The sequence below is a fragment of the Kineococcus haloalkalitolerans genome, assembly GCF_050871905.1.
Classification (GTDB): domain Bacteria; phylum Actinomycetota; class Actinomycetes; order Actinomycetales; family Kineococcaceae; genus Kineococcus.
In genome coordinates, this window is the sequence record NZ_JBJLSH010000013.1 from 1 (window position 1) to 57,127 (window position 57,127).

At 77.5% G+C, this 57,127-nt stretch carries 51 protein-coding genes (1 of these 51 cut by a window edge); 35 read left to right on the forward strand and 16 right to left on the reverse strand.

The window, feature by feature from the left end:
- Positions 1-128: 128 nt before the first annotated feature.
- From ACRYMY_RS07150 to ACRYMY_RS07195, 10 genes are all read left to right on the forward strand, one after another.
- Positions 129-983, forward strand: a complete 855-nt coding sequence (locus ACRYMY_RS07150; protein ID WP_432546640.1) for a carbohydrate ABC transporter permease — start codon at positions 129-131, stop codon at positions 981-983.
- A gap of 3 nt (positions 984-986) precedes the next feature.
- Positions 987-1,874 carry a carbohydrate ABC transporter permease gene (locus tag ACRYMY_RS07155; RefSeq protein ID WP_432546575.1) on the forward strand — a complete coding sequence of 296 codons (888 nt, stop codon included), beginning with the start codon at positions 987-989 and terminating at the stop codon, positions 1,872-1,874.
- Between the two features lie 93 nt (positions 1,875-1,967).
- Positions 1,968-2,675, forward strand: a complete 708-nt coding sequence (locus ACRYMY_RS07160; RefSeq protein WP_432546576.1) for a ThuA domain-containing protein — start codon at positions 1,968-1,970, stop codon at positions 2,673-2,675.
- A complete protein-coding gene (locus tag ACRYMY_RS07165) occupies positions 2,660-3,814 on the forward strand; it encodes a Gfo/Idh/MocA family protein (protein ID WP_432546577.1) in 1,155 nt (384 codons plus the stop codon). Before ACRYMY_RS07160 ends, ACRYMY_RS07165 begins: the two co-directional genes overlap by 16 nt.
- On the forward strand, positions 3,811-4,680 hold the full coding sequence (locus ACRYMY_RS07170) for an alpha/beta hydrolase (RefSeq protein ID WP_432546578.1): 870 nt from the start codon (positions 3,811-3,813) through the stop codon (positions 4,678-4,680). Before ACRYMY_RS07165 ends, ACRYMY_RS07170 begins: the two co-directional genes overlap by 4 nt.
- Positions 4,681-4,729: 49 nt before the next feature.
- Complete coding sequence (locus ACRYMY_RS07175) at positions 4,730-5,290, forward strand: RNA polymerase sigma factor (RefSeq protein WP_432546579.1); 561 nt, start codon at positions 4,730-4,732, stop codon at positions 5,288-5,290.
- Positions 5,291-5,450: 160 nt separating this feature from the next.
- Entirely contained in the window at positions 5,451-6,047 is a 597-nt protein-coding gene (locus ACRYMY_RS07180) for a methylated-DNA--[protein]-cysteine S-methyltransferase (protein ID WP_432546641.1), read from the forward strand.
- Entirely contained in the window at positions 6,044-6,247 is a 204-nt protein-coding gene (locus ACRYMY_RS07185) for a hypothetical protein (RefSeq protein WP_432546580.1), read from the forward strand. The genes ACRYMY_RS07180 and ACRYMY_RS07185 overlap by 4 nt, the downstream gene beginning before the upstream one ends.
- A complete protein-coding gene (locus ACRYMY_RS07190) occupies positions 6,237-6,830 on the forward strand; it encodes a DUF1697 domain-containing protein (protein WP_432546581.1) in 594 nt (197 codons plus the stop codon). The genes ACRYMY_RS07185 and ACRYMY_RS07190 overlap by 11 nt, the downstream gene beginning before the upstream one ends.
- Complete coding sequence (locus ACRYMY_RS07195) at positions 6,827-7,360, forward strand: DUF6328 family protein (RefSeq protein WP_432546582.1); 534 nt, start codon at positions 6,827-6,829, stop codon at positions 7,358-7,360. Before ACRYMY_RS07190 ends, ACRYMY_RS07195 begins: the two co-directional genes overlap by 4 nt.
- Positions 7,361-7,387: 27 nt before the next feature.
- Here ACRYMY_RS07195 and ACRYMY_RS07200 read toward each other — a convergent pair whose 3' ends face one another.
- The 4 genes from ACRYMY_RS07200 to ACRYMY_RS07215 all read right to left on the reverse strand — a co-directional run bounded on the left by ACRYMY_RS07200 (position 7,388) and on the right by ACRYMY_RS07215 (position 11,937).
- A complete protein-coding gene (locus tag ACRYMY_RS07200; RefSeq protein ID WP_432546583.1) occupies positions 7,388-8,428 on the reverse strand; it encodes an iron-siderophore ABC transporter substrate-binding protein in 1,041 nt (346 codons plus the stop codon).
- A 68-nt stretch (positions 8,429-8,496) separates the two neighbouring features.
- Positions 8,497-10,335, reverse strand: coding sequence for a thiamine pyrophosphate-requiring protein (locus ACRYMY_RS07205; RefSeq protein WP_432546584.1), 1,839 nt, complete (start codon positions 10,333-10,335; stop codon positions 8,497-8,499).
- Between the two features lie 71 nt (positions 10,336-10,406).
- Positions 10,407-10,712 (reverse strand): YtxH domain-containing protein, encoded by a 306-nt coding sequence (locus ACRYMY_RS07210; RefSeq protein ID WP_432546585.1) that lies wholly within the window; start codon positions 10,710-10,712, stop codon positions 10,407-10,409.
- A gap of 94 nt (positions 10,713-10,806) precedes the next feature.
- Positions 10,807-11,937, reverse strand: a complete 1,131-nt coding sequence (locus ACRYMY_RS07215; RefSeq protein WP_432546642.1) for an aminotransferase class V-fold PLP-dependent enzyme — start codon at positions 11,935-11,937, stop codon at positions 10,807-10,809.
- A 137-nt stretch (positions 11,938-12,074) separates the two neighbouring features.
- Between ACRYMY_RS07215 and ACRYMY_RS07220 the strand changes: the two genes are divergently transcribed.
- Both ACRYMY_RS07220 and ACRYMY_RS07225 read left to right on the forward strand, forming a co-directional pair.
- The gene (locus tag ACRYMY_RS07220; RefSeq protein ID WP_432546586.1) at positions 12,075-12,893 is read left to right on the forward strand and encodes an NAD-dependent epimerase/dehydratase family protein; all 819 of its coding nucleotides are present in this window, start codon (positions 12,075-12,077) and stop codon (positions 12,891-12,893) included.
- Positions 12,894-12,934: 41 nt separating this feature from the next.
- Positions 12,935-13,123: a DUF2795 domain-containing protein gene (locus ACRYMY_RS07225; RefSeq protein WP_369055442.1), complete on the forward strand. Its 189-nt coding sequence runs from the start codon at positions 12,935-12,937 to the stop codon at positions 13,121-13,123.
- A gap of 94 nt (positions 13,124-13,217) precedes the next feature.
- Here the strand turns inward: ACRYMY_RS07225 and ACRYMY_RS07230 are convergent, their stop codons facing one another.
- Positions 13,218-13,475 (reverse strand): hypothetical protein, encoded by a 258-nt coding sequence (locus ACRYMY_RS07230; protein ID WP_432546587.1) that lies wholly within the window; start codon positions 13,473-13,475, stop codon positions 13,218-13,220.
- A 239-nt stretch (positions 13,476-13,714) separates the two neighbouring features.
- On the opposite strand from ACRYMY_RS07230, the gene ACRYMY_RS07235 reads away from it, so the two are divergent.
- From ACRYMY_RS07235 to ACRYMY_RS07280, 10 genes are all read left to right on the forward strand, one after another.
- Positions 13,715-14,446: a metal-dependent transcriptional regulator gene (locus ACRYMY_RS07235; protein ID WP_432546643.1), complete on the forward strand. Its 732-nt coding sequence runs from the start codon at positions 13,715-13,717 to the stop codon at positions 14,444-14,446.
- Positions 14,443-15,168, forward strand: a complete 726-nt coding sequence (locus tag ACRYMY_RS07240) for a hypothetical protein (RefSeq protein WP_432546588.1) — start codon at positions 14,443-14,445, stop codon at positions 15,166-15,168. Before ACRYMY_RS07235 ends, ACRYMY_RS07240 begins: the two co-directional genes overlap by 4 nt.
- A complete protein-coding gene (locus ACRYMY_RS07245; RefSeq protein WP_432546589.1) occupies positions 15,165-16,139 on the forward strand; it encodes a Gfo/Idh/MocA family protein in 975 nt (324 codons plus the stop codon). Before ACRYMY_RS07240 ends, ACRYMY_RS07245 begins: the two co-directional genes overlap by 4 nt.
- Before the next feature lie 142 nt (positions 16,140-16,281).
- Entirely contained in the window at positions 16,282-16,749 is a 468-nt protein-coding gene (locus ACRYMY_RS07250) for a hypothetical protein (RefSeq protein ID WP_432546590.1), read from the forward strand.
- A gap of 55 nt (positions 16,750-16,804) precedes the next feature.
- Positions 16,805-17,485, forward strand: a complete 681-nt coding sequence (locus ACRYMY_RS07255; protein ID WP_432546591.1) for a histidine phosphatase family protein — start codon at positions 16,805-16,807, stop codon at positions 17,483-17,485.
- A 3-nt stretch (positions 17,486-17,488) separates the two neighbouring features.
- Complete coding sequence (locus ACRYMY_RS07260) at positions 17,489-18,142, forward strand: nucleoside/nucleotide kinase family protein (RefSeq protein WP_432546592.1); 654 nt, start codon at positions 17,489-17,491, stop codon at positions 18,140-18,142.
- Positions 18,143-18,272: 130 nt separating this feature from the next.
- On the forward strand, positions 18,273-20,177 hold the full coding sequence (gene ggt, locus ACRYMY_RS07265; RefSeq protein ID WP_432546593.1) for a gamma-glutamyltransferase: 1,905 nt from the start codon (positions 18,273-18,275) through the stop codon (positions 20,175-20,177).
- Between the two features lie 31 nt (positions 20,178-20,208).
- Positions 20,209-20,982, forward strand: a complete 774-nt coding sequence (locus tag ACRYMY_RS07270) for an SDR family oxidoreductase (RefSeq protein ID WP_432546644.1) — start codon at positions 20,209-20,211, stop codon at positions 20,980-20,982.
- Positions 20,979-22,040: a zinc-binding dehydrogenase gene (locus ACRYMY_RS07275; protein WP_432546594.1), complete on the forward strand. Its 1,062-nt coding sequence runs from the start codon at positions 20,979-20,981 to the stop codon at positions 22,038-22,040. The genes ACRYMY_RS07270 and ACRYMY_RS07275 overlap by 4 nt, the downstream gene beginning before the upstream one ends.
- Before the next feature lie 355 nt (positions 22,041-22,395).
- Positions 22,396-22,794, forward strand: a complete 399-nt coding sequence (locus ACRYMY_RS07280) for a hypothetical protein (RefSeq protein WP_432546595.1) — start codon at positions 22,396-22,398, stop codon at positions 22,792-22,794.
- Positions 22,795-22,810: 16 nt separating this feature from the next.
- On the opposite strand, the gene ACRYMY_RS07285 is transcribed toward ACRYMY_RS07280, so the two are convergent.
- On the reverse strand, positions 22,811-24,067 hold the full coding sequence (locus tag ACRYMY_RS07285; RefSeq protein ID WP_432546596.1) for an acetamidase/formamidase family protein: 1,257 nt from the start codon (positions 24,065-24,067) through the stop codon (positions 22,811-22,813).
- A 154-nt stretch (positions 24,068-24,221) separates the two neighbouring features.
- On the opposite strand from ACRYMY_RS07285, the gene ACRYMY_RS07290 reads away from it, so the two are divergent.
- A complete protein-coding gene (locus tag ACRYMY_RS07290) occupies positions 24,222-25,790 on the forward strand; it encodes a threonine/serine exporter family protein (RefSeq protein ID WP_432546597.1) in 1,569 nt (522 codons plus the stop codon).
- Positions 25,791-25,808: 18 nt separating this feature from the next.
- Here ACRYMY_RS07290 and ACRYMY_RS07295 read toward each other — a convergent pair whose 3' ends face one another.
- Entirely contained in the window at positions 25,809-26,771 is a 963-nt protein-coding gene (locus tag ACRYMY_RS07295) for an MsnO8 family LLM class oxidoreductase (RefSeq protein WP_432546598.1), read from the reverse strand.
- A 177-nt stretch (positions 26,772-26,948) separates the two neighbouring features.
- Here ACRYMY_RS07295 and recC point away from each other — a divergent pair, with 177 nt between their 5' ends.
- From recC to ACRYMY_RS07310, 3 genes are read left to right on the forward strand one after another with little or no spacing between them, the layout of a single operon-like run.
- Positions 26,949-30,422 (forward strand): exodeoxyribonuclease V subunit gamma, encoded by a 3,474-nt coding sequence (gene recC, locus ACRYMY_RS07300; RefSeq protein ID WP_432546599.1) that lies wholly within the window; start codon positions 26,949-26,951, stop codon positions 30,420-30,422.
- Complete coding sequence (locus ACRYMY_RS07305; RefSeq protein ID WP_432546600.1) at positions 30,419-33,922, forward strand: UvrD-helicase domain-containing protein; 3,504 nt, start codon at positions 30,419-30,421, stop codon at positions 33,920-33,922. The genes recC and ACRYMY_RS07305 overlap by 4 nt, the downstream gene beginning before the upstream one ends.
- Positions 33,919-36,069 carry an AAA family ATPase gene (locus tag ACRYMY_RS07310; protein ID WP_432546601.1) on the forward strand — a complete coding sequence of 717 codons (2,151 nt, stop codon included), beginning with the start codon at positions 33,919-33,921 and terminating at the stop codon, positions 36,067-36,069. The genes ACRYMY_RS07305 and ACRYMY_RS07310 overlap by 4 nt, the downstream gene beginning before the upstream one ends.
- Positions 36,070-36,151: 82 nt before the next feature.
- Here the strand turns inward: ACRYMY_RS07310 and ACRYMY_RS07315 are convergent, their stop codons facing one another.
- A complete protein-coding gene (locus ACRYMY_RS07315) occupies positions 36,152-37,528 on the reverse strand; it encodes an NAD(P)/FAD-dependent oxidoreductase (protein WP_432546602.1) in 1,377 nt (458 codons plus the stop codon).
- Between the two features lie 153 nt (positions 37,529-37,681).
- A complete protein-coding gene (locus ACRYMY_RS07320) occupies positions 37,682-38,296 on the reverse strand; it encodes a DNA-3-methyladenine glycosylase I (protein ID WP_432546603.1) in 615 nt (204 codons plus the stop codon).
- Between the two features lie 109 nt (positions 38,297-38,405).
- On the opposite strand from ACRYMY_RS07320, the gene aroQ reads away from it, so the two are divergent.
- From aroQ to ACRYMY_RS07335, 3 genes are all read left to right on the forward strand, one after another.
- Positions 38,406-38,846, forward strand: coding sequence for a type II 3-dehydroquinate dehydratase (gene aroQ / locus ACRYMY_RS07325; RefSeq protein ID WP_432546604.1), 441 nt, complete (start codon positions 38,406-38,408; stop codon positions 38,844-38,846).
- A gap of 97 nt (positions 38,847-38,943) precedes the next feature.
- Complete coding sequence (locus ACRYMY_RS07330) at positions 38,944-40,608, forward strand: FAD-binding oxidoreductase (protein WP_432546605.1); 1,665 nt, start codon at positions 38,944-38,946, stop codon at positions 40,606-40,608.
- 15 nt (positions 40,609-40,623) lie between these two features.
- Positions 40,624-41,262: a hypothetical protein gene (locus ACRYMY_RS07335; RefSeq protein WP_432546606.1), complete on the forward strand. Its 639-nt coding sequence runs from the start codon at positions 40,624-40,626 to the stop codon at positions 41,260-41,262.
- Here ACRYMY_RS07335 and ACRYMY_RS07340 read toward each other — a convergent pair.
- From ACRYMY_RS07340 to ACRYMY_RS07360, 5 genes are all read right to left on the reverse strand, one after another.
- Positions 41,226-41,699, reverse strand: a complete 474-nt coding sequence (locus ACRYMY_RS07340) for a VOC family protein (RefSeq protein WP_432546607.1) — start codon at positions 41,697-41,699, stop codon at positions 41,226-41,228. The genes ACRYMY_RS07335 and ACRYMY_RS07340 overlap by 37 nt on opposite strands.
- Positions 41,700-41,809: 110 nt before the next feature.
- Positions 41,810-43,510, reverse strand: a complete 1,701-nt coding sequence (locus ACRYMY_RS07345) for an ATP-binding SpoIIE family protein phosphatase (RefSeq protein ID WP_432546608.1) — start codon at positions 43,508-43,510, stop codon at positions 41,810-41,812.
- A gap of 67 nt (positions 43,511-43,577) precedes the next feature.
- Positions 43,578-44,420 carry an SDR family NAD(P)-dependent oxidoreductase gene (locus tag ACRYMY_RS07350; protein ID WP_432546609.1) on the reverse strand — a complete coding sequence of 281 codons (843 nt, stop codon included), beginning with the start codon at positions 44,418-44,420 and terminating at the stop codon, positions 43,578-43,580.
- An 11-nt stretch (positions 44,421-44,431) separates the two neighbouring features.
- Positions 44,432-45,811, reverse strand: coding sequence for an MFS transporter (locus ACRYMY_RS07355; protein ID WP_432546610.1), 1,380 nt, complete (start codon positions 45,809-45,811; stop codon positions 44,432-44,434).
- Between the two features lie 116 nt (positions 45,812-45,927).
- Entirely contained in the window at positions 45,928-46,449 is a 522-nt protein-coding gene (locus ACRYMY_RS07360) for a hypothetical protein (RefSeq protein ID WP_432546611.1), read from the reverse strand.
- Between the two features lie 191 nt (positions 46,450-46,640).
- On the opposite strand from ACRYMY_RS07360, the gene ACRYMY_RS07365 reads away from it, so the two are divergent.
- The 5 genes from ACRYMY_RS07365 (at position 46,641) to ACRYMY_RS07385 (ending at position 53,396) form a co-directional block, all read left to right on the forward strand.
- On the forward strand, positions 46,641-47,483 hold the full coding sequence (locus ACRYMY_RS07365; RefSeq protein ID WP_432546612.1) for an MIP/aquaporin family protein: 843 nt from the start codon (positions 46,641-46,643) through the stop codon (positions 47,481-47,483).
- Positions 47,484-47,548: 65 nt separating this feature from the next.
- Positions 47,549-49,090, forward strand: a complete 1,542-nt coding sequence (glpK, locus tag ACRYMY_RS07370; protein ID WP_432546613.1) for a glycerol kinase GlpK — start codon at positions 47,549-47,551, stop codon at positions 49,088-49,090.
- A 162-nt stretch (positions 49,091-49,252) separates the two neighbouring features.
- A complete protein-coding gene (locus tag ACRYMY_RS07375; protein WP_432546614.1) occupies positions 49,253-50,965 on the forward strand; it encodes a glycerol-3-phosphate dehydrogenase/oxidase in 1,713 nt (570 codons plus the stop codon).
- Between the two features lie 293 nt (positions 50,966-51,258).
- A complete protein-coding gene (locus ACRYMY_RS07380) occupies positions 51,259-51,645 on the forward strand; it encodes a hypothetical protein (protein WP_432546615.1) in 387 nt (128 codons plus the stop codon).
- On the forward strand, positions 51,645-53,396 hold the full coding sequence (locus ACRYMY_RS07385; RefSeq protein WP_432546616.1) for a signal peptidase I: 1,752 nt from the start codon (positions 51,645-51,647) through the stop codon (positions 53,394-53,396). The genes ACRYMY_RS07380 and ACRYMY_RS07385 overlap by 1 nt, the downstream gene beginning before the upstream one ends.
- Before the next feature lie 39 nt (positions 53,397-53,435).
- Here ACRYMY_RS07385 and ACRYMY_RS07390 read toward each other — a convergent pair whose 3' ends face one another.
- Positions 53,436-54,953, reverse strand: a complete 1,518-nt coding sequence (locus tag ACRYMY_RS07390) for a hypothetical protein (RefSeq protein WP_432546617.1) — start codon at positions 54,951-54,953, stop codon at positions 53,436-53,438.
- A gap of 111 nt (positions 54,954-55,064) precedes the next feature.
- Positions 55,065-55,685, reverse strand: coding sequence for an SWIM zinc finger family protein (locus ACRYMY_RS07395; protein WP_432546618.1), 621 nt, complete (start codon positions 55,683-55,685; stop codon positions 55,065-55,067).
- Positions 55,686-56,032: 347 nt separating this feature from the next.
- Between ACRYMY_RS07395 and ACRYMY_RS07400 the strand changes: the two genes are divergently transcribed.
- Positions 56,033-57,127, forward strand: partial view of a flavin-containing monooxygenase gene (locus tag ACRYMY_RS07400; RefSeq protein ID WP_432546619.1) — the 5' portion only. 405 nt of this gene lie beyond the right edge of the window; 1,095 of the gene's 1,500 nt are visible here — the first part of the coding sequence; its start codon is at positions 56,033-56,035; the stop codon falls past the right edge of the window.

Here is a 57,127-nt window from a genome sequence, read left to right on the forward strand (position 1 = left end):
CCACACCACGTCGCACCCCCCCACCCCGACCCCCCCCCCCCCCCCCCCCCCGCGCCCCCCCCCCCCCCCCCCCCCCCCCCCCCGCCCGCGGCCGGCAGGGGCGGGGCGGGACCGGCGGGACCGGCTCGCTGTGGTGGCTCGTCCTGCCGGCGCTGGCGTTCTTCACCTTCTTCGGCATCGTCCCGCTGGTGGGCGTCTTCGCCCTCAGCTTCACCGACTGGGACGGCATCGGCCCCGTCGAGTACGCCGGGCTGAGCAGCTGGACGGCCGTCCTGCGCGACCCCGAGCTGCCCAACGCCCTGCTGGTGACCTTCCTCATCATGGCGCTGTCGTGGCTCTTCCAGACGCCCATCAGCCTGCTCATCGGCGTCTTCACCGCCGGCTACCAGCGCTACCGGGCGTTCCTCGCGGTCCTGTACTTCGTCCCGCTGCTGCTGAGCTCGGCCGCCATCGCCATCGTCTTCAAGGCGCTGCTGGACCCGAACTTCGGCATCGGCGCCAGCCTCGGGCTGGGCATCCTCGACCAGGACTGGCTCGGCCGCCGCTGGCTGGCCCTCGGCGTGGTCATCTTCGTCGTCTCCTGGCAGTTCGTGCCCTTCCACTCGCTGATCTACCAGGGCGGCGTGCGGCAGATCCCGGCCTCGATGTACGAGGCCGCGCAGCTGGACGGCGCCGGGCGCGTGAAGCAGTTCTTCCACATCACCGTGCCGCAGCTGAAGTACACGATCATCACGTCCTCGACGCTGATGGTCGTCGGGTCGCTGACGTTCTTCGACCTGATCTTCGTCCTCACCCAGGGCGGTCCCGGCAACGCCACCCGGGCGCTCGCGCTCGACATGTACCTGCGCGGCTTCCGCGCCAGCCTCATGGGGCAGGCCAGCGCGATCGCCGTCATCCTCGTGCTGGTCGGTCTCGCCCTCGCCCTGCTCCTGCGGCGCCTGGGCGGCAAGGACGCGAACAGCAGCCAGCTGGAAGGGGCCTGACCCATGGCCACGACGGTCGACACGCCCCCCGAGACGAAGGCGGCAGCGCGCGCCAGCCGGCGCGGCGCCAGCAGCACCTCGCGCAACTACCTCGGCGGCCTGGCCGGGTGGATCTGGCTGGCGATCATCATCGTCCCGATCTACTGGATCCTGGTCACCAGCTTCAAGGAGCAGTCGGAGTACTTCCGCACCAACCCGCTGTCGCTGCCGGAGAACCCGACGTTCGCGGCGTACCAGCAGGTCATCGAGTCGGACATCGCCCGCTACTTCCTCAACAGCGTCCTCATCACCGTGGGCACGGTGGTGCCGGCCATCCTCATGTCGTTCATGGCGGCCTTCGCGATCGTGCGCGGCGGCGGCGGGCGCTTCCTGCGGACCGTCAACGGCATCTTCCTCATGGGGCTGGCCATCCCGCTGCAGGCGACGATCATCCCCGTCTACCTGATCATCATCCGGATGGAGCTGTACGACACGCTCTGGGCGCTGATCCTGCCCTCGATCGCGTTCGCCATCCCGCTGTCCGTGCTGCTGCTGAGCAACTTCATCCGCGACGTCCCCAACGAGCTGTTCGAGTCCATGCGCCTCGACGGCTCCAGCGAGTGGGGCAGCATGTGGCGCCTGGCGTTCCCGCTGACCCGCCCGGCGATCGTCACGGTCAGCATCTACAACGCGCTGCAGGTCTGGAACGGCTTCCTGCTCCCGCTGGTCCTGACCCAGAGCCCCGACAAGCGCGTGCTGCCGCTCGCGCTGTGGACGTTCCAGGGCCAGTACACGGTCAACATCCCGGCCGTCCTGGCCGCGGTGGTGCTGAGCACCCTGCCGATCCTCGTCCTGTACGTGGTCGGCCGCCGCCAGCTCATCGCCGGCCTCACCGCGGGCTTCTCCAAGTAGCCCGAGGGCACGACCGCACGACCGCACGACCGTCCCCGGGGCCCGGCGGGCCCCGGGGACCACCTGTTCGCACCGCACCCGGAAGGACCTCCTGTGACATCCCCCGCGGGCGGGCGCTCCGCGCTCGTCGTCCGAGGCGGCTGGGACGGGCACCAGCCCGTCGAGGCCACCGACCTGTTCATCCCGCACCTGGAGGCGAACGGGTTCACCGTCCGCGTCGAGGGCTCGCCCGAGGTCTACGCCGACGGCGACTACATGGCCGGGGTGGACCTCGTCGTGCAGTGCAACACGATGAGCACGATCGAGAAGGACCAGCTCGCCGGCCTCATGACGGCCGTCGAGAACGGCACCGGGATGGCGGGCTGGCACGGCGGGATCGCCGACTCCTACCGCAACTCCTCCGACTACCTGCACTTCATCGGCGGGCAGTTCGCCTGCCACCCCGGCAAGGCCCCCGAGGAGCTCACCGGCGAGCAGGCGGACAACTACGTCCCCTACCGCGTCGAGATGCTGCCCGCCGCCGCCGACCACCCGATCACGCAGGGCATCGGCGACTTCGACCTGGTCACCGAGCAGTACTGGGTCCTCACCGACGACTACCTCGACGTGCTCGCCACCACGACCCAGGCCGTGCGCGCGTGGGACCCCTGGCACCGCCCCGTCACCTCCCCGGCGATCTGGACCCGCCAGTGGGGGAAGGGCCGCATGTTCGTCAGCACGCCGGGGCACAACGTCGAGGTGCTCCAGGACCCGAACGTCAAGACCATCATCGAGAGGGGCCTGCTGTGGGCGGCACGGTGAACCCGCTGCGCGTCGGCGTCGTCGGCGCCGGCACGATCAGCGCGCAGTACTCCGCGTGCCTGCAGCGGCTGCCGCAGCTGCGCGTCACCGCCGTCTCGGACCTGTCGGCCGAGCGCGCCGGCGCCCTGGCCGCCGAGCACGAGGGCGCCCGCGTCCTGGAGCTGCCGCAGCTGATGGCCGCCGACGACGTCGACGTGGTCCTCAACCTCACGCTGCCGCGCACGCACGCCGACATCGCGCTGCAGGCGCTGGCCGCCGGCAAGCACGTGTACGGCGAGAAGCCGCTGGCGATGGACGTGGCCGAGGGCCGCGGGGTCGTCGAGGCCGCCGCCGCCGCGGGGCTGCGCGTGGGCTGCGCGCCCGACACCGTCCTGGGCACCGGCGTGCAGACCGCCCGCGCCGTCGTCGACGCCGGGGAGATCGGCGTCCCGCACTCGGCCACGGCCTTCATGACCACGCCCGGGCACGAGCGCTGGCACCACTTCCCCGACTTCTACTACCAGCCGGGCGGCGGCCCGCTGCTGGACATGGGGCCGTACTACATCACCTCGCTGGTGCACCTGCTCGGCCCCGTCGAGCGCGTCGTGGGCGTCTCCTGGCGCCCCTCGCCCACCCGCACGATCGGCCGCGGCCCGCGGGCGGGGGAGAGCTTCGAGGTCACCACGGACTCCTCCACCGCGGGGATCCTCGTGCACGCCTCGGGCGCCGTCTCCACGCTCGTCATGAGCTTCGACACCTGGGCGGCGCGGCTGCCGCGCATCGAGGTGCACGGCACCGGCGGCTCGCTGTCCGTGCCCGACCCGAACCTCTTCGACGGCACCGTGGAGGTCTACTCGGCGGCCAGCGCCCCCGAGCCGGGCCCGGGCGCCGACCACGACGCCAACTGGCGCGACGCCGGCGTGCGGGCGGGCTACCTCGACGCCGGCCGCGGCTACGGCCTGGCCGACCTGGCGATCGCGCTGGGCGAGGGCCGCCCGCACCGCGCCAGCGACGAGGTCGCGCTGCACGTCCTGGACGTCATGGAGTCGGTGCAGCGCGCGGCCGCCACGCGCGGCTCGGTCGAGCTGACCACGACGTGCGAGCGACCGGAGGCGGTCACCTCCCCGGTCGACCTCACCGCCGCGGCCGTCGGCGCGTGAGCGGCGCCCGGGTGGACGGCGGCTGGCGGGCCCTGGAGGCCGACGGCCCCCACGGCCCCGTCCCGGTCCGCGTCCACCCGGGGGCCGGCGACGGCTGGCTGCTGTGGGTCCACGGCGGCGGGTTCGTCGCCGGCGACCTCGACATGCATGAGGCCGACGGGGTCGCCCGGTGGCTGGCCGCCGACGCCGGCCTGACCGTCGTCACCGTCGACCACCGGCTGGCCACGCGCCTGGAGGACAGCCCCCGCTGGCCGGTCCGCTGGCCCGTGCCCTCCGACGACGTGCTCGCCGCGTGGGACCTCGTCACCGCCCGCGCGGGCGGGGCGCCTGTCCACCTGGGCGGGTGCTCGGCCGGCGGCAACCTGGCCGCCGGCGCCGTGCTGCGGCTGCTCGAGCGAGGACGCGCGGTGCCGCGCTCGCTGGTGCTGGCCTACCCGACGCTGCACGTGGTGCAGCCGCCGCCGGGCGACGACCTGGCCACCGCGCTGCTGTCGCTGCCGGCGCAGGAGCGCTGGGGGCCGGAGCAGGTGCGCGGCATGTACGCCAACCTCCTCGGTCCCGCGCTGCTGGAGACCTCCGGCGCGGGCGGGCAGGGCGCCGTGGAGGTGCCGCTGGCCGCCGTGCCCGGCGCCGCCCGGCCCGAGGACGTCGCCGCCTTCCCGGCCACGTACGTGCTGCTCGGCGACGTCGACGGCCTGCGCCCCTCCGGCGAGGACTTCGCCCGCACGCTGCGCGCGGCCTCGGTGCCGGTGCGCGTGGAGCTGGAGGAGGGCACCGTGCACGGGCACCTCAACCGCCCCGAGGAACCCTCCTGCGCGCGCAGCCTGCAGCGCCTGAGCCGGTGGTACGCCGAGCACGCGGGGTGAGACCGCGCCGGCGACCTCACACCCCGGCCGTCCCGGACGTCTACCGGGTGTGAGAGCGGTGCAGGGCCCGGAGCCCTTCGAGGTGGTCGTGCGGCGGCACGGGCCCGCGGTGCTGCGGGTGTGCCGGGCCGTGGTCGGCCCCGACGCGGCCGACGACGCCTGGTCGGAGACCTTCCTCGCCGCGCTGCGCGCCTACCCGCGGCTGCCGCCCGGCAGCGACGTGCGCGCCTGGCTGGTGACGATCGCGCACCGCAAGGCCCTGGACGACCACCGCGCCCGCCGCCGCCGGCCCGTACCGGTGGGGGCCCTGCCCGAGGAGGGCGGTCGGGCCGGCGCCGTGCCCGGCCCCGGCTCCTGGCGCGAGGACCTCTGGGAGGCCGTGGCCGCGCTGCCGGACAAGCAGCGCCGCTGCGTGGCCTACCACCACCTCGCCGGGCTGCCGCACGCCGAGGTCGCCGCCCTGGTGGGCGGTACGCCCGAGGCCGCCCGCCGCGCCGCCTCCGACGGCGTGCGGGCCCTGCGGCGCACCTGGACGGCCGACCCGGACGACGACCGGGGCGGGACGCACGAGCAGCGGTCGACGACGCAGGGGGTGCTCCGTGGGCGGTGACGTGGACCGGGACGTCGAGCTGGACGTCGAGCTGGACGTCGAGCTGGACGTCGAGCTGGACGTCGAGCTGGACGTCGAGCTGGGCGTCGAGCTGGACGTCGAGCTGGACGGGGGACCGGCCCCCGGCGCGGCCGGGGAGGGCAGCGCGGTCGAGCGCCTCCTGCGCGACCTGGTGCGCCGGGCGGAGGCCGAGCAGCTGCTCGACGTCGCCTACCGGGTCGTCGACGGCCCGCTGGGGCCGCTGCTGCTGGCGGCCACGCCGCGCGGGCTGGTGCGCGTCGCGTTCGCCGTCGAGGGGCACGAGGCGGTGCTGCAGGACCTCGCCGACCGCGTCAGCCCGCGCCTGCTGCACGCTCCCGGCCGCTTGGACGAGGCCGCCCGCCAGCTGGACGCCTACCTGGCCGGCGAGCGGCGCGCGGTGGACGTGCCGCTGGACCTCGCGCTGGCGCGCGGTGGCTTCCGGCGCGAGGTCCTCGCTGCGCTGCGGCGCATCCCCTACGGCGGGACCGCCACGTACGCCCAGGTGGCGGCCGCGTCGGGCAGCCCGGCCGCCGTGCGCGCCGTCGGGACCGCCTGCGCGCGCAACCCGCTGCCGCTCGTGGTGCCCTGCCACCGGGTCGTGCGCAGCGACGGCCGCGCCGGGCAGTACCTGGGCGGGGCCGACGTGAAGCTGCGGTTGCTGCTCCTGGAGGGGGCGCGGCAAGATCGGGACGAGGGTGGAGCACCGAGCGGTGCCCGAGCGGGAGGTGACCGGTGAGCGAGGACGTCAGCGAGCACGACGCGCCCGAGCACGTGCCGGACCCCGCGCTGCGGCCCGAGGACGCCGAGGCCGTCGAGGAGGCGGTCGAGCGCCTGCGCGAGCCGTCCGCCGAGCGGCCCGAGCCCAGCGACGCCGACGAGCGCGACGTCCCGGTGGACGACCCGGAGGACTCCGACGAGCCCGCCGGTGGCGCGTGAGCGGACGACCGGGAGGCCCGCGGTGCGCTGGGTGCTGCTGCTGCGCGGGGTGAACGTCGGCCGGATCACGGTGCGCAGCGCCGCCCTGTCCGCGTGCCTGGCGGGGGCGGGGTTCACCGGGGTGCGCACCGTGCTGGCCTCCGGCAACGCCGTCGTGGACGTGGACGTGGACGTGGACGTGGACGTGGACGCGGATGAGGACGGTGCGGGGGCGGTGCGCGCCCGGGCTGAGGCCGCGCTGCGGGCGGGCTTCGGGTACGAGGCGTGGGTCGTGGCGATGACCCCCGCCCGCCTGGCCGAGGTCGCCGACGGCTGGCCGTTCGGGCACGAGGAGGGCGTGCAGGAGCACTGCGTGCTGACGTCAGATCCGGCGCGGCTGGCCGATCTGCACGCCACGGCCCCCGTCGGCGAGCGCGAGCGCGTGCGGCTCGCCGGGGACGTCCTGTACTGGGCGGTGCCGGCGGGCTCGAGCACGGACACCCCGTTCGCCCGGGCGCTGGGCGCGGCGCGCTGGAAGCCGCACGTCACCACCCGCACCGTGCGCACGCTGCGCCGGGTGCTCGCCGCGGCGGAGGCCCCGTGACCGACCCCTCGACCGGCCTGCCCGCCGGCGGCGCCGACCCCGACGACCCGTACGCCGGGCTGCGCAGCGAGACGCCCACCGAGCGGCTGGACCGCAACTGGGTGGAGCTGCTGCAGGAGCTGCGGGTCGTGCAGACCGGTGTCCAGCTGCTCACCGGCTTCCTGCTCACCCTGCCGTTCCAGGCGCGCTTCCAGGAGCTGGACACGTTCCAGCGCACCAACTACGTCGTCGTGCTGCTCCTGGCGGTGACCGCGACGGTCCTCTTCGTCGCGCCCGTCGGCTACCACCGGGCCCTGTTCCGCCGGCGCTCCAAGCGGCGGCTCGTGGACGCCGGGACGCGCTTCGCGAAGGCGGGACTGACGACCGTGGCGCTCGTCGTCGCCGGGGTCGTCCTGCTCGTCGTGGACGTCGTCCTCGGCCGCGCCTGGGGCGTGGCGGCCGGCTCGCTGATCGCCGCGCTGATCGTCCTGTTCTGGTGGGTGATGCCCCGCAACGCCGTGCGGCTCGCCCGCCGTGAGAACGGCGACTGACCCCGGCCCGTGGGCGCGGGCCGGTGCTCAGGGCCCGGACGGGGCCGCCGCCAGGGCCGGGACGAGGTGGTCCAGCGCGTAGGGCACCGACAGCGCGGTGCCGTAGCTCATCGCCCCGCGCACGTCGAGGTCCGGCAGGACCAGCGCGCCGCGCCGCACGACGTCCAGGGACGCGAGCACGCCGTCCTCCTCCACGACCGCGCGCGAGCTGTCGTCGGTCAGCACGACGAGGACGTCGGCCTCCAGCAGGTCCAGGCGCTCGCGGGAGACCTCGACGAAGAAGCTGTCGCCGGTGTCGGCGGCGGCCACCTCCGCGGGCAGCGAGAAGCCGAGGTCGGCCATCACCTGCCCGCGCGCGTCCCCGGGCAGGAACACCCCGTAGCGCCCGTCGTAGGGCAGCGCCACCACGCCGGTGCGCCCGGCGAACTCCGGGTGCGCCGCCCGGGCGTCGGCGAACGCCCGTTCCACGTCCTCCTCCAGCCGGCGCCCGGCCTCCTCCTGCCCCAGGGCGGTGGCGATGAGCCGCGTCTGGACCGCCCGGTCCACGGCGTAGGCGTCGGTGCCGGCGGGACGGGCGAGGACGGGAGCGACCCGGGACAGCTGCTCGAACAGCGGCGCCCGCAGGCCGGAGGAGACCGCCAGGACGAGGTCCGGGCGCAGGGCGGCGACCTCCTCGACGCTGACCTCGGCGTCGGAGCCCAGCCGCACCGGCGTCCCCGTCAGCAGCGGCTCGGCCCACGGCCCCAGCCCCGTCTCCGGGTAGAAGGTGAAGCCGGTCGTCGCCAGCGGCTGCCCGCCCAGCGCCAGCAGCACGTCGGCGTCGCTGACGCCCACGCTGACGACCCGCTGCGGGGCCGCGGGCACCTCGGTGGTCCCGAACGCGCTCTCGAAGATCACCGGGAACGGGCCGTCCGCCCCAGCGCCGGTGGCGGGGACCGGCCCGGCGGGCGCCTCGCCCGCACACCCCGCCGCGCCGAGCAAGGCCGCGCCCACCGCGCCCGTGAGCAGGCCGCGGCGGCTGGGGGCGCGCGAGGAGGAGGCGGACGGCACGGCGGCGGTGAACGGCATGGCCGTGAGGGTAGCCTCACCTCACCACTCGGGGTGTGCGGGGTCGGTGCCGCCGGACGGACGGCCGCTCAGTCCCGGCGGCGCACGGCGCGGGCGGCCGCCCCCACGGTCTGGCGCACCCCGTCGACGACGATCTCGCGGGCGCCCGCGCGCTCCTCGGCGTCGGAGGACACGGCCTGCTTGACGGTGGCCTTCGCGGTGGACACCAGCTGCTCCCGGGTGACGTGCGGGGGGATCATCGGCACGTTCGCGTCCACCACGGCGTGCACGACGACGGGCTCGCGCGCGGCCACCGCCCGGTCCAGGACGGCGTCCAGGCCCTCGGGGGAGTCCGCGCGCAGCCCGCCCAGCCCCAGCAGCTCCGCGTAGCGGTCGTACGGCAGCGACGGCACCTCCATCGCGGGCCGGAACGGCACCTCGGCCTGCATCGCCCGCGCCTCCCACGCCACGAACGACAGCTCCGCGTTGTCCAGGACCACGACGACGAACCGCGGGTCCGCCCACGTGCGCCAGCGCTGCGCGACGGTGATGAGCTCGTTGACGCCGTTCATCTGCATCGCCCCGTCGCCGACCAGCGCCAGCACGGGCCGGTCCGGGTGGGCCTGCTTGGCGGCCAGCGCGTACGGCATCCCGCCGCCCATCGACAGCAGCGTGCCCGACAGGGAGGCCAGCATCCCCGGCCGCAGGTCCAGGTCGCGCGCGTACCAGCTCGTCGCCGTGCCGCAGTCCACGGCGACCATCGCGTCGTCGCTCAAGCGCTCGGACAGCCCCCGCACCAGCAGCTCGGGGTTCAGCGGGTCCGCGGCGGCGCGGGCGCGCTCGGCGCCCCACGCCCGCCAGTCGCGGTTCCACCCGGCGATCTCCTCGCGCCAGGACGGGTCGGGGTCGGCGCCCTCCAGCAGCGGCAGCAGCGCGCGCAGGGTCTCGGCCGCGTCCCCGACGAGGTTGACCTCGGTGGGGTAGCGCAGCCCGCAGCGGGTGCCGTCGACGTCGACCTGCACGGCGCGCGCCTTCCCCGGCGGCGGGTAGTACTCGCTGTAGGGCATCGTCGTGCCGACCATCAGCAGCACGTCGCACTCCTGCATGAGGTTCCAGCTCGGGCGGGTCCCCAGCAGCCCGATGGCGCCCGTCACCCAGTCCAGCCGGTCGTCCAGGACCGCCTTGCCCAGCAGCGCCTTCGCCACGCCCGCGCCGAGCCGGTCGGCCACCGCGGTCAGCTCCTCGGTGGCGCCCAGGGCGCCGGCCCCGGCCAGGACCGCCACCCGGCGGCCCGAGCGCAGCACCTCGGCGGCCTGCGCCAGCGCCTCCGGCCGCGGCGCGCCCGGCAGCGAGCCGGGCACCGCGCTGGTGCTCACGTACCCGTGCCCGTGGGGGACCTCCAGCACGGCGTCGGCGTCCTGCAGGTCGCTGGGCAGCACGACCGCCGTCACCGTGCGCCGCTCGCGGGCCGTGCGGGCCGCGCGGTCGACCACGTGCTGCACCTGGCTGGCGGCGGAGACCTGGAAGACGAAGTCGCCGGCGACGTCGCCGAACAACCGGACCAGGTCCAGCTCCTGGTAGTACTGCGTGCCCAGCGCGGGGGTCGCGGTCTGCCCCAGCAGGGCGACGACGGGGACGTGGTCCAGCTTGGCGTCGTACAGGCCGTTGAGGACGTGCACCGCGCCCGGCCCGGAGGTGACGACGGCGACGCCCAGCGGGCTGCCGCCGTACTTCACGTCCGCGGTGGCGGCGAAGCCGGCGGTCTCCTCGTGGCGCACCTGCACGAACTCGGCCTCGCCGGCCTCGACGGCCCGGCCGATCGCGGAGACCACCCCGCCGATCCCGTCACCGGGGTAGCCGTAGAAGCGGCGCGCGCCCCACGCGGCCAGGCGCGAGACGACGTGGTCACCGACCGTGGGGGAGCTCATCACCCCACCCTCGACGCGCGACGGCCGCCGCGCACCTCGGTGGTGCGGGGCGGCCGTCGGCGCGGGACGCGTCAGTCGTTCGGCATGCGGGTGTGGTGCTGGTCGCCCAGCGCGCTGTCACCGCTGCCACCGCCGGAGGTGACCTTGTCCTTGACTTGCCCGGCCACCGCGCCCGCGGAGTCGGACAGCTTCGCCCCGGCCTGCTTGGCCATGTCGGTCCCGCGGTCCTGCAGGTCGACGACCGTCTCCTGCACCTTCGGGTTGCCCCACAGCCGGCCGGCGGCCGCGGCGATCTGGTCGTAGCGCTCCCGGCCCGCTCGGGTGCCGAGGACGTAGCCGGCGGCGCCGGCGACGAGGAAGAGGGCCTTGCCCTTCATCACGTGCCTCCCTGGGGTCGTGGTCGTGATCTCGCCCGTCCACTCTGGCAGCGCGGGCCGCGGCCCGCGCGCCGAGCCGCCGCGGGCGCCCCGCTCAGCGGCCCGTGACCGCTGTCAGCGCCGCCGCGAGCGCCGCGACGTCCCCGGTGGTGGTGTCCAGGTGCCCGGACACGCGCAGCACGTCGCGGGTCATCTCCTCCGGCGCGCGCTCAGCGGCGGCGGCCGTGGTGACGGTGCCGTGCTCGGCGAGCAGGCGCGCGCGCACCGCGGCGACGTCGACGTCGTCCCCCGCCGGGCGCAGGGTGACCGTCGCGCTCGGCTCGGCGGCGTCCTCGACGACCGTCCAGCCCGGCACGCCGGCCAGCCCCTCCCGCACGGCGCGGCCGACCCGGGCCAGCCCGGCGTGCACGCGCTCCGGTCCCAGCGCCAGGTGCTCGGCCAGGGCGGCGGCCAGCCCGACCCGGCCCGCCACGTGACCCTCGGAGCGGTCGGCGAGGCGCCCGTGCCACGCCGAGCCGGGGGAGGCGGCGACCAGGCCGACCCCGCGCGGGCCGGTCAGCCACTTGCGGGAGGTGGCGTACACGAGGACGTCGGCGCCGGCCAGGTCGCCGGTCAGCGGCAGCCGCACGTCCAGGTGGCCGAGGGCCTGCGCGGCGTCCACGACGACGGGCACCCCGGCGCGCGCGCACTCGGCGACGAGCTCCGGCACGGGCTGCACGGTGCCGGCGTGGCTGCCCAGCCACGTCAGGTGGACCAGGTCCGGGCGGTGCGCCCGCAGGGCCGCGGCCAGGTCGCCGGGGTCGAGGCGGTGCGGGCCGGGTCCGTCGGGAGCGGGCACTGCGGGGGCGGCGGCGCCGACGTCGCCCAGGACCCGCAGGTTCGGCCCGTACTCGCCGCGGGCGCGCAGGACCGTGCGCGGGGGCCCGCCGGGGCGGGCGAGGAGGACGTGCAGGAGGGCGTCGTGCGCGGAGTGCGTCCAGGCGACCGCGCCCGCCCGCGGGCCGGCGTCCCAGCCGAGGAGCGCGCGGACGGCGGCCCGCCCGCCGTCGAGGGCGCCGGCGGCCTCGGCGGCGGCCACGTACCCGCCGGCCTCCGCCTCGCGGCGGGTGTGGGCGGCGACGGCCTCGAGCACGGCGGTGCTGCTGCGGCCGGCGGCGGCGGAGTCCAGGTGGCGCAGGGCGCGCGGCGGGCGGGCGGCGCGGTGGGCGGCGCCGAGGCCGGGCACGAGGTCGTCGGTGGGCTCGGTGGCGGGCACGGTGGGCTCGGGGGGCACGGTGGGGATCGTGCCAGCAGCCCGCCCGCGTGTGCGGCCAGCGGGTCGGACGCTGTCCACGTCGGTGGCCGGGCGCTACAGTGCGGCGCGTGCAACGGCTGCTCATCACCGGGTCCAGCGGGACCGTCGGACGCCTCCTCGTCGACCGCCTCGCCGCCGCGCGGCCCGACCGCCGCCTGCGGCTGCTCGACCTGCACCACCCCGACGGGCTCGACGGGCGCGGGGACCTGGAGGGCATCGAGCTCGTCGAGGGCTCGGTCACCGACGCGGCCGTCGTGGCCGCTGCCGTCGAGGGCGTCGACGCCGTCCTCCACCTCGGCGGCATCAGCGTCGAGGGCCCCTGGCGCGACGTGCTGGAGGTCAACGTCCACGGCACGTTCACGGTGCTGGACGAGGCCGCCCGCGCGGGCGTGCGCACCGTCGTGCTCGCCTCCAGCAACCACGCCGTCGGCATGACCCGCCGCGGCGACGCCGACCTGCCGGCCGACGCGCCCCCCCACCCGGACACCTACTACGGCTGGTCCAAGACCGCGGGGGAGTCGCTGGGGCGGCTGTTCGTCGAGCGCGCGGGCCTGAGCGTCGTCGCGCTGCGCATCGGCTCGTGCCGGGAGCGCCCGCAGAACGTGCGCGAGCTGGCCACCTGGCTCTCGCCCGACGACTGCGCCCGCCTCGTCGAGGCGTCCCTCGACCCGGCCACCTCGGGCTTCCACCTCGTGTGGGGCGTCTCGCGCAACACCCGCCGCTGGTGGTCCCTCGCCGAGGGGGAGGCGATCGGCTACCGGCCCGCCGACGACGCCGAGGTCTTCGCCGCCGAGGTCGAGCGCGCCGGGGGCCAGCCGGTGCCGGTGGACGTGGTCGGGGGCAGCTTCACCCGGTTCGCGCTGGGCACGTGCGACGTGCAGGGTTGAGCGCGCAGGCCCGCGCCCGCGGGCCGCGGGAGGAGAGCAGCATGGCCAGCGTCAGCCCGATCGACGTCCAGAAGGCGCTGCACGGCGTCGAGTACCCGGCGAGCAAGGACGCGCTCGTGCAGGCCGCCGAGGGCAACGGGGCGTCGGGGGAGGTGCTCGAGGCCGTCAAGGGCATCCCCGAGCGCGAGTACGAGGGCCCGACGGGCGTCTCGGCCGAGATCTTCAACTGACCCCTCGCCCTCGCAGCGACTCCTGGCGCGTCCTCCACCCCTCCCGCGCTCGGGAGGGGTGGAGCACGCGCCAGGAATCGACCGGGTGGGCGAGTCAGGCGGTGGGGCCGGAGGCGCGCGGCGCGACGGCCGCGTCGGTCACCGGCAGCGCCGCCGGGACGGGCGCGGCGACGACGGCGGTGCGCCGCCAGCGCCGGGCCGCGGGGGCCCCGTAGGCCGCGGCCGCGAGGACGGCCGCGGTGGCGCCCAGGACGCTGCCGCCGGCGCCCAGCACGAGCGCGGCGGCCAGCAGCGCCGCGCACAGGAGGAGGTCGCCGGCGGCGACCCAGCGAGCTCGTGCCGTCGTGTCCACGGTGCCCCCTCTCCTCGTCCTGCGTCTCGCACCGATTGTGAGTTCGGCGGACCGAAGACGCAACTGGAGCGCTCGGGAGCCGCGGGTGCGGCGGTGCGCGCCGCGGGCGGTCCCGGGCGCGGTGGCAAGCTGAGCCCGTCGCGGCGCGGGCCGCGGCGCCGGGCGGTGCGCGCCGCGCGTCAGCGCACCCGGCCGGCACGACGAGGGGGACGCCGTCCCCGGGGGAGGCCCGAGACGTGGTGCCGACCGCGAAGCGGACCGCTGCCACCCGCACCCAGCCCCCGGGCAGCGGTGGGGCGGAGGTCTTCACGCCCGCCGCCGAGGACTGCCTCAAGATCGTATACACGGCGGGGGAGTGGTCCGAGCGCAAGGTGACCCTGTCGATGCTGGCCGGCGAGATGGGCGTGTCCGCGTCCACGGCCTCCGAGGCCGTGCGCAAGCTCACCGACGCCGGCCTGCTGCTGCACGAGCGCTACGGCGGCGTCGAGCTGACCGAGGCCGGCCGGGCCCGCGCCCTCGTGGTGGTGCGCCGCCACCGGCTGCTGGAGACCTTCCTCGTCGCCGACCTCGGCTACTCCTGGGACGAGGTCCACGAGGAGGCCGAGGTCCTCGAGCACGTCGTCTCCGACCGGCTCCTGGACCGCCTGGACGCCCGCCTCGGCCACCCGGAGCGCGACCCGCACGGCGACCCCATCCCCCAGCCGGACGGGACCGTGCCCCAGCCCGGCGCCCACGCCCTGGGCGACCTGCCCGAGGGCTCGGCGGGCGTCGTGGCGCGCATCTCCGACGCCGACCCCGACGTGCTGCGCTACTTCGCCGAGCTGGGCCTGGGCCTCGACGTGCGCGTCGAGGTGGTCCAGCGCCGGGGCTTCGCCGGGACGACCGTCGTGCGCATCGGCGGGGACGGCGGGCGCGAGGTGGACCTCGGCGACCCCGCCGTGGCGTCGGTGTGGGTGCTGCCGGCCCGGTGAGCGGACCCGCGGACCCGCCCGGGCCGACGAGCGGGGTGGCGCGCGACGAGCACGGCCGCCCGCGCGCCGCGACGACCCACGACGTCACCGTCCTCGACGGCGGGGCCGGCGACGGCGACGCCCCGCTGCGGGCGCTGGGGCGCAGCACCGCCCTCGCGCCCGCCCGCGCGGGCGCCGACGTGCGGGCCGCCGCGGCGACCGTCCTCGGCGCGCGCGTCGTGCTGGCGGGACCGGCGGTGCCCGAGGAGGCGCTGGCGGCCGCCGCGGAGCTGTGCACCGGGCTGCTCGTCCTGCGCCCCGCGGCCCGGCCGCTGCCGCTGGCGCTGCGCCGGCGGGTGGACCTGCTCGTGGTGGGCCTGGTGGACCTGGCCGCGCTCGCCGGGGAGGTGGACCGGCCGGGGGACCTCGAGGACGTGGTCGCGCGGGCCCGCGCGCTGCGCCCGGACCAGACGAGCGTGGTGGTCGGTGCGGGCGGGGGCGCGGTGGTCGTCACCCCCGGCGGTCACGCCGCCGTGCCGCTGAGCGCGACCGCTGCGGGCGAGGAGTTCGCGGACGGCCTCGTGGACGGTCTGCTGGGCGGGCTCGGGCTCGTCGACGCGGTCCGCTGGGCCGGGCACGTGGCGACCCGCGCGGTCGGTGCCGCGCACCGCGGCGGGCCGCCGCACCGGGACGAGGTGGGGCCGACGAGGGTCCTGCCGCCGACAGGAGGGAGCACGCCGTGAGCGTGGGCTGGGGTTTCGTGGGCACGGGCGGCATCGCCGGCACGCTCGCGCGGGCGCTGGAGCTGGTGCCGGGCGGGCGGCTGGTGGCGGTGTGCTCGCGCAGCGCCGCGCGGGCGGAGGCGTTCGCCGCCGAGCACGGCGCCGAGCGCGGCTACGACGACGTGGAGCGCATGCTCGCCGACCCGGCCGTCGACGCCGTCTACGTGGCGACCCCGCACCCGCAGCACCACGCCCCGGCGCGGGCCGCGCTGCTGGCGGGCACGCCGGTGCTGGTGGAGAAGCCGGTGACGGTGACGCTGGCGGCGCTGCGGGACCTGGTGGACACCGCGCGCGAGCGCCGGGTGTTCTGCATGGAGGCGTGGTGGACGCGGTTCCTGCCGGGCACGGAGGCGCTGCTGGACGTCCTGGGCTCGGGCGCGGTCGGCGAGGTGCGGGCCGTCCACGCGGACCTCGGCTTCCCGGCGCCGCCGGAGGCGCGGCGGTTCTGGGACCCGGCGCTCGGCGGCGGGTCGCTGCTGGACCTGGGCCCGTACCCGGTGGGGCTGGCGCACCTGCTGCTGGGGGCGCCGGACACCGTGCGCGCGGTGGGGTCGCTGTCGCCGGAGGGCGTGGACCGGCAGACGTCGATCGCGCTGGGCTGGGCCTCGGGCGCGGTGGCGTCGCTGTCGACGACGGTCGTGGCGCAGGCCGCGGGCCGGGCGTGGGTGGAGGGCTCGCGCGGGTGGGTGGAGGTGGAGACGCCCGTGCACTCGGTGCCGGCGTTCACGGTGCACGCCGACGGCGCCGCGACACGCCACGAGCACGCCGTGGCCGACGGGCACCGCTTCATGCTCGAGCACGTGCACGACTGCCTGGCGCGCGGTGCGACCGAGAGCCCGCTGCTGCCGCTGTCGCGCTCGCTGGAGGTGCAGGCGGTGCTGGAGGAGGTGCTGGACCAGGTCGGCGTGGCGCGGGTGCGCGAGCTGGGCTGAGGCGCTCGCGGGCCCGCCGCGCTGGGGCGCTCGGGTGGTGGGCGTTGCTCCGTCCGGGGGACGGGGCCTCAAGGACGTCGAGAACGATCTCGCTCAGGGTCCACACTGAATGACACAGCGTCACCAAGGTCAGGAGCTCGTGATGCGCCTCGGATCCGCCCTCGTCCCCCCCGCCGCCCGCGGCGCCACCGCCGTCGACCGGCTCGTCACCGTGCGCCCCGCGCAGCGCATCACGCCGGACTACGTCGACGAGGACCCGATCGACGCCCTCACCGTGTCCGACCGCGCGCTGCTGTGGCACCTGTACGGCGGCCTCGACACCTCCGGCCCCACCGGCCGCGACGCCGACCGTCCCGAGGAGCTGCGCGACGACGTCGTGCGCGACCGCCTGCGCAGCACCCCCGCCGCGCAGCTGGCCGCCGAGATCGCCCGCGAGCGCGCCCGCGGCACCGTCTCCGGCGGGCGCGACCTGACGGCCGAGGACGTGCGCCGCGCCATCGGCCACCTCACCCTCACCTCCCCGGACCCCGTGCCCGTCGAGGTGCAGCTGCGGCTGTGGGCGTTCTTCGCCGGCGACGAGCGCGCCGGGCGCCTGGACGTCGTCCTCTGACGCCGCTGCCACCGTCCGGCGCACCGCCGCGCCGGGCCGGTGGCAGGGTGAGGGGGTGCGCCTCCTCCTCGTCCGCCACGGGCAGAGCCCGTCCAACGTGGCGCACCTGCTCGACACGCAGGTGCCCGGCCCCGCGCTGACCGACGTCGGCCGCGAGCAGGCGCAGGCCCTCGTGGGCCTGCTCGGCGACGAGGGGATCGGTCTGGTCACCTCCTCCCCGCAGACCCGCGCCCGGCAGACCGCCGCGCCGCTGGCCGCCGCCCTCGGCCTCGACGTCGAGGTCGTCGAGGGCCTGGAGGAGATCGCCGCCGGCGAGCTGGAGATGCGCGGCGACGAGCCCGCCGTCCGCGCCTACCTCGGCGTCGTCGGCTCCTGGCTGACCGGCGACCTGGACGTGCCGATGCCCGGCGCCGCCGACGGGAACGCCTTCTTCGCCCGCTACGACGCCGCCGTCGAGCGGGTCGTGGCCCGCGCCCGCGAGCTCGGCGCCGGCGTCGCCGTCGCCACCAGCCACGGCGCCGCGATCCGCTGCTGGACCGGGGTGCGGGTGCGCAACCTGTCCGCGGAGTACGTCGTGGCCACCGGCCTGCTCAACACCGGCTGCGTCGCGCTGGAGGGCGAGCCGGAGACCGGCTGGACCGCCACGAGCTGGATGGGCGCCGCCCTGGACCCCGAGCGCGCCGAGGCCGCCGGCGCCGGCCCGGCCGGCGAGCCCGCCACGCCGTCGGTGTTCTGAGCCGTGGACGCGCTGCGGGCGAGCACCGCCGACCTCGTCGCGCGGGCCGCCGCGCTCGCCGACCGCGGGGACCCGCGCACCGTGCTGGGCCTGGCCGGCCCGCCCGGGGCCGGGAAGTCGACGCTGGCCGCCGCGCTCGTGGACGCCCTGGGCCCGCGGCGCGCCGTCCTCGTGCCGATGGACGGCTTCCACCTGGCCGACGCCGTCCTCGGCGCGCTGGGCCGCCGCGGGCGCAAGGGCGCCCCCGACACCTTCGACGCGGGCGGCTACGCGGCGCTGCTGCGCCGGCTGCGGGCGCAGCCGGACGCCGGGCCGGAGGACGACGTCGTCTACGCGCCGGAGTTCCGCCGCGAGATCGAGGAGCCCGTCGGCTCGGCGCTGCCCGTGCCCCGCGACGTCCCGCTCGTGGTCACCGAGGGCAACTACCTGCTGCTGCGGGAGGGGCCGTGGGCGGCGCTGGAGGGGCTGCTCGACGAGACCTGGTACCTCGAGGTGCCGCCCGCCGTGCGCCTGCCCCGCCTCGTCGCCCGCCACGAGCGGTTCGGGCGCGACCCGGAGGCGGCGCGCGCGTGGGCGGGGGGCAGCGACGAGGCCAACGCCCGCGTCGTGGCCGCCGGCCGGGACCGCGCGGACCTCGTGGTCGCCCTCGACGGCTGACCGGCCCGGCGCCCGCCCGTCACGCCGGTCCCGCGCGTCCCGTCCGTCCCACCCGTTGCGCTCGCCGCGCACCGCTGCCAGGCTCCCCGCACCGCACGCCCGCGGACCGCCCGTGACGAGAGGCGTCGTCATGACCGTGACGCAGCAGCCCACGACCCCCCGCCCGGGCTCCCGCGCCCGGCTGTCCGCCGCGGCCCTCGCGCTGTGCACCGGCCTCGGCCTGAGCGCCCTGACCCCCGCCGCCGCGGCACCGCCGCAGCCGTCACCGCCGCCGCTGCCGGCACCGCCCGCGCCCGAGCGGCCACCGGGCAGCGTCCCGGGCCTGGACAAGGTGCCCGTCGCCACCGGGTACGGCGGCGCCGTGGCCAGCGTGGACGCCGACGCGACCGCCGCCGGCCTGGACGTGCTGCGCCGCGGCGGCAACGCCGTGGACGCCGCCGTCGCCACCGCGGCCGCCCTCGGCGTCACCGAGCCGTACTCGGCGGGCGTCGGCGGGGGCGGGTTCTTCCTCTCCTACGACGCGGCCAGCGGCACCGTCTCCACGATCGACGGCCGCGAGACCGCACCCGCCTCCCTGACCGCCGACGCCTTCGTCGACCCCGCCACCGACGAGCCGTACCCGTTCGCCGAGCTCGTGAACAGCACCCTGTCCGTGGGCGTCCCCGGCACCCCGGCCACCTGGGAGCGCGCCCTGGCGGAGTCCGGGACCATGTCCCTGGCGCAGGTGCTGTCCGGCCCGCGGGCCCTGGCCGAGCGCGGGTTCACTGTCGACGAGACGTTCCGGCAGCAGACCCTGGACAACGCCGAGCGCTTCGCCGACTTCACCTCCACCGCCGAGCTGTTCCTGCCCGGCGGCGACGCGCCGCAGGTCGGCTCGACGTTCCGCAACCCCGACCTGGCGCAGACGTACCGGCTGCTGGCCGAGCAGGGCACCGCCGCCCTCTACGCCGGGGAGCTGGGCCGCGCCGTCGTCGACACCGTCGCGCACCCGCCCGTGGCCGACGGCGTCGAGCGCGAGGTGCTGCGCGGCGGCATGACGCTGGCGGACCTGGCCGCGTACCGGGCCGTGGACCGCGCGCCGACGCGCGTCGAGCACGGCGACGTCGAGGTGTACGGGATGGCGCCGCCCTCCAGCGGCGGCAGCACCGTCGGCGAGGCCCTGAACATCCTCGCCCAGCTGCCCGGCGACGACGGGATGCACAGCGAGGCCGACCACGAGCACTTCGCGCTGGAGGCCGCGGCCCTGGCCTTCGCCGACCGCAACCGCTGGGTCGGCGACCCCGACGTGCAGGACGTGCCGCTCGCCGAGCTGCTGTCGCCGGCCTTCGCGGCCTCGCGCGCCTGCCTGGTCGACGGCGAGCGGGCGCTGCCGCGGCCCGTGGCACCTGGAGCGCTGGGCGCCGACGGCACCTGCGCCACCGACGGCGAGGCCGCCGAGGGCACCGCCGAGGGCCCGTCCACCACCCACCTGGTGACCGCCGACGGCGAGGGCAACGTCGTCTCCTACACGCTGACCATCGAGCAGACCGGCGGCAGCGGGATCGTCGTGCCCGGCCGCGGGTTCCTGCTGAACAACGAGCTGACCGACTTCAACGCCGTCGCAGCCGTCGACGGCGTGCCCGACCCGAACCTGCCAGGGCCGGGCAAGCGGCCCCGCAGCTCGATGGCGCCCACGATCGTCCTGCGCGACGGGCGGCCGTTCCTGGCGCTGGGCTCGCCCGGTGGCGCCACCATCATCGGCACCGTCTACGGGATCCTCGTGGACCGCCTGCACCGGGGGCTGGACCTGCCCGCGGCCGTCGCCGCGCCCCGCGTCTCCGAGCAGAACCGCGCCGCCGGCGCCGCCGCCGAGCCCGCCTACGTCGACTCGGACCTGGGGCGCGAGGTGGTCGCGCGCGGCCACGTCCTCGTGCCCACCGCCGAGATCGGTGCGGCCGCCGCGCTGGAGTTCCTCGACGACGGGCGCGTGCAGGCCGTCGCCGAGCCCGTGCGCCGCGGCGGCGGGTCCGCGGGGGTGGTGCGCCCGGTGCGGTGAGCGGCGGGAGGATGGAGCGGTGAGCGAGACGATCCCGACGCCCCGCCTGTTCGACGTGGCCGGGCGCACCGCCCTGGTCACCGGCTCCAGCCGCGGCATCGGCCGCGCCCTGGCCCGCGGGCTGCTGGAGGCCGGCTGCGCCGTCGTCGTCAACGGCCGCCGCCCCGACGCCGTGGCCGCCGCCGCCCGCGAGCTGGCCGAGGAGACCGGCGGCACCACCCACCCGTACGCCTTCGACGTCACCGACCCCGGCGCCGTCGAGGACGCCGTCGCGCGGATCGAGGACGAGGTCGGCCCGCTGGACGTGCTGGTCAACAACACCGGCGTGCAGCAGCGGGCGCCGTTCACCGAGTTCTCCTCCGAGGACTGGCAGAAGATGCTGGACACCAACCTGTCCAGCGCGTTCTACGTGGCCCGCGCCGTGGCCAACCGGATGGTCCCCCGCGGCCGCGGCAAGATCGTCAACGTCCTGTCGGTGCAGAGCGAGCTGGCCCGCCCCGGCATCGCCCCCTACTCGGCGACCAAGGGCGGGCTGAAGATGCTCACCCGCGGCATGTGCGCCGACCTGGCCCGGCACGGCATCTGCGTCAACGGCCTGGGCCCCGGCTACTTCGCCACCGAGCTGACCGCCCCGCTCGTGGCCGACGAGACGTTCAGCGCGTGGGTCGCGCAGCGCACCCCCGCGGGGCGCTGGGGGCGCGTGGAGGAGCTGGTCGGGCCGCTGCTGTTCCTGTGCTCGCCGGCGTCGGACTTCGTCAACGGGCAGGTCCTGCACGTCGACGGCGGCATGCTGGCGGTCCTGTGAGCGCGGGGGAGGACCTGGTGGTGGAGGACGTGGCGGGGGACCTGGCGGTCGTCGTGCACGGGGCCGGCGACCTGCGCGTCGAGGCGCGCCCGCTGCGCGCACCGGCCGCCGACGAGGCCGTCGTGCGCGTCGCCTACGGCGGGGTGTGCGGCTCGGACCTGCACTACGTGGCCGAGGGGCGCGTGGGGGAGTCGGTGCTGCGCGAGCCGATGGTGCTGGGCCACGAGGTCGTCGGCACCGTCGAGCGGGCCGCCGCCGACGGGTCGGGCCCGCCCGCCGGCACGCCCGTGGCCGTGCACCCGGCCGGCACGAGCGACCCCTCCGCCCCGCACCCGCCGGGGCGGCCCAACCTGTCCCCGGCCGTCACCTACCTGGGCTCCGCGGCCCGGCACCCGCACGTCGACGGCGCCTTCGCCCGCCGGGTGGTGCTGCGCTCGTCGATGCTGCGGCCGCTGCCGGCCGGGCTGGACCTGGAGCGGGCCGCGCTGGCCGAGCCGGCGGCCGTCGCCTGGCACGCCGTCGCCCGCGCCGGGGACGTCGCCGGGAAGCGCGCGCTCGTCGTCGGGTGCGGGCCCATCGGCCTGCTGTGCGTGGCCGTGCTGCTGCGGGCGGGCGCCCGTGAGGTCGTCGTCAGCGACGTGCAGGAGGCGGCGTCGGACCGGGCGCTGGCGCTGGGCGCGTCGCGCGCGGTGCCCGCCCGCGACGCGGAGGCCGTCGCGGCGGTCGGCGCCGACGTCGTCCTGGAGTCCTCCGGGGTGCCGGCCGGGTTCGCCTCCGCCGTGGCCGGCGCGGCCCGCGGCGGCGTCCTCGTCATGGTGGGGCTGCAGCCACCGGGTGCGGTGGCCGTCCCGCTGGCGCGCGCCATCAGCGCCGAGCTGGACCTGCGCGGCAGCTTCCGGTTCGTGGAGGAGATGACCGACGTGCTGGCGGCGCTGGCCGACGGCTCCCTGGCCGTGGACGGGATCGTCACGCACGTCCTCGACGCGGCCGACGCGCACCGCGCCTTCGAGGTCGCCCGCGACTCCGCGGCCTCCGGCAAGGTCCTCCTGCGCTTCTGACCCCTGCCCCGATCCCGCCCTCCGCCGCCTCCCCTCCGTGATCTTGCGGGGATCCCCAGCAAGATCACGGAGGGGAGGTGCCGGCAGGGGAGGAGCAGCGGGGATCAGGCGCCGGTCAGGGGGCGCGGTCGGCGTCGGCGACCTCCTCCTCGGGGCGCGGCGGCACGGTCTCGTCGTCCTCCAGATCGGGGACGGGCGGGTCGGCGGGGTCCACGGGCGGTGTGCTCACCCTCCGCAGGCTAGGGCGGAGAACGGTCCGAGGCTCGGTGCAACCGTTCGCCGCCCCGGCGCGTCGTAGCCCGCGGTCGCCCCGCCGCGGGGCGGCCGACCGCACGCCGCGACCGCAGGAGGACCCGTGTCCCGCACCCCCCGGACCAGCACCCGCACCGCCGCGCGCGGCGCCGCCGCCGTCCTCGCGCTGGGCCTGCTGGCCGCCGCCGCCCCTGCGTCCGCCGCCGACCCCGCAGCGCCCGTCGCCCCCGCCGTCGACCCCGCGCTCGTCGCGGCGATCGCCGCGAGCCCGGCCACCGACGGCGTGCCCGACGGTGCGTGGACCGTCACCGACGTGCGCACCGCCGACGAGGTGTGGGCCGCGGCCCTGCTGGAGCCGGTGGACCCGGAGGCGCTGGACCCGGCGACCGCGCTGCTGCGCGCGACCCCGGACGGCTGGGAGGTCGTCGACCTGGGCACCGCGCAGGTCGGCTGCGGCACCGCGCCCGACGCCGTGCTGCCCGCCCTCGGCCTGACCTGCTGAGGGCGGGCGGCGGCCGTCAGAGCAGGCCGTCGAAGTCCGCCTTGCGGATCGTGGCGTGCACGCCCGTCGTGCGGTCCACGACCTGCGAGACGTGGAAGTCGGCGGCCGCGCTGAGGTAGGCGTAGGCGAGGGGGCCGGGCATGCCGAGGTCCTCGGTGAGGAACCGCATCGACTGCCGCACCGCCGTGCGCATCGCCTCGTCCAGGTCGGTCCCCTGCCCGTCGACCGGCCCGTCGGGGTCGCTGAGGCCGATCGGGATCCAGTGCTCGGGCGTCTCGGCGAAGGGCAGCTCGGCCGCCGCGGCCGGCGCTCCGTCGCCGGGGCGGACCACGGACAGGCGCAGCGTGGCGCGCAGCGAGCCCTCCATCGCGGTCAGCGCCACCTCGCCGTGGCCCTGCGCCATGTGCGGGTCGCCGACGGAGAACATGGCGCCGGGCACCCGCACCGGCAGGTACAGCGTCGAGCCGACCGTGAGGTCCTTGACGTCCATGTTGCCGCCGGCGTCGGTGGGCGGGACGGAGTCGACGAGCGCGGAGGTGTCGCGGGCCACGCCCATGAGGCCGAGGAAGGGGCCCAGCGGGAAGCGCGCGGGCACCGGGCCGGGCACCGCGCCGACCAGCGCGCCGCCGCGGGCCTCCACGGCCGTGAAGACGCTGACGTTGCCGCCGCTGTTGAACCACTGCGCGAGCGCGGGGTCGCCGGCCCACGCGTCGGGGTACTCCCCGACCAGCGCTCCGCGCCCGTGCCGGCTGGACAGGACGCCGTAGGGCACGCGCAGCGCCAGGTCGAGGACCTCCACCTTCAGCACGTCGCCCGGCTGCGCACCCGTGACGGCGACGGGGCGGCTGACCACGTGCGGGCCGGGCCCGTCGTGGGCGACGGTGGCGGCGATGGCCGCCGCGTCGTCGAGCACGTCGGTGGCGGCCACGCCGAAGCCGCTGAAGTAGGCGCGGGGGTCCTGCCCCTGGTCCTCGAGGATCCCCTCGTGGGAGACGGTGTCGAGGGTGACGACGTCGCCGGAGGAGACGACGGCGACGGGCTCGGTGTCGCGGTTGGGCAGCCGGCCCCACAGGACGTTCTCCGGGGTGCTGGGCACGTACAGGCCGCGGGTCGGCCCCTGCCCGGACTGCAGGACGCGCGGCGCCCACGGCCGGCCGCGGCGACCGGGGTGGGCGTGCGCGGAGCCGGAGGTGGCGGCGAGGGCGCCCGCGCCGGCGGACAGGCCGGCGGCGGCGCGCAGGAGGGAGCGGCGGGCGGGGGCGGGCAGCGTCATGGGCGCACACCACCACGCGGCTGTGAAGCTGCTGTGTCGCTCGCGTTGCCCCCGTGTTTCCCGCGCCGGCGGTGGCGGCGACCCGCGGTGCGGGGGCGCGCCCGCCGGCCGGTACCGTCGCCCCGTGGCGCAAGTGCTCACGGAGAGTGACAACGTGTGGCGTGGGAGCGAGCACGAGCAGCGGGACGCCGGTGCCGGCGGACCGGCCGGCGACCCGACGGGTGAGCCGCCCGACGTCGACCAGGACGGTGACGGCGGCAGCGGTGCGCCGGCGGGCCCGCCCGTCACCGCGGGCGCCCACCCCGTCTCCGCCCCGCCGTCCGCCCGGCGCGGCCGAGCCCGCTGGGTGCCCGCCCTGCGCCACCGCCTCGTCAGCGCCCTCGCCCCCGACGAGAGCCCCGCCGAGCCCGTCGTCGCCGGCCGCCTCACCGAGCGGGAGGCGCTGCAGGTCCTCGACGCCCTCGTGCGCATGGCCGAGGCGCTGCTGTCCTGCGGCGCCCCCGCCGCCGACGTCACCGCCCTCACCCTGCGCGCCGCGCACGGCGCCGGGCTGGCCAGCACCCAGGTCGACATCACCTTCACCGCGGTCATCGTCTCCACGGCCGCCGAGGACCGCCCGCCGCTGACCACCGTGCGCGTCGTGCGGGCGCGCGCCACCGACTACTCCCGCCTGTCCCGCCTGTACGACCTGGCCCACGACGCCGGCGACGGCCTGGACGCCGAGGAGGTCACCGCCCGCCTCAAGCGCGCCCTCAGCCAGCGCCGCCGCTACCGCCGCCGCGTGTCCACCGCCGCCGCCGTCGGCCTGGCCGTCTCCGTCGCCGTCCTCCTCGGCGGCGGCTGGGCCGTCGCGCTGGCCGCCGCCGCGACCACCGCCCTCATCCAGCTCGTCCTGGCCGCCGCCAACCGCCGCGGCCTGCCCGCCTTCTTCCAGCAGGTCGCCGGCGCCGCGATCGCCACCGCCGTCGCGCTGCTGCTGCTCGTGTGGGACCCGTTCCTGCCCGAGTGGGTCGGCGGCCTGCGCCCCTCCCTCGTCGTCGGCTCCGGCATCGTCGTCCTGCTGGCCGGGCTGTCCCTCGTCGGCTCCGCCGAGGACGCCATCTCCGGCTTCTACGTCACCGCCGCCGCCCGCGCCTTCGAGACGGTGCTGCTGACGACGGGCCTGGTCATCGGCATCGCCGGCGCCCTCGCCCTCGGCCAGCGCGCCGGCATCGGCCTGAACCTCTCGTTCGCCGCCACCGGCGGCTACCCGCTGGCCGTGGAGGCCGCCGCCGCCGGCTGCGCGGCGCTGACCTGGGCCGTGTCCGGCTACGCCGACGTGCGCGCCGTCGTCCTGTCCGGCCTCGTCGGGGCGCTCGCCTGGCTGACGTTCTCGGCCACCAGCGAGCTCGGGTTCGGGCCGCTGGCCGCCACGGGCCTGGCCGCCCTCGTCGTCGGGCTGCTCGCCGAGGGCACCGCGTGGCGCTGGGGGGTGCCCGGTGTCGTGGTCTCCATCTGCGGCATCGTGCCGCTGCTGCCCGGCCTGGCGATCTACCGCGCCATCTACACGCTGGTCGGCGGCGGCACCTCCGCCGGCCTCGGCCTGCTCGTGGAGGCGCTGGGCACCGCGCTGGCGCTGGCCGCCGGGGTGACGCTCGGGGAGTTCTGCTCCCAGCCGCTGCGCCGGGAGTTCGACCGCGTCGAGCGGCTCGTGCGCCGCCGCTCCCTCAGCCGCAACTTCTGAGCCGCGGCCACCGGACCCTCACCGCCCACCGCCCAGCAGCAGGTCGGCCAGCCGCGCGTCGGACTCCTCCTGCAGCTCCGGGTCGTGCACCGTCGTGGCCACCACCAGCTCCTGCGCGCCCGTGCGCTCCAGCAGGTGCGCCAGGCGCGGGCCCACCTCCTCCTCGGTGCCGTGCACCGTCGCCGCCAGCGCCTCCTCGACGGCGCGGCGCGCGCGCCCGGGCAGGGCGTCCTCGTCGACCTCGCCGGGCGCCGGCAGCGGCGGGAACTCCCCGCGCGTGCGGGAGACCGCCAGCGACCACGCCTGCGGCAGCAGCTCGCGCCGCGCCCGCTCGGCGCTGTCGGCGACGAGGACGTCCAGCAGCAGACCCGCCCGCGGCGCGCCCGGCCCGGCGAACGCCGCCCGGTAGCCTTCCAGGGCCGCCGCCGTCGCGGCCGGGTCGGCGCCCGCCGGTACCACGACGGGCAGCCCCAGCGCCGCCGCCGCGCCCAGCGCCGAGCGGGAGGCCAGCACGACGACCTGCGGCGGCTGCGGCACCGCCGGGCGCACGGTCACCGGCGAGCGCCCGTGCAGGTGGTCCAGCAGCTCGCGCAGGTCCTCGGCGAACCGGTCGGCGGCCTCCGGCGGCGTGCGCAGCGCCCGGCGCACCGGCGCGGTGAAGCCCACCGAGCGGCCCACGCCCAGCTCCACGCGGCCCGGGTGCAGCGCCGCCAGCACCGCGAACTGCTCGGCGACCACCAGCGGGGGGTGCTGGGGCAGCATGACGCCGCCGGAGCCGAGGCGGATGCGCGAGGTGGCCGCCCCGACCGCCGCGAGCAGCACCGCGGGCGCCGGGCCGACCACCCCCGGCACGCCGTGGTGCTCGGCGACCCAGAAGCCGTCCCAGCCCAGCGCCTCCGCGGCCCGCGCGCGCTGGACCGTCGCGCGCACGGCCGCGGCGTCGTCCGCGCCGGTGCGGGTGCGGGAGCGGTCCAGCAGCACCAGGCGCGGACGCGGGGCGGACGGGGTGGCGCGGGGCGTGGCGCGGGGCCGGGCGGGGGGCTGGGCGGGGGGCATCACCGGGCGCAACGCCCGGCGGGCGCGGTCGCGTCCCGCCGGGCGAGCCGTCGCCGGTCGTGTCGGCGACGTCGTGTCGTGGACGTCGGCTAGACAGGGGGCGTGCTGCACGTCCACCGCTCCGCGAGCGCCGACGTCCTCGTCGCCGCCCTCGCGGACCTGCTGCGCGAGCCCGCACCGGGCGCGCAGCCGGACCCGTTCGCCCCCGAGGTCGTCGCCGTCGGCGCGCGCGGCACCGAGCGCTGGGTCGCGCAGCGCCTGTCGCACCACCTCGGCGCGGGCGGCGACGGGTGGGGCGGCGCGGACGACGGGGTGTGCGCCAACGTCGTCATGCCGGACCCGGCGCAGCTGCTCGACGACGCCCTGGCCGCCGCGGGGCCCGAGCACGCCGGTGCCGTCGAGGGCTGGCGGCCCGCCGCGGCCACCTGGCACGTGCTGGAGGTCCTCGACGACCTCACCGGCCCGGCCGGCGCGGACGAGCGCTTCGCGGTGCTGCGCCACCACCTGCGCCCGGCCGACGGCGGCGGCCCGCCGCGGGTGCGGCGCATCGCCGCCGCCGAGCGGATCGCCGGGCTGCTGGCCCGGTACGGCGCCGCCCGGCCCGCCCTGCTGGCCGGCTGGGCGCGCGGCGAGGACGGTCCCGTGCCCGCCGACCTGCGCTGGCAGCCGGAGCTGTTCCGCCGCGTGCGCGAGCGCGTCGGCGTCCCGCACCCGGCCGAGCTGCTCGGCCCCGCGTGCGAGCGCCTGCGCGCCGACCCCGCCGCCGCGGACCTGCCCGGCCGCTTCAGCGTCCTGGCCGTCACGCGGCTGGCGGCCGCGCGCCTCGCGGTGCTCGCCGCGCTCGCCGAGCACCGCGAGGCGCACCTGTGGCTGCACCACCCCGGCCCGGCGCTGTGGGAGGCGGTGCGCGCGGGCCTCGGCGCGCCCGGGGACGTCCGCCTGCGGCGCGCCGAGCGCGAGGAGCCGGACCAGCGCGCCGTGCGCCACCCGCTGCTGCTGTCCCTGGCCCGCGACGTGCGCGAGCTGCAGGTGCGGCTGGCGCTGGCCGCTCCCGGCCACGCCGACCTCCTGCACGACGACCCCGTCCCGCCGGCCTCCTCGCCGGCCCTGTCGCCGGACGCGCCGCTGCTGGCGCGGCTGCGGGCGCAGCTGGCCGCCGACGAGGTGCCGGCCGACCCGCCGCCGCTGGCCGCGGGCGACCGGTCCGTGCAGGTGCACGCCTGCCACGGCCGCGCCCGCCAGGTGGAGGTGCTGCGCGAGGTGCTGCTGGGGCTTCTGGCCGACGACCCGACGCTGCAGCCGCGCGACGTCGTCGTCCTGTGCCCGGACGTGGAGGTCTTCGCGCCCCTGGTGGGCGCCGTGTTCGGCGCCGGCGACCACCCGGGCGCCGCCCTGCGGGTCACCGTCGCCGACCGCTCGCCGCTGCAGACCAACCCGCTGCTGGGGGTGGCGACCCGCCTGCTGGCGCTGGCCGGCGGCCGCGTCGGCGCCACCGAGGTCCTCGACCTGGCCGGGCTGGAGCCCGTGCGGCTGCGCTTCGGCCTGGACGACGACGCCCTGGAGGGCCTGCGGGACTGGACGGTCGGCGCGGGCGTGCACTGGGGGCTGGGCGCCGGGCACCGCGACGCCTGGCAGCTGGGGCACCTGGCGCAGGGCTCCTGGCGCGCGGGGCTGGACCGCCTGCTGACGGGCGTGGCGGTCGGCGGCGCCGAGGGCGGCGGGCTGCTGCTGGCCGGCGGCGACGAGGCCGTCGTGCCCCTGGACGACGTGGAGTCCAGCCGGGTGGAGCTGGCCGGCGTGTTCGCCGAGCTGCTGGACCGCCTGGAGACCGCCGTGCTGGACCTGTCGGGCGCTCGGCCCGTCGCCGACTGGTGCGACGCGCTGGCCGCGGCGGTGCTCGCGCTGACCGACGTCCCCCGCGACGGCGCCTGGCAGCAGGCGCAGCTGCGGCGCGAGCTGGCCGCCGTGCGCGACGAGGCCGCGCGCGCCGGCAGCGCGCCGGTGACGCTGGCCGACGTCACCGCCCTGCTCACCGCCCGCTTCGCGGGCCGCCCCCAGCGCGCCGGGTTCCGCACCGGCGCGGTCACCGTGTGCACGATGGTGCCGATGCGGGCCGTGCCGCACCGCGTCGTGGTGCTGCTCGGCCTGGACGACGGCGCCTTCCCGCGCGTCGTGCGCGCCGACGCCGACGACCTGCTGGCCCGCGACCCGCACGTGGGCGACCGCGATCCGCGCAGCGAGGACCGGCAGGTGCTCCTGGACGCCGTCGGCGCCGCGGGGCAGCACCTCGTCGTCCTGCACAGCGGCTGCGACGTGCGCACCGGGGCCCCCGTGCCGCCCGCCGTGCCGGTGGGGGAGCTGCTGGACGCCCTCGACGCCTCCGCCACCGTGCCCGGCGGCGGCCGGGTCCGCGACCGCGTCGTGGTCCAGCACCCGCTGCAGCCGACCGACCCGCGCAACTTCGTCCCCGGCGCCCTGGGCGCCGACCGCGCCGCCAGCTTCGACACCGCCGCCCACGCCGGCGCGCGGGCCGCGCAGCTGCCCCCGCGGCCGGTGCCGGCCCTGCTGCCGGCCGCCCTGCCGCCCCCGGAGGACGACGAGCTGCGCGACCTCGACCTCGACGCGCTCGTGCAGTTCTGGCAGCACCCCGTGCGCGGGCTGCTGCGCCAGCGCCTCGAGGTCGGCGCGGCCGCGCGCGAGGAGGGGCCCGAGGACGCCCTGCCCGTGGCGCTGGACGGCCTGCGCGAGTGGGCGGTGGGGGACCGCGTGCTGCGCGCCCGGCTCGCCGGCACCGACCCGGCCCGGGTCGTGCAGCTGGAGCGGGCCCGCGGGGACCTGCCGCCCGGTCTGCTGGGCACCGCCGTGCTGCGCCGGGTGGGCGCGCGCGCCGACCGGATCGCCGCGGCCGCGGCCGCGTGGGCACCGGCGGCGGGGGTGCCGTCCTCCGTCGACGTCGAGGTCGACCTGCCGGGTGGCACCCGCCTGACCGGCGCGGTACGCGGGGTTCGGGAGGTCGCCGGGGAGGTCGCGGGCGGCGCGCCGGGCCCGGTCGCCCTCACCGTCACCTACTCCTCGGTGCGCGCCAAGCAGCGGCTGCGCGCGTGGGTGGAGCTGCTGGCCCTGTCCGCCGCGCACCCCGGCCGGTCCTGGACCGCCGTCGTCGTCGGGCGCGGTGACCGCGACGGCGTCAGCACCACCGCGTTCGGCCCGGTGCCCGCCGAGGCGGCGCGCGAGCTGCTCGCCGACCTCGTCGCCCTGCGCCGGGTGGGCCTGTGCGTGCCGCTGCCCCTGCCGGTCGCCACCGCCGGCGCCTACGCCGCCGCCCGTGCCCGCGGGACCTCCACCGCCACGTGCGAGGCGCTGGCCGCCAAGGAGTGGGTGTCCGGGTACGGCTGGCCCCGCGAGGACGCCGACGAGGAGCACCGGCTCGTCTGGGGCGAGTCCGCGCCGTTCGCCGCGCTGCGCGACTGGCGTCCGCCGCCGGACGCCCCGTCCGGCACGCCCGGCGGCTTCGACGAGCTGTGCCGGCGCGTGTGGCAGCCGCTGCTGCGCACCCAGCGGACGTGGGCCGCGTGAGCGCCGGCACCGCCGCGGCCACGCCCGGGGGCCTGTCGGGGGGCCTGGCCGGGGACGTCCCCGTCTTCGACCTGACCGGGCCGCTGCCGCGCGGCACCACCGTCCTGGAGGCCAGCGCCGGCACCGGCAAGACGTACACGATCGCCGGGCTGGTCACCCGCTACGTCGCCGAGGGCGCCGCCCGCGTGGAGGAGCTGCTGGTCGTCACCTTCGGCCGCGCCGCCACCGGCGAGCTGCGCAGCCGCGTGCGCGAGCGCCTGGTCGCCGCCCGCGACGCCCTGGCCGACCCCGCCGCCGCCCGCCGGCACCGCGACCCGGTGGTGCGCGCCCTCGCGCAGCCGGGCGGGGACGCGGACGACGAGGTGGTCGCGCAGCGGCGCGCGCGGCTCGCGGCGGCCGTGGCGTCCTTCGACGCGGCGACCGTCGCCACGCTGCACCAGTTCTGCCAGCAGGTCCTCACCGGCCTGGGCACCGGCGCGCACGTCGACCCCGGCGCCGTCCTCGTGGAGGACCTGTCCGACGTGCTGGAGCAGGTCTGCGACGACCTGTACCTGCGCTTCGCCGGCTACGCCGAGCGCACCGGCGCGGGTGCCGTCCCCTTCGACCGCGACGCCGCCCTCGCGGTGGCGCGCGCCGCCGTCGCCCACCCGCTCGCGCGGCTGGAGCCGGCCTCGCGGACGCCCGGCTCGCCCGCGGACCTGCGGGTGCGCTTCGCCGCGGCCGTGCGCGCGGAGGTGCAGCGGCGCAAGGAGTCGCAGCGCACGCTCAGCTTCGACGACCTGCTCGTGCTGCTGGGCGAGGCCCTGGCCGACCCGGTGACCGGTCCCGTGGCCCGCGAGCGGCTGCGCAGCCGCTACCGCGTCGTCCTGGTCGACGAGTTCCAGGACACCGACGGCGTGCAGTGGGAGGTGCTGCGCCGGGCGTTCCACGGGCACGTGCCGCTGGTGCTCATCGGCGACCCGAAGCAGGCGATCTACGCCTTCCGCGGCGCGGACGTGCGCACCTACCTCGAGGCCGCCGGCGCCGCCGACGCCCGCGCCACCCTGGGCACCAACTTCCGCAGCGACCCGGCCCTGCTGGACGGGGTGCAGGGCCTGCTGCGCGGGGCGGTCCTCGGCGAGGAGGGCATCGTCGTGCGCGGGGTGCGCGCCGCCCACGAGGTCGCGGCCCTGCTGCCGGCCGACCCGGCACCGGTCCAGCTGCGGGTGCTGCCGCGCACGGGGCTGCCCACCACCCGCGCCCAGGGCCTGCCCGTGGTGGGCGCGGTGCGCGCCGCGGTCGCCGCGGACGTCGCCGAGCAGGTGGTGGAGGTGCTCGCCTCCGGCGCGCAGGTGCGCCGCCCCCGCGACGACGCCGCTGCCCGGCCCCGGCCGCTGAGCCCCGGTGACGTGGCCGTCCTCGTGCGCACCCGCCCGCAGGCGGTGCTCGTGCAGGAGGCGCTGCGCCGCCGCGGGGTGCCGTGCGTGCTGGCCCGCGGCCCGAGCGTGTTCGGCACGCCCGCGGCCCGGGACTGGCTGTGCCTGCTGGAGGCCCTGGAGCAGCCGCACCGCGCGCCGCGGGTGCGCCGGCTGGCGCTGTCGTCGTTCGTCGGCGCCGACGCGGCCCGGCTGGCCGCCGACGGCGCCGCGCTGACCGACGCGCAGGCCGAGCGGCTGCGCGCGTGGGCGCCCGTGCTGGCCGCGCGCGGGGTGGCCGGGCTGTTCGCCGCGGTGGCCGAGGAGCAGCGGCTGGCCGAGCGGCTCCTGGCGCTGGAGGGCGGCGAGCGGCTGCTGACCGACCTGCGGCACATCGCCGAGACCCTGCACGCCGAGGCGCTGCGGCTGGGCCTGGGGCTGGCCAGCCTGCTGTCGTGGCTGCGCGCGCGCGTCGAGGAGGCGGCCGGGGACCTGGACCAGGAGCGCTCGCGGCGCCTGGACACCGACCGGGCGGCCGTGCAGGTGGCGACCGTGCACGCCAGCAAGGGCCTGGAGTTCGAGGTCGTCCTCGTCCCGTTCGCCTGGGACGAGCCCGGCGGCGGCCCGCGCGACCGCCTGCCCGTGGCGCACGGCCCCGACGGCGCCCGCGTCCTGCACGTCGGCGGGCCCGGCAGCCCGGGGCTGGCGGAGGTGTGCGCGGCCGAGGACGCCGAGGGGGCCGGGGAGGAGCTGCGGCTGCTGTACGTGGCCCTGACCCGGGCGGTCTCGCGCCTGCTCGTGTGGTGGGCGCCGTCCTCGACGACCCCCGGCAGCCCGCTGCACCGGCTGCTGCTCGCCGACGACCCCGCCCACCCGCCGCGGACGGTGCCGCTGCCGGGCGACGCGGAGGTGCTGGCCCGCCTCGGCACCTACCAGCACCACGGCTCCGGCGTGCGGGTGGTGCCCGTCGGTCCGCTTGGCACCGCGACGTACACCCCGCCGCGGGAGGAGGTCGCCGCCCTGGCGCCCGCCTCCTTCGACCGCGACCTCGACGCGGCGTGGCGGCGGACCTCCTACTCGGGCCTGACCCGCGCCGCGCACGAGGCCGCCCACCCCGCCGGCGGCGCGCCGGGCCCGCTCCCGGCCACGTCCCCGCGGCCGGCCCGGCCCGTCGCCAGCGAGGTCGAGCGGGGTGCGCGCGACGACGAGGGCGACGTCGAGGACGCCGGCACCGCCGCCCGCCCCACCGGCGCCCGGGAGGAGGCGTGGCACGCCGTGCCGTCCCCGATGGCCGACCTGCCCGGCGGCGCGGGCTTCGGCACCGTCGTGCACGGCGTGCTGGAGCACTTCGACCCCGCCGTGCCCGACCGCCGCACCCACCTGGCCGCCCTGGCCCGCGCGCAGGACGCCGGCGCGCTCGCCGAGCCGCTGGCCGACGCGCTGCCCGCCGCCCTGGCCACCGGGCTGGGCCCGCTCGCCGACGGCGTCGCCTGGCAGGACGTCCCCGTGGCCGACCGCCTCGCCGAGCTGGAGTTCGAGCTGCCGCTGGCCGGCGGGGACCGCGCCGGCCAGCGCGCCGGGGCGCCGCCGCGCCTGGGCGAGGTCGCGGACCTGCTGCGCCGCCACCTCGGCGCCGACGACCCCGTGCGCCCCTACGCCGAGGCGCTGGAGGAACCGGTGCTGGCCGCCGAGGTGGTCTCCGGGTACCTCACCGGCTCGATCGACGCGGTGCTGCGGCGCGGTACGGGCGCCTCCGCGCGGTACCTCGTCGTCGACCACAAGACCAACCGCCTGGCCGGGCCGGGGGAGGCGCTCACCGCCTGGCACTACCGCCGCGCCGCGCTCGACGAGGCCGTCCGCGAGGCGCACTACCCGCTGCAGGCGCTGCTGTACTGCGTGGCGCTGCACCGCTACCTGCGCTGGCGCCAGCCCGGCTACGACCCGGAGGTCCACCTCGGCGGGGTGCTGTACCTGTTCCTGCGCGGCATGTGCGGGCCCGGCGTGGAGGCCGAGCCCGGCCAGGCGCCGCCCGGGGTGTGGTCGTGGCGCCCGCCGGCGGCCCTCGTGCTGGACCTGTCCGACCTGCTCGCCGGGAGGCGCCCGTGACCACCGCCCCCGTCCTCGCGGCCGCCGCCCCGGGCGGCTCGGGGTCCGTGCCCGGCACCGCCGCGGGCGAGCCGGACCGCGGCGCGCGCCTGGCGCTGCGCGCCACGGGGGCCCTGCGCCGCCTCAACGACCTCGGCGTCCTGCACGCGGCCGACGTGCACGTCGCGACCCGCCTGGGGGCCGTGTGCGGGGAGGACGACGAGCGCGTCCTCCTGGCCGCCGCGCTGGCCGTGCGCGCGCTGCGGCAGGGCTCCGTGGTGCTGCGGCTGGCCGACGTCGCCGCGTCCGTGGTGGCCGAGGACACCGACGACACGGGGCAGGCGCGGGCCGTCGAGGTCGACTGGCCGGAGCCGGGCGCCTGGGCCGCCGCCGTGCGCGGCAGCTGCATGACCGCGCCCGGGCAGCTCGACGGGACCGCCGCCGACGGCGGAGCGGGTGGGGCCGCGCCACCGCTGCGCTGGCACGACGGCGGGATCTGGCTGGACCGCTACTGGCGGCAGGAGGTGGCCGTCGCCGACGACCTGCGCCGGCGCGCGGCGCGGGTGCCGGACCTGGACGCCGACGCGGCCCGCGACGTGCTGGCCCGCCTGTGGCCGGGGGAGGCGGCGCACGACCAGCGCCTGGCCGCCGCCGTCTGCCTCACCTCCGGCGTGGCGGTCCTCGGCGGCGGCCCCGGCACCGGCAAGACGACCACCGTGGCGCGCCTGGCGGCGGCCCTGCGCGCGCTGGCGCCCGCCGGGTCCCCGCCGCGCGTGGCGCTGGCCGCGCCCACCGGCAAGGCCGCCGCCCGGCTCACCGAGGCCGTCACCACGGCGGCCCGCGACGACCCCGACGGGGTGTTCACCGGCGAGGACGCCGCCTTCCTCGGTGGCCTGCGGGCGTCCACCCTGCACCGGCTGCTGGGGATGCGGCCCGGGTCCGTGCGCGCCCGCTACGACGCCGAGCACCGCCTGCCCCACGACGTCGTCGTCGTCGACGAGGCGTCGATGGTGGGGCTGGGGGTCGTCGCCCGGCTGCTGGCCGCCCTGCGCCCGACCGCGCGGCTGGTCCTCGTCGGTGACCCGGACCAGCTGGCGTCGGTGGAGGTGGGCGCCGTCCTGGCCGACCTCGTCGCGCCGGCGCGCGCGGTGCCGCGCAGCGCGGCCTCGACCGCGCGCCTCGCGCGGGTCGTCCCCCACGACGTGCCTCACGACGCGGCGTCCCCGGGCGCGGCCGCGCCGTCCCCGGACGCCGCCCCGGACGCCGCCCCGGACGCCGCCCCGGACGCCGCCCCGGACGCCGCCCCGGACGCCGCCCCGGACGCCGGCGCGCTCCCGGACCGAGACGGCGCGGCGGGCGGGTCGGTCGCCGACGGGGTCGTCCTCCTGCGCACGACGCACCGCTTCGCCGAGGGCGGCGCCATCGCGGCGCTGGCGGCGGCGGTGCGCGACGGCGACGCGGAGCGGGCCCTGGAGGTGCTGCGCTCCGGCGAGCCGGCCGTGGAGTTCCACGAGGTGCCCGAGGACGAGCCGGTGGCGGGCCCGGCGCTGGAGGCCGTGCGCGCGGAGGTCCTCGAGCGCGTGGCGGCCGTCGTGACCGCGGCCCGGGCCGGGGACGCGGAGGGCGCGCTGGTCGCGATGGACGCCCACCGGGTGCTGTGCGCGCACCGGCGCGGCCCGCGCGGGGTGGCGCACTGGACAGCGCTGGCGCACCGGTGGGCGGTGGAGGAGGTCGGGGTGCGGCCCCGCCCCGACGGCCGCTACGTCGGCATGCCGGTGCTCGTGACGGCCAACGACCCGGCGACGGGCGTCTTCAACGGCGACACGGGTGTCGTCCTGGAGCGTGCCGGCGCGGGCGGCGGGCGCGGCGGCGACCTCGTCGTCGCCGTGGCGCGGGGGAGCGGCCCGCAGGTGGTGCCGCTGTCGCGGCTGGCGGATCTGGACGTCCTGCACGCCATGACGGTCCACCGCAGCCAGGGCTCGCAGTTCGCGGCCGTCACCGTGGTCGCCGCGCCGGCGACCTCCCCGCTGGCGACCCGGGAGATGCTCTACACGGCGCTGACGCGCGCGCGGGCCCGGGTGCGGCTCGTCGGCTCGGCGGAGGCCGTCGAGGCGGCGGTGCGCCGGCCCCTGGCGCGGGCCTCGGGCCTGGCCGACCGGCTGCGCTGACCGGCTGCGCTCACCGGCGCCCGGACGCGCAGGAGGGGCGCACCCGCGCGGGGTGCGCCCCTCCTGACCGGCCGTGCCGGGGTCAGCCGACCTTCGGCTTGTCCTCGGCCTTGGGGTAGATGTCCGTGTTCTGCGCCGTGGTGATCAGCGCGTCCTCCGGACGGGTCTGGTTCAGCGCGACGGCCTGCACCGGCAGCAGCGCGTGCAGCGCCCAGTCGGTGAGGACGCGGACCCGGTTGGCCATGCTGGGCAGCGCGTACAGGTGGTAGCCGCGCGCCACGATCTTGGCGGGCAGGCCGGTGAGCTCGACACCCAGCGGCTTGGCCACGGCGGTGGTGCCACCGAGGTCGGCCACGAGGCCGAGGTCCTTGTGGACGTAGTCCTTGGCGATGCCGACCCCGAGGCTGGCGGCGATGTTCTTGCCGACCTGGGTGCCCTGGCGCTGCGCGTGCTGCGCGGTGGGCGGGGTGACGGGCTGCGGGCCGTCCGCCGGCTTCTCCTTGGCGAGGTCCGGCGTCGCGGCGGCGTCACCGACGGCCCACACGTCGTCGGCGGCGCGCATCTGCGCGTCGACGACGAGGCGGCCGCGGTCCAGCGGCAGGCCGAGGGTGCCCATGAGCGGGTTGGCGACGATGCCGGCGCCCCAGATGAGGGTGCGCGAGGGCACCGGGGTGCCGTCGGTGAGGTTGATGACGTTGCCCTCGACGCTGGCCACGGAGACCCCGAGGCGGATGTCGATGCCGCGGCCCTTGAGCTTGCCGAGGGCGTACTCGCCCAGGCGGGGGCCGAGCTCGGGCAGGACGGCGGGGGCGACGTCGATGAGCAGCCAGCGGACGTCCTTGACGTCGATGTTGCTCCAGCGGTCGGCCACGCGGGTCAGCCAGCGGTGCGTCTGGGCGACGATCTCGGTGCCGGTGTAGCCGGCGCCGACCGCCACGACCGTCATGCGCTCGGCGCGCTCGGCGTCGAAGCGGGGGTCGGAGGGCAGCGAGTCGGCGGCGTCCAGCTGCGAGAGCAGGTGGTCGCGCACGAACGCGGCCTCGGTGATGGTCTTCACGCCGCGCGCGGACTCCGACACCCCGGGGATGGGGAAGCGGCGGGTGATGGAGCCCGGCGCCAGCAGCAGCCGGTCGTAGGAGATGACCTGCGTGCCCTCGTCCACCTGGCCGCGCTCGCTGCGCGAGACGGTGACGGTCTTGGCCTCCAGGTCCACCGAGGTGGCGTGGCCGACGACCAGCCGGTGCTTCGGCAGCGCCTGGCGCAGCGAGACCGCGACGTGGCGCGGCTCGAGCACCGAGGCCGTCACGTCGGGCAGCAGCGGGCTGTACGTGAGGTGGTCCGTCGGGCTGATGATGACCAGTTCGGTCGTCCCGGCCGGCAGCAGCTTCTCGAGCTTGCGCCCGGCGTACAGCCCGGCGAAGCCGCCTCCGACGATGACGACACGCTTGCGCTCGTCCACGCGCCTACCCCTCTGTCTGTGCGGTGTTGGTCTCCCGGCGCCGTGCCTCGCGGACCCGCGGCTGCCGTGACGTCGGACACGATCCTCCCACGCTGTCGCCACGACGTGACGCCGCGGGGGTGGCGGGGCCGCTGGGAGCGCCCCGGCGGGCGCTCACCGGCCCCCGCCGCGGGCGGGGCAGGCGGCCAGGTGGTCGTCCACGACGCCGAGCGCCTGCATCGCCGCGTACGCGGTGGTCGGCCCGACGAACCGGAAGCCCGCGCGCTTGAGCGCCGCCGCCAGCGCCACCGACTCCGGCGTCGTCGACGGCACGTCCGCCGGGACGCGGGGCACGGGCCGGCCGGGTGCGGGGGCGTGGGACCAGACGAGCTCGGACAGGCCGGGCCCCTCCTCCGCCAGCCGCAGCGTCGCGCGGGCGCCGGTGACCGCGGCCTCGACCTTGGCGCGGTTGCGGACGATGCCCGCGTCGGCGAGCAGCCGCTCGACGTCCTGCTCGCCGTACCCGGCGACGACGGCCGGGTCGAAGCCGGCGAAGGCGGCGCGGAACGCCTCCCGCTTGCGCAGCACGGTGATCCAGCTGAGCCCGGACTGGAAGCCCTCCAGGACCAGCCGCTCGTAGACGGCGGCGTCCCCGCGCACCGGCCGCCCCCACTCGGTGTCGTGGTAGCGCTCGTACAGCGCGTCGCCCGTGCCGAAGCAGCGGAACGGCGGCGCCTGGCCGGTGCGCTCGTCGGGCGGCTGCGGGGCGGCGGGAGCGGTGGGCGGCACGGGGCGGACCCTGGCAGCCGGCTCCGACACGAGCACGGCGCCCGGGCGCCGGCGGGGCGGACGGGGGCGGACGGGGCGTCGGCGGGCGGGGCGGCGGTAGCGTCGCGCCGTGCGCATCCTGGTGCTCAACGGCCCCAACCTCGACCGCCTCGGCGTCCGCCAGCCGGAGGTCTACGGCACGACGACGCTGGCCGACGTGGACGCGCAGCTGCAGCGCCTGGCCGCCGAGCTGGGCGTGGAGGTGGAGCTGCGGCAGACCAACGACGAGGCGCAGATGCTCGGCTGGGTCCACGGGGCCGCCGACGAGCGGGTGCCCGTCGTGCTGAACCCGGCGGCGTGGACGCACACGTCGGTGGCCCTGCGCGACGCGTGCGCGGAGCTGAGCGCGGGGCTGGTGGAGCTGCACGTGTCGAACGTGCACGCGCGCGAGGACTTCCGCCGCCACTCCTACGTCTCGCCGGTGGCGACCGCGGTCGTCGCGGGGATGGGCACCGACGGGTACGCGGTGGCCGTGCGCTGGCTGGCGGGGCGCTCGGGCCCGTCCGCCTGAGCGCCCCCCGTGTCGGACGGCGCGCGTACGCTCTGCCGGTCAGCGCAGCGAGCAGGCAGCACGGCCGCCCGGCAGGGCGGGGGAGCGGGGAGACGCAGTGGTCGAGCACATGAAGTGGTACGGCTGGGGCCAGGAGGGCGTCGCCTTCCACCACGAGGACAAGCCGGCCCTGGCGCCCTTCGCCCGGCGGATGGCGGGCATCGACTTCGACGCCCCCCCGGTGCGCGTGCCGGAGCTGAGCGAGCTGACCGTCCCGGCGCCGCAGGCGCCCGCCGCGCTGCGCGAGGCCTTCACCGCGGCCGTGGGCGCCGAGCACGTCCACGACGACGACCTGGACCGCGTCGTGCACTGCTACGGCAAGAGCATGCGCGACCTGGTGCGCATCCGCCGCGGCGACTTCGGCCGGCTGCCCGACCTGGTCGTCTACCCGGGCGACGAGGCCCAGGTGGAGGCCGTGCTGCGCGCGGCGCTGGAGCACGACGCGGTCGTCATCCCGTTCGGCGGCGGCTCCAACATCGTCGGCAGCCTCGAGGCGCCGCGCGAGGAGACGCGCCCGGTGGTGTCGGTGGACATGGGCCGGCTGCGCCTGGTCCTGGAGGTCGACGAGACCTCGCAGCTGGCGCGCATCCAGGCCGGCGCCCTGGGCCCGGACCTGGAGGAGCAGCTCAACGCCCGCGGCTGGACGCTGGGGCACTTCCCCGACAGCTTCAAGCACTCCACGCTCGGCGGCTGGATCGCCACCCGCTCCTCGGGCATGCAGTCCGACCGCTTCGGCGACATCGCCGACATCACTCGCGCGGTGCGGGTGGTCACCCCCAAGGGCGTCCTGGCGACGCGGCGCGTGCCGGTGCAGTCGGCCGGCCCGAGCCTGCGCGAGATGGTCCTGGGCAGCGAGGGCCGCCTGGGCCTGATCACCGAGGCGACGGTGCAGGTGCACCGCCTGGCCGAGGAGCGCGTGATCCTGGCGTACTTCTTCCCCGACTACGGCAGCGGCCTGGCCGCCATGCACGACATCGCGGCCTCGGACGCCTCGCCGAGCATCACCCGCGTCTCCGACGAGATGGAGACGCAGTTCACGATGGCGACCTCGAAGAAGGGCAGCCGCGTCTCGCAGCTGCTGAACCGCGCGGTGAAGCTGTACGCCAGCAAGCGCAAGGGCTTCGACCTGTCGAGGATGTGCCTGTCGTTCATCGGGTACGAGGGCTCCTCGGCGCACGTCAAGCGCCAGAAGCAGCTCGTCGGCGAGATCGTCAAGCGGCACGGCGGCTTCGGCGTCGGGTCCGGGCCGGGGACGCTGTACGACCAGAAGAAGTTCGACACCCCCTACATCCGCGACTTCATCCTCGACCGCGGCGCGTACGGGGACGTGTCGGAGACGTCCTCGTCGTGGGCGACGCTGAAGACGTTGCACGACAACGTGGTCGCGGCCGCGCAGAAGGCGTTCGCGGAGGTCGGCACGCGGGGTTTCGTGTTCTGCCACCTCTCGCACAGCTACCACATCGGCGCCTGCCAGTACTTCACGTTCGCGTTCCAGCCGCCGGCCGACCGCGACGGCCTGGAGGCGTACGACATCGTCAAGGGCGCCATCCAGCAGGCGTTCATCGACAACGGCGGGACGCTGTCGCACCACCACGCGGTGGGCCGCGAGCACAAGCCGTGGATCGCCGAGGACGTCTCGCAGGCGGGGGTGGAGGTCATCGGCGCGCTGTTCGCCGGGGTCGACCCGGGCCGCAACCTCAACCCGGGCGCCGTCGTCGACTGAGCCGGCGGGTCCCCGGTGAGCGCGCGCGGACGCCTGCGGGCCGCCTGGGACGACGTCGTCGGCCCGGGCGCCTCGGCGCGGGAGAACACCGGCACCCTGACCGCCGGCCTGGCCGGGGCGCTCCTGGCGCCCCGGCTGGCCGCACCGCGCGCCGTCCCGGCCGGCTCCTCCGGGACCGGCCGGCTGGACGACGTGGTGCTGCGCCTGCTGGCGCTGGACCTGTGGGGCGGGGTGTGGTGCAACAACACCCCGTCGGCGGTGCGCTGGTACCACCGCCCGGGGCACGGGCCGGGCCGGCGGCTGCTGTTCTGCGCCCTGCACCTGCACCCGTTCGTCGTGGCGCTGCTGGACGAGCGCCGCGACGGGCGGCCGCGCTGGCGCCGCGCCTGCGCCGAGCACGCCTACGTGCTCCTGGCGGCGGCGGTCGTGGAGGCCGCGCCGGTCCGGGCGCGCCGGGCGGCGGGGCTGCTCGCCACGGCCGGCGGCGTCGTGCTGGACCGGGCGCTGGGCGGCTCGCCCAGCGCGCCGTGGTTCGCGCCCGTGCACGTCGCCAAGCTGCTCGCCGGGCACGTCGCGGGCGGTGCGTTGGGCCCGTCGCGGCGCCCGGGGCCGCCCGCTCACCCGGCGGCGGGCTCCCCGTCCGGGTGGGTGTAGAGGCAGAAGGGGTGCCCGGCGGGGTCGGCCATGACGTACAGGGGCTCCTCGGGCTCGTCCGTGCGGTGCAGCAGCAGCCGCGCGCCCAGCTCCTCGGCGCGCCGGCGCTGGTGGTCGAGGTCGGCGGGGTCGTCGACCTGGAAGCACAGGTGCATGTGCATCGGCACGTCCGGCGACGGCCAGGTGGTGCGGTGCAGCGTCGCCACGCGCTGGAACGCGAGGATCCGCTGCCCCTCGGGGGTGAGCAGCACCAGCCGGTCGGGCCGGTCGGGCCGGTCGGGCCGGTCGGGTCCGTCGGGGCCGCCGTCCGGGCCGGACCCGGGCGGCGCGTCGCCGGGGCGGTGGACCAGGCCGAGCAGCCGGCGGTGGAACTCCACCAGCTCGCGGGCGTCGGTGGCGTCCAGGACGGTGTCGACCAGGCGCGGGTGGCCGCTCATCGGGCTCCTCCTCGGGCGGGACGGTCCGGTGCGCCCGTCCTGCTGCGCCGTCCCGACACGAGCCCCGCACCGGCTCGGCGCGGAGATCCGGCGGGGGCCCGCGGGTGGGCTCACGCCGTCAGCAGGTCCGCCCACACGGTCTTGCCGTCGCCGTGCGGCGCGACCCACCACCGGTCGGCGACGACGTCCACGATGTGCATCCCGCGCCCGCCGAGCGCGTCCTCGCCGCCGTCGCGCGGGCGGGGGTGGCTGGTGGAGGTGTCGTCGACGCCCACCGACAGGCGGGCCAGTCCGGCGTCGTGGCGCAGCGTGAGGGCGGCGCCAGAGCCGACGTGCACCACGGCGTTGGTGACCAGCTCGGAGACGACGAGCTCGGCGGCGTCGGCGGTCTCGGCGAGGTCCCAGCGGTCCAGGGTGGCGCGCAGGTAGTCGCGGGCGACGGCGACGGCGCGCGGGTCGGCCGGCAGCAGCAGCCGCGCCTCCAGGGCGCCGGAGGCGGGGCCGGTGTAGTCGACGAGGAGCAGCGCGGCGTCGTCGGCGCGGACGTGGGCGACGGGCGCCAGGAGGCGGTCGGCGAGCGCGCCGGCGTCCTCGTCGGCGTGCGCGCCGAGGGTGGTGGCGACGGTGTCCCACCCGTCGAGGGGCCCGCCGCGGGCCCACTCGGCGATGCCGTCGGTGTACAGCAGCAGGCGGGCGGCGCCGGGCAGCCGGTGCCGGGCCTCGGTGTAGACGGTCTCCTCCTGCACGCCCAGCGGGGGGCCCGGCTCGACGTCGAGCTCCTCGACGTGCCCGGGGGTGAAGCGCAGCGGCGGGGGGTGCCCGGCGCTGGCGACGACGACCTCGCCGGTGCGCTCGTCCAGGCGCACGAGGCAGCAGGTGGCGAACAGGTCGCCCTCGAGGTCCTGCACGAGCCGGTTGGTGCGCTCCAGGACGGTGGAGGGGTCGTGGCCCTCGTTGACGTAGGCGTGCACGGCGGTGCGCACCTGCCCCATGGCGGCGGCGGCCGCGGTGCTGTGGCCCTGGACGTCGCCCATGACGAGGACGAGGGCGTCGTCGGTGCGCACGGCGTCGTAGAAGTCCCCGCCCACGTCGACGCCGTCGGTGCCGGGCAGGTACCGGCTGGTGAGGGTGACGGCCCGGGTGGAGGGCAGCCGGCGGGGCAGCAGCGCGGTCTGCAGGGCGCGGGCGGTCCCGGCGGTCTGCTGCGCCAGGCGCAGCGCGGCGGCGCTCTCGGCCTCCAGGCGCGCGGCGCGCTCGCGGGCGAAGACCCCGACGACGAGGTGGGCGAGGTCGGCCAGGTCGGCGCGCTGCTGCGCGCTCAGCTCGCGCGGTTCCTCGCCGAAGACGCACAGCGTGCCCAGGGACAGCCCCTCGGGGGTGACCAGCGGCGCGGAGGTGTAGGAGCGCACGGCGCCCAGGCGCCCGTCGACCCAGGGGTTGGCGGCGAAGCGGACGTCGCGGCGGGCGTCGGGGGCGTGCACGAGCCCGCCGGCGCGCAGCGCGTAGTGGCACATGGAGTCCTCGCGGGCGCACTCGCCGCGCTCGCAGCCGTCGGCGGCGAGCTGGCGCTGCAGGTGCTCGTCGATGACGTTGACGACGGCGTGCGGGGCGCCGGTGACCCGGCGGGCGAGGCGGACGACGGCCTGCAGCTCCAGCGGCGGTGGCCGCGTCAGGTCGACCCAGTCGCGGACGGCGGCCAGGCGCAGCGCCTCGGCCCGGTCGGCGCCGTCGGGGCACCGCTGCCCGTGCGGGTACGTGCCAGCGCGTCCGCCCCCCGACTCGCGGACGTCGGCCGAGGTCCCCCGATCCACCTCTGCAGGTTACTAGAAGTGATGGATCGCGACCTTGCGTTCACCGAGGGCGGGAGTGATGTGGATCTCAGCCCTCGGGCTGCCCGGCCGGCCGCTCGGGGTGCCGCCGCCGCGCGCCGGAGGGGGCGGCGTTCCACACCCTGCTGACCAGGCCGCGGGGGGCGACGTCCAGCAGCGCCGAGACGGCTTTCCAGCGCCTGGTCGGCACGCTGACGGCGCGCCCGGCGAACAGGTCGTCCAGCGCCGCGTCCACGACGTCGTCCACGTCCAGCCACACCCGGTCGGTCAGGCCGGAGCGCCCGCCGCGGCGCATGCCCGAGCGGGTGTGGAACTCGGTGCGCACGTAGCCGGGCTCGACGACGGTGGCGCTGACGCCGGTCCCGCGCAGCTCCCCGGCGAGGGTCTCGGTCAGCACGATGACGTACGCCTTGGCGGCCGAGTAGTGCCCCCCGCCGGGCACCAGGCCGGCCACCGAGCCGACGTTGAGGACGTGCCCGCGCCCGCGCGGCACCATCGCCCCGGTCGCGGCGCGCGAGAGGACCATGACCGCCCGGCACAGGACGTCGAACATCCGCTCGTGGTCGGCGGCGACGCCGTCGACGAAGCGCTGCTTGAGGCCGAAGCCGGCGTTGTTGACGAGGACGTCGACGGGGCGGGCGGGGTCGGCGACCCGGTCGGCCACGGCCCGCAGCTGCTCGCGGTCGGCGAGGTCGGCGCGCAGCACCTCGACGCCGGCCCCGTACCGGGTGCGCAGCTGCTCGGCGGTGCTCTCCAGGCGCTCGGCGTCGCGGGCCACGAGCACCAGGTCGTGCCCGCGCGCGGCGAGCGCCCGGGCGAAGCCCGCGCCGAGCCCCGCGGTCGCGCCCGTGACGAGCGCGGTGGGGCGGGCGGGGACGGGCGTGGCGGTCATGGGCGCAGACCCTAGGACAGCCGCACGGCGGCGCCGGGCGCCGGGCGCAGCAGGGTCCGCCACCGCGGCTGGGCCAGCAGGGCCAGCGCGGCGCCGAGCAGGACGGCCGCGGCCGCCACGGCCAGCGACAGCTGCGGTCCGGTGGTGTCGATGAGCCGCCCGGCCAGCGCGTTGCCGACGGCGCCGCCCGCGGTCACCGACGTCGACAGCCACGCCTGCGCCTCCCCGAGGCGGTGCCGGGGAGCGAGGTGGTCGACGAGGCTCTGCAGGACGATGAGGTTGGGCGAGATGAACAGCCCGGCGCAGAAGAGCACGGGCACCAGCACGAGCATCGAGGGGTCGGGGCGCCAGGCGACGACGGCCAGGACGGCCGTGCCCGAGCCGAAGCCGCCGAGGATGACGGGCAGCCGCACGCGCTCCTCGGAGCGCCACTGCCGCGCGCCGTACAGCAGCCCGCCGAGGGCGCTGCCGCCGGCGATGGCGGCGAACATGAAGCCGAGCTTGTCGGGGGAGCCGAGCACGACCTCCGCCAGGCCGGCCAGCGACACGTCCAGCAGCCCGAAGCCGACGCTCATGGCGGCCAGGACGAGCAGCGCCGCGGGCACGCCGGCGGTCAGCGCCACGGGCGCCTCCCGGGGGCGGGTGGGCCGGCCGCGCCCGCGAGGTGCGGGGACGGGCGCCGGCACGGGCGGGGCCGTGGCGGGCGGGCCGGGTGCCGCGGCAGCGTCGCCCGCCGGCCCGGGCTCGGGGGTCGGCGGCGGGACGGCGCCGGGGCCGAGGCTGCGGGCGGCCTCCGTGCGCGCGTACAGCAGCCCGCCACCGGCGAGGAAGGCGCAGGTGGCCAGCATCGGCACCAGCGGCGAGGTGACGGCCAGCAGCAGCGTCAGCAGCAGCGGGCCGCCGACGAACAGGGTCTCCACGGCCACGGCGTCCAGCGCGTACCCGAGCCGCTGCTGGCGCACGTCGGGCAGCACGACCCGCCAGGCCGCGCGCATGGCCGGGCTGACCGGCGGGAACGTGCCGCCCACCAGGGCGGCGAGCACGACGAGCGCGGGTCCGGGGACGGGGCCGGCGGTGGCCAGCGTCAGGGCCAGCAGGAACGCGGCGCTGGCGCAGGAGGTGGCGGCGATGACGCGCGGCTGGCCGTAGCGGTCCAGGCCGCGGCCCCAGAACGGCGAGCCGACGGCGACGCCGACGGCGAAGGCGCCGGCGACGATCCCCGCCAGGGTCCAGTCGTCGCGCAGGCCCCGCACGAGGAGCACGAGCCCCAGGGGGGCCATCGAGACGGGCAGCCGCGCCACGACGGCAGCGGCGAACGGTCGTGCCGCGCGGGGGTTGCGCAGCACGCCGAGGTAGTCCTTCATCTCCACCCGGTCCGCGTCGAGGTCCACGGGTGCGCCGGCGCACCCGTGCCCGAGCCTGCCAGGTCACCGGCCCGGCGCGACGGGCGGGTGGTGCGCCCGGCGAACGGCACCGGCGGGCGCCGGCGGGCGCTCGCGGGGGACTGTCAGGCGGTGCGCAGCCGCGCGCAGTGCCCACCGGCGGCGCGGGCGGCGGCCAGGGCGTCCAGCGCCAGGTCGAGCAGGTCGTCGGCGTCGCAGGTGCCGCCGGTGGCCAGGCCGGCGCCGACGCTGACCCGCAGGCCCGTGCACCGCGGGGTGGTGCGCTCGGCGGACTCCAGCGCGTGCAGCAGCGCGTCGGCGGCCCGGTCCACGGACGCCTCGGCCAGCGCCGGCGGGAGGTCGACGAGGACGAGGGCGTGCGAGCGCTCGCCGAGGCTCAGCCAGCGGTCGCGCGAGCGGACCGCGGTGCGCAGGCGCTGCGCGACGGCCACCGTGCAGTCGTCGTCGGCGGCGGTCCCGTCGACGGCCAGCAGCAGCACCCCCGTGGCCGTGCCCCAGCGCGCGTCGGCGTCGACGGCGCGCAGCAGCTCCTCGCGCAGCACGCGGTGCGCCGCCGGCGCGGTGGGTCCGGTGGTGGGGGCGGTCGGCGGTGCGGCGGGGCTGAGCAGGGTCGTCGGCGGGGTCATCCCCGGGGTGTCGGCACGGACGGCGCGCGGCTTGAGCCACCGGCCCGCTCCCCGGTCCTGCGCCCGGGCCCGCCGCGCACGGATCGTTCGGCATGGTCGAACGCGCGTCGTTGACGGCCCCCGGGGCCGGACCTAGCGTCCAGCCCACGCGGCGGACCGCCGCGGGAGACCGACTCAACGGGGAGTTCCTCATGGCAGAACGCACGTCCTCCTCGGCCTCGTCACCGCCGCGCCCGGCGCCGGTGACCTCGCTGGCGGGCGAGATGCTCGCCGAGTTCGCCGGCACCGGCGTCCTCATCCTCTTCGGCGTCGGTGTCGTCGCCCAGGTCGTCGCCGGCGGCGTCGGGAACGACCAGTCGATCCACTGGGCGTGGGGCCTCGGCGTGACCTTCGGCGTCTACGTCGCCGGCCGCACGAGCGGCGCCCACCTGAACCCGGCCGTCACCCTGGCGCTGACCGTCTTCAAGGGCTTCCCCGCCCGGAAGTTCGCGCCGTACGTGGTCGCGCAGTTCCTCGGCGCCTTCGCGGCCGCCCTGCTGATCCGCTGGGTGTACGCGGACGCCATCGCCACCGTCGACCCCGGCACGACCTTCGACACGCAGGGCATCTTCTCCACGCTGCCCGGCGAGGGCGTCACCGTCGGCACCGCGTTCCTCGACCAGGTCGTCGGCACGGCGATCCTCGTGTTCCTCATCTTCGCCGTGACCGAGGTCCGCGCGACGGCCCCGGGCGCCAACCTGGCCCCGTTCATCATCGGCCTCATCGTGGTCGGCATCGGCATGGCCTGGGGCAGCAACGCCGGGTACGCCATCAACCCGGCCCGCGACTTCGGGCCCCGCCTGGCGAGCTTCCTCACCGGGTACGAGACGGCGATGCGGGAGCCGGGGGGCGCCTTCTACTTCTGGGTCCCCGTCGTCGCCCCGATGATCGGCGGCGTTCTGGGCGGCGGGCTCTACAAGGTCCTCGTCGAGCGGCACCTGCCGCCGCTGGAGTCGGCGGCCCAGCCCAGCGGCCGCGTGCCCACCGACGACTGACCGACCCCGGGCCGGCCCCGGCCGGCCGCGCACACCACCAGCCCCAGCGGAGAGGCAGGACCACCATGGCCAACAGCGCCAACCCCGACGGCCCCCAGTACGTCGGTGCCGTCGACCAGGGCACCACGTCGAGCCGGTTCATGGTCTTCGACCACGGCGGCAACGAGGTCGCCAAGTACCAGCTCGAGCACACCCAGATCATGCCCAAGCCCGGCTGGGTGGAGCACGACCCGATCGAGATCTGGGAGCGCACCAGCTCCGTCGTCCAGTCCGGCCTGCGCCAGGCCGACCTGCAGGCCAGCGACCTGGCGGCCCTCGGCATCACCAACCAGCGCGAGACCGCCGTCGTGTGGAACAAGCGCACCGGTCGCCCGTACTACAACGCGATCGTCTGGCAGGACACCCGCACCGACCGCCTGGCCGCGGCGCTGGACCGCGACGAGCGCGGGCAGAAGATCCGGCAGAAGACGGGCCTGCCGCCGGCCACGTACTTCTCCGGCGGCAAGGTGCAGTGGATCCTGGAGAACGTCGACGGGGTGCGCGAGGCCGCCGAGGCCGGCGACGCGGTCTTCGGCAACACCGACTCCTGGCTCATCTGGAACCTCACCGGCGGCCCGCGCGGCGGCGTCCACGTCACCGACGTCACCAACGCCAGCCGCACCATGCTGATGGACCTGGAGACGCTCGACTGGGACGACGAGCTGCTGGAGATCTTCGGGATCCCGCGCTCGATGCTGCCGGAGATCAAGCCCTCCTCGTGCAGCGAGGCGTACGGCACCACGCTGGCCACCGGCCCGCTGGGCGGGGAGGTGAAGCTCACCGGCATCCTCGGCGACCAGCAGGCCGCCATGGTCGGGCAGGTCTGCTTCGACCCCGGCATGGCCAAGAACACCTACGGCACCGGCAACTTCATGCTGCTGAACACCGGCACGGAACTGGTGCGCTCCAAGGCGGGGCTGCTGACGACGGTCTGCTACCAGTTCGACGACCAGCCGCCGGTGTACGCGCTGGAGGGCTCCATCGCCGTGACGGGCTCGGCCGTGCAGTGGCTGCGCGACCAGCTCGGCATCATCTCCGGCGCCTCGCAGTCGGAGTCGCTGGCCGCGCAGGTGGAGGACTCCGGGGGCTGCTACTTCGTCCCCGCCTTCTCCGGCCTGTTCGCGCCGTACTGGCGCTCCGACGCGCGCGGGGCGATCGTCGGCCTGTCCCGGTACAACACCAACGCCCACATCGCCCGCGCGACGCTGGAGTCGATCTGCTACCAGAGCCGCGACGTCGCCGAGGCGATGAGCGCGGACTCCGGCGTCGACGTGGAGGTCCTCAAGGTCGACGGCGGCATCACGGCCAACAAGCTGTGCATGCAGCTGCAGGCCGACGTCCTGGGCGTGCCGGTCTCCAAGCCGGTCGTGGCCGAGACCACCGCGCTGGGCGCCGCCTACGCCGCCGGCCTGGCCGTCGGGTTCTGGGCGAACACCGACGAGCTGCGCGAGAACTGGAACGAGGGCGAGCGCTGGGAGCCCTCCTGGAGCGACGAGCAGCGCGCCGACGGCTACAAGGGCTGGAAGAAGGCCGTCCAGCGGACGCTGGACTGGGTGGACGTCGACTGACGCGGCCCCGCACGACCACCGCGCGCGGGCGCCCCACCGGGACGCCCGCGCGCGGACGGTGCGCGAGGCGCGCACCATCGAGGGAGAGCCCGGCACCGCCGGCGGCCACCGCCGCCGCGGGCACGGCGGGCTCGCCGAGCACGGCGAGAGAGGGAGAAGGACGTGGAGAGCAAGGCACTGTCCCCGCAGTCCCGCGAGGAGGCCCTGCGCGCGATGGCGGACGGGGAGCTGGACGTCCTCGTCGTCGGGGGAGGTGTCGTCGGGACCGGCGCCGCGCTCGACGCGGTCACCCGCGGCCTGCGCACCGGCCTGGTGGAGGCCCGCGACTGGGCCAGCGGCACCTCGAGCCGCTCCTCCAAGCTCGTGCACGGCGGCCTGCGCTACCTGGAGATGCTCGACTTCGCCCTCGTGCACGAGGCGCTGCGCGAGCGCGGCCTGCTGCGCAACACGCTGTGCCCGCACCTGGTGAAGCCGATCCCGTTCCTGTACCCGCTGACGAAGCGGTTCGCGGAGCGCCCCTACGTCGGGTCCGGCATCGCGCTGTACGACGCGATGGCGTTCAGCTCCGGCAACAACGCCGGGTTCAAGAGGCACCGCCACCTGACGCGCCGCGGCGTGCAGAAGGAGGCGCCCGGCATCCGCGAGGACGCCATGGTCGGCGCCATCCAGTACTACGACGGGCAGGTCGACGACGCCCGCCACACCATGATGATCGCCCGCACGGCGGCCGTGTACGGCGCGCACGTCGCCAACCGCACCCGCGTGAAGGAGTTCGTCCGCGAGGGCGAGCGGGTGATCGGCGCGGTGCTCGTGGACCTGGAGTCCGGCGCGGAGATCACCGCGCGGGCCAAGCAGGTCATCAACGCCACGGGCGTGTGGACGGACGAGACGCAGGAGCTCGTCGGCGCGCGCGGGCAGTTCAAGGTCCGCGCCTCCAAGGGCATCCACCTCGTCGTGCCGCGCGACCGCATCCAGTCGAAGACCGGGATGATCCTGCGCACCGAGAAGAGCGTGCTGTTCATCATCCCGTGGGGCCGGCACTGGATCATCGGGACCACCGACACCGACTGGGAGCTGGACAAGGCCCACCCGGCCGCGACCAGCAAGGACATCGACTACGTCCTGGAGCACGCCAACGCGGTGCTGAAGTCCCCGCTGACCCGCGCCGACGTCGAGGGCGTCTACGCGGGGCTGCGCCCGCTGCTCAGCGGGGAGTCGGAGTCCACGAGCAAGCTGTCGCGCGAGCACGTCGTCGGCCACCCGGTGCCCGGCCTCGTCGTCGTCGCCGGCGGCAAGTACACGACGTACCGGGTCATGGCCAAGGACGCCGTGGACGTGGCCGTCGACGGCCTGGACGGCAAGGTGCCGGCCTCCACGACGGAGAACGTGCCGCTCGTGGGCGCCGAGGGCTACCACGCGCTGTGGAACCAGCGGCACCAGCTCGCGGCGCGCGCCGGCATCCACGTCGACCACGTCGAGCACCTGCTCAACCGCTACGGCTCGCTCGTCACCGAGGTCCTGGACCTCGTGGCCGCCGACCCGGAGCTGGGCCAGGTGCTGCCGAAGGCGGACGACTACCTGAAGGCGGAGGTGGTCTACGCCGCCACGCACGAGGGCGCCCGCCACCTGGACGACGTCCTGGCCCGCCGCACCCGCATCTCCATCGAGACCTACGACCGGGGCACCGAGTCGGCCGAGCTGGTCGCCCAGCTCATGGGCGACGCCCTGGACTGGGACGCCGACCGGCGCTCGCGCGAGGTGCAGCACTACCTGCAGCGCGTGGCCGCCGAGCGGGCCTCGCAGGAGGAGCCGGACGACGCCAGCGCCGACGCGGTGCGCCTGCGGGCGCCGGACATCGTGCCCGTCACGGCCTGACCCGCACCACCCGACGCGGTGGCGCGACCGGTGCACCCGGTCGTGCCACCGCGTCCGTGCGTCCGGGCACCTCCTCCGCCCCGGCCCCGGTGACCGGCGTGTCGTCACGCGCCGTGGACCACGACTGCTCCGGACGGGCGGACACGCCGGGGCGGTCAGGCGGTCCGCTCCTCGTGCGCTGGTCCCGGCTCCTCGTCGCGCCGATGAGAACTTCGGCAAACGAACCGACGCGGCGCCGGACGGGGTCGCGACGGCCGGGCGGGAGAGCCCGGTCCACGAGGAGAGGCACCACCATGATGAAGAGCCACCTGCTGCTCGCGGGCGTCGCCGCGGCCGGCGCCGTCGCGTTCTCCCTGGGCGGGGCGTCGACGAACGCCATCTCGGGCGTCCCGGCGACCACCGTCGCCGGCTACGGCGAGTCGACCATCACGGGCGGCACCGTGACCAAGACGGAGTACAAGCTCAGCTCCGACGGCAAGACCATCAACTCGGTCGAGCTGACGTTCAGCAACCCCACCGACTTCACCGGCCTGGTCGTCCGCGCGGCGTTCAACGGCGCCGGCTGGACCACCTGCACCGTCACCGCCGGCGTGGCGGCCTGCCCCGTCTCCAGCAGCACCACCGCGGCGGAGAGCCTCAACGTCCTGGTCACCGACGCGAACGCCACGCTGGCCAGCTGATGACCCGGTCGTCGCGAGCGGCCGGGGCGGCCGCTCGCGACGACCGCCCCGCGCTCCCCGCCCCGCGGTGGCGGCGCGTCCTGCCCGCCGCCCTCCTGGCCGTGGTCGCGTTCGTCGCGTGGGCGCTGCTGGCGCCGCCGCTGCTGGGCGGGCGCACCAGCTACGTCGTCACGTCCGGCACGAGCATGCTGCCGACGTTCCACACCGGGGACCTCGCCGTCGTGCGCGAGCGACCGTCGTACGCCGTCGGCGACGTCGTCGCCTACCGCAGCCCCACGGTCGGCATCACCGTCCTGCACCGCGTCATCGCCGCGGGGGAGGACGGGTTCCGCTTCCGCGGCGACAGCAACACGTGGGACGACCCGGACCTCGTGCCCGCCGACGCGCTCGTGGGCGAGCTGTGGTTCCACGTCCCCGGTGCGGGACGGTTCCTCGGCCCCGCCCGCCTCGTCGTGCCCGTCCTGGCCGCCGGCGCGGTGCTGCTCGTGCTCGCCGCCGGCCGGCGCTCCCGCCGCCGCACCGCGCCGGACGCGGCCACCGCGTCCGCGCCGCCCACCCCCGCGGGCTCCGGCGGTGACCGCGCGTCGCGGCTGTCGGCCGCCGCCACCGCGGGCCTCGTCGCGGGGGCGGTGCTGCTCGTCGTGAGCGCACGACTGCCCGTGTCCGCGGCGGCGACGTCGAGCGACGTCGCGGCCGGGTCCGCCGCGCCGACCGCCGCGGCGCCGACCGCCACCGTCGGCTACACCGCCGCCGCCGACCCCCTCGTCTACGACGACGGGCGGCTCGTCACGGGCGACCCCGTCTGGACGGCGCTCACCCCCGGCGTCGACGTCACCGTGGACGTCTCCACGCCCGAGGACGCCGTCCTGGGCGTGGAGGTGCTGCTCAGCACCGACGACGGCTGGCGCCGCACCGTCGTCCTCGACGGCACCGCGGTCGTCGAGGACGGGACCGCCCGGCTGCGGGTGCCGCTGGACGTCGCGCGGCTGGAGGCCGTCGTCGCGCGCGTGCGGGAGCGCACGGGCAGCTCGGGCGGCGTGCGGGTGCGGCTGCTGCCCCGGCTCGCCGCCGCCGACGGCACCGTGACGACGCCGTTCCCGGACGGCGTGGCGTTCCGGCTCGGCGCGGGGCAGCTCGTCCTCGACGTCGGCGACCACGAGCACGGCGAACCCGTGCAGCTGACCGCCGCCGCGCCGGGCGCCGCCGCGCCGGGCGCCGCCGCAGCCGCCGGCGCGGGTACCGCCGCGCGCGGCCTCGACGTCGCCGGTCTGAGCATCGGCTCCGACGTCGTGCGCGCCGGCGGCCTCGGGGTCGTCGGGCTGTCCGCCGCGCTCGCGGCGGTCCCGGGCGTGGTGCGGCGGCGCCGCCCGCGCCCCGTCCCCGGGCCCGGCTCCGCGGCCGACCCCGCTCCCGCGCCGCCCGCGGCCCCGCGGGACGAGCCGCTGGACGCGGCGCCGGACGAGCCGCTGGACGCGCTGCCCCCGTCCGCCGCGACCACCGGGGTGTCCGTGCCCACCGCGGCCGCGGACGAGCCGGTGCTGCCGCTGGTCCCGCCGACCGCGCAGGCGCAGCGAGCCCACCGAGCCGCCCGCCTGGCCGTGGCCGTGGCCGCGCTGGGCGCGGACCCGTCGCTCACCGCCGCCGCCCTCCTCGGCCACCTCGCCGCCGCCGGTCACCCGGTGTCCCTGCGCACCGCGCAGCGGGTGCGCCGCGAGGCGCTGCAGCTCCTCCCGGTGCGCGCACGGGACTGAGGGCGGCACCCGCCCCGGTGGGTGCGCGGCTGCCCGCGGTCAGACCGCGAGCGCCCGCCGGGCCCGCAGCCGGCGCATCAGCGGCCCCTTGCCCGTGCGGGCCAGCGCCCACAGCAGGGCGAGCGCGAAGGAGGTCTCGGCGACCGACGCGTGGCCGGCGCCCGCGTGGGACAGCCCGCCGTGCACGAGGTCGGCCATGAGGAGCAGGCCGGCGGCCACGAGGAAGGCCACGGAGCCGAACAGGTCCCGGTCCAGGTCCTCCTTGCGCCCGCCGAGGCGGTAGACGACGTACACCGCCCACATCGCCATGACCTGGCTCAGCACCAGCACCACGCCCACGGTGGTGGGGACGAACACGAGGAAGACGGCGCCGTACTTCAGCACCTGCAGCACGGGGTAGAGGAAGACCCGCGCGTGCACCCGGACCCGGTTGTAGGCGAAGAACACCGCGCGCAGCACGACCAGCAGCCCCACCCACGACAGGCCGGCCCGCAGCAGCTCGCCGGTGGCCAGCTCGCCCAGGGCGACGGCCAGGCCGAGCGCGGCCGCCGCGGCGCCGAGCGCCCACACCCACGCCTGCGTCCGGATCGGGTAGTCCAGGTAGCGCGAGACCTGCGGGTCGAGGACGGGGCGCTCCTCGAAGTTCGCCGCGTGCACGTCGTTCTCGTGGTAGCCGATCTCGTAGACCGCCATGAGCGACAGCAGCAGCAGCGGGACGACGAGCGCGAAGCGCAGCAGGCTGGGCACGTCGTAGGTGATCGCCAGGACGACCACGGCCGCGTCCACGAGCAGGAACTGGTCGAGGGTGTACAGGCGCGAGTACTTGACCCGCGCGGTGTAGCGCAGCGGGACGTACAGGCGCTCGCGGGCGGACAGCGCCGCGCCCTGCGGGGTCACCAGCAGGCCCGTGCCGGCGGCGAGCAGCAGGTCCTCGTCGTGCAGGGAGTCGGAGACGAAGACGGACCGGGCGACCCCGTCCGCGCCGACGGCGGCGGTCGCGGTGGCCGTCTTGCCGCCGGCGAACCAGGAGGGCCGGGGCAGCGCCGGCGTGGCGACGAGCGCGGCGGCCGCGAACTCGCTGCGGGCCAGCAGCGCCCTGATGACGAAGGTCATGCCGAAGGAGATGATCGTCAGCCGCGCGGGGTCGACGCCGGCGAACAGGGCGCAGACCGCGCGGGCGCGGTGCCGCTCGAACAGCGCGGGCGCGTCCCGGCGCCAGCGGTGCACGTTCCACGGCGTCAGCACGACGATGAGCGCGACGCACAGCCAGTCCCCGACGCGGTGGCCCCGGCCGCGCGGCACCAGCCGCCACGGCACGAGCACCCGCACCAGCAGGTCGATGAGGGCGACCACGAGGGAGGGGCGGCAGTGGGCGATGAACATCTCGGTGCTGTTGGACGCGAAGAGCGTGTGGTCGAAGTCCACGAGGACCGGCGCGGCCGGGTCGGCGGCCCGCCGGCGGACGGTCTCGGCGGTGACCGGTGACTGCCTCCGGACGTCGTGGAGGACCGGCTCGAGCTGCTCGGCGGCGCGGGCGGACGTGCCAGAGGGGGTCACAGGTCGAGGACGGTACCGGCGCGTTGACCCTGCGCGCCACGGCGACCTCGGACCGTCACAATGCCCTCACGCGACGTGAGGGTTGAGGGCTGTGGAGGTCCTCCGAGGTCCTCAGCGGGCGCCCCGGCGGCGGGTCCCCGGTGCCCGGACGACCGCGGCGTACCAGGGCCGCAGCGCGTCCGCGGTGCCCGCCGCCCCCGGCCCCAGGACCAGCTCGTCGAGGTCGTCGGCGACCGTCCGGCCCGGTGCGGGGTCCGGCAGCGGCAGGTCCGGCCAGTCCCCGGTGCCCGTCCAGAAGTCCGCGGTGCGCGCGGACAGGTCGTCCACCGCCGGCGCCGGGCCCGACGCCGCCCGCTCCACCCGGCGCAGCAGCGCCCCCAGGTCGGCCCCGCGCAGCGCCAGGACCTGCGAGGGGTCGTCGTCCAGGCGCTCGGCCAGCGCGTACACGACCGCCGCGGCGTGCTTGCACGGCTCCCCGTCGTCGGGGCAGCTGCAGTCGTAGGCGACCTCCGCGCCGCGCGCCAGCAGGTCCACGCCGACCTCGCCGAGCAGCTCGACCAGCGCGGGCGGCACGTCCCCGGCGAACAGCGGCGCCAGCATCAGGGGGTTGGCGACGACCACCGCGACCACGGCCTCCGTCTCCGCGGGCGTCCAGCGCCGCACCCCCACCTCGACCAGGTACGGGCGCGGGCGGCTGCCCTGCACCCGGGCCGTCACCGCCCCGGCGCGCACGCGCAGGTCGGCGACCTGGCCGGCGCGCGCGTACGTGCGCCCGCGCGCCAGCCGCCCGGCGGGGGGGGGGGGGGGGGGGGGGGGGGGGGGGGGGCCGGCGCCCCCCCCCCCCCCCCCCCCCCCCCCCCCCCCCCCCCCCCCCCCCCCCCCCCCCCCCCCCCCCCCCCCCGCCCCCGCCCCCGCCCCCGCCCTGATCTTGCTGGGAAACCCAGCAAGATCACAGTGATCATGGATGCGTGAGCGTCCACCCGTGCATGATCACGGCGGAGGAGGGGGTGGGACGCGGGGAGGGCGGGGACGGGGGGCGACCGTTTGACAGCCGTGGGCGGGCACCGGACGGTGGGGCGGTGAGGGACGCCAGCGGTGCGGACGACGCGGAGCAGCCGGAGCACGTCGACGTCCTCGTCGTGGGCGCGGGCGTCTCCGGCATCGGGGCGGCCGTGACGCTGACGCGCGAGCGGCCGGGCGACGCGGTGCTGGTGCTGGAGGCGCGCGAGCGGGTCGGCGGCACGTGGGACCTGTTCCGCTACCCGGGCGTGCGCTCGGACTCGGACATGGCGACGTTCGGGTACGCGTTCGCGCCGTGGCCCGGCGAGCAGGTCCTCGCCGACGGCCCGTCGATCCGCACCTACCTCGCGGACGTGGCGCGGCGCACGGGCGTGGACCGCCTGGTCCGCACCGGGCACCGCGTGGTGTCCGCGGAGTTCTCCAGCGCGCGCGGGCGCTGGGACGTCGACGTCGACGTGACCGGTTCCCGCAGGAGGTTCACCTGCCGGTTCCTGCTGGGCTGCACCGGGTACTACCGCTACGACACCGGGCACCGGCCCCGGTTCGCGGGCGAGGAGGAGTTCACCGGCGCGGTCGTCCACCCGCAGGAGTGGCCGCAGGACCTGGACGTGACGGGTCGCCGCGTCGTGGTCGTCGGCAGCGGCGCGACCGCCGTGACGCTCGTGCCGCAGCTGGCGCGCACCGCGGCGCACGTGACGATGCTGCAGCGCAGCCCGACGTGGATCACCTCGCTGCCCTCGCGCGACCCGCGGTCGGCGCGGCGCTCGCACCGGCGCGTGCGGGCGCAGCGGATCGCGGCGCACTGGCTGACGTACCGCCTCGCGCGGCACGCGCCGCGCCTGACCGGCCGGGTCCTGCTGCGCGGCGTGCGCCGGCGCCTGCCGCCGGGTTTCGACGTCGCCACCCACTTCACGCCGCGGTACGCGCCGTGGGACCAGCGCCTGTGCGTCAGCGCCGACGGCGACCTGTTCCGCGCCCTGTCCGACGGGTCGGCCTCGGTCGTCACCGACGCCCTGGACTCCTTCACGCCCACGGGGGTGCGGACGGTCTCGGGCCGCGAGCTGCCCGCCGACGTGGTGGTGACCGCGACCGGCCTGGAGCTGCAGCTGTTCGGCGGTGCCGCGCTGCGCGTGGACGGCCGCGAGGTCGACCCG

What these genes read in the sequence shown, in the direction of transcription:
- ACRYMY_RS07350 (WP_432546609.1), bottom strand. Translation starts at nt 44,420, where the DNA reads ATGACCGCCACGCCCGTCCCCGCCCGCCCCACCGCGCTCGTCACGGGC.
- ACRYMY_RS07200 (WP_432546583.1), bottom strand. Translation starts at nt 8,428, where the DNA reads ATGCCGTTCACCGCCGCCGTGCCGTCCGCCTCCTCCTCGCGCGCCCCC.
- ACRYMY_RS07285 (WP_432546596.1), bottom strand. Translation starts at nt 24,067, where the DNA reads ATGACGCTGCCCGCCCCCGCCCGCCGCTCCCTCCTGCGCGCCGCCGCC.
- ACRYMY_RS07380 (WP_432546615.1), top strand. Translation starts at nt 51,259, where the DNA reads ATGATGAAGAGCCACCTGCTGCTCGCGGGCGTCGCCGCGGCCGGCGCC.
- ACRYMY_RS07205 (WP_432546584.1), bottom strand. Translation starts at nt 10,335, where the DNA reads ATGAGCTCCCCCACGGTCGGTGACCACGTCGTCTCGCGCCTGGCCGCG.
- ACRYMY_RS07385 (WP_432546616.1), top strand. Translation starts at nt 51,645, where the DNA reads ATGACCCGGTCGTCGCGAGCGGCCGGGGCGGCCGCTCGCGACGACCGC.
- ACRYMY_RS07340 (WP_432546607.1), bottom strand. Translation starts at nt 41,699, where the DNA reads ATGAGCGGCCACCCGCGCCTGGTCGACACCGTCCTGGACGCCACCGAC.
- ACRYMY_RS07210 (WP_432546585.1), bottom strand. Translation starts at nt 10,712, where the DNA reads ATGAAGGGCAAGGCCCTCTTCCTCGTCGCCGGCGCCGCCGGCTACGTC.
- ACRYMY_RS07225 (WP_369055442.1), top strand. Translation starts at nt 12,935, where the DNA reads ATGGCCAGCGTCAGCCCGATCGACGTCCAGAAGGCGCTGCACGGCGTC.
- ACRYMY_RS07250 (WP_432546590.1), top strand. Translation starts at nt 16,282, where the DNA reads ATGCGCCTCGGATCCGCCCTCGTCCCCCCCGCCGCCCGCGGCGCCACC.
- ACRYMY_RS07365 (WP_432546612.1), top strand. Translation starts at nt 46,641, where the DNA reads ATGGCAGAACGCACGTCCTCCTCGGCCTCGTCACCGCCGCGCCCGGCG.
- ACRYMY_RS07360 (WP_432546611.1), bottom strand. Translation starts at nt 46,449, where the DNA reads ATGACCCCGCCGACGACCCTGCTCAGCCCCGCCGCACCGCCGACCGCC.
- ACRYMY_RS07155 (WP_432546575.1), top strand. Translation starts at nt 987, where the DNA reads ATGGCCACGACGGTCGACACGCCCCCCGAGACGAAGGCGGCAGCGCGC.
- glpK (WP_432546613.1), top strand. Translation starts at nt 47,549, where the DNA reads ATGGCCAACAGCGCCAACCCCGACGGCCCCCAGTACGTCGGTGCCGTC.
- ggt (WP_432546593.1), top strand. Translation starts at nt 18,273, where the DNA reads ATGACCGTGACGCAGCAGCCCACGACCCCCCGCCCGGGCTCCCGCGCC.